This is a genomic window from Aeromonas sp. FDAARGOS 1417 (assembly GCF_019046985.1).
GTDB lineage: Bacteria > Pseudomonadota > Gammaproteobacteria > Enterobacterales > Aeromonadaceae > Aeromonas > Aeromonas veronii.
In genome coordinates, this window is record NZ_CP077221.1 from 3,918,421 (window position 1) to 3,969,522 (window position 51,102).

At 59.2% G+C, this 51,102-nt stretch carries 72 protein-coding genes and 6 tRNA genes (2 of these 78 cut by a window edge); 22 read left to right on the forward strand and 56 right to left on the reverse strand.

The window, feature by feature from the left end; translation table 11 throughout:
* The 18 genes from I6L47_RS18150 to I6L47_RS18230 form a co-directional block, all read right to left on the reverse strand.
* On the reverse strand, positions 1 to 844 hold the 5' portion of the coding sequence (locus I6L47_RS18150) for a phage tail protein (protein WP_216948029.1). 164 nt of this gene lie to the left of the window's left edge; only the first 844 of its 1,008 coding nucleotides appear in the window; it begins with the start codon at positions 842 to 844; its stop codon lies beyond the left edge, outside the window.
* On the reverse strand, positions 841 to 1,479 hold the full coding sequence (locus I6L47_RS18155) for a phage tail protein I (RefSeq protein ID WP_216948030.1): 639 nt from the start codon (positions 1,477 to 1,479) through the stop codon (positions 841 to 843). The genes I6L47_RS18150 and I6L47_RS18155 overlap by 4 nt, the downstream gene beginning before the upstream one ends.
* Positions 1,476 to 2,375, reverse strand: a complete 900-nt coding sequence (locus I6L47_RS18160) for a baseplate J/gp47 family protein (RefSeq protein ID WP_216948031.1) — start codon at positions 2,373 to 2,375, stop codon at positions 1,476 to 1,478. The genes I6L47_RS18155 and I6L47_RS18160 overlap by 4 nt, the downstream gene beginning before the upstream one ends.
* Entirely contained in the window at positions 2,372 to 2,731 is a 360-nt protein-coding gene (locus tag I6L47_RS18165) for a GPW/gp25 family protein (RefSeq protein ID WP_159142666.1), read from the reverse strand. The genes I6L47_RS18160 and I6L47_RS18165 overlap by 4 nt, the downstream gene beginning before the upstream one ends.
* On the reverse strand, positions 2,728 to 3,273 hold the full coding sequence (locus tag I6L47_RS18170; RefSeq protein ID WP_216948032.1) for a phage baseplate assembly protein V: 546 nt from the start codon (positions 3,271 to 3,273) through the stop codon (positions 2,728 to 2,730). The genes I6L47_RS18165 and I6L47_RS18170 overlap by 4 nt, the downstream gene beginning before the upstream one ends.
* A gap of 80 nt (positions 3,274 to 3,353) precedes the next feature.
* The gene (locus I6L47_RS18175; RefSeq protein WP_216948033.1) at positions 3,354 to 3,998 is read right to left on the reverse strand and encodes a phage virion morphogenesis protein; all 645 of its coding nucleotides are present in this window, start codon (positions 3,996 to 3,998) and stop codon (positions 3,354 to 3,356) included.
* 48 nt (positions 3,999 to 4,046) lie between these two features.
* Positions 4,047 to 4,526: a phage tail protein gene (locus I6L47_RS18180; protein ID WP_199427931.1), complete on the reverse strand. Its 480-nt coding sequence runs from the start codon at positions 4,524 to 4,526 to the stop codon at positions 4,047 to 4,049.
* Positions 4,501 to 4,755 (reverse strand): Rz1-like lysis system protein LysC, encoded by a 255-nt coding sequence (lysC, locus tag I6L47_RS18185; RefSeq protein WP_254204872.1) that lies wholly within the window; start codon positions 4,753 to 4,755, stop codon positions 4,501 to 4,503. The genes I6L47_RS18180 and lysC overlap by 26 nt, the downstream gene beginning before the upstream one ends.
* Positions 4,640 to 5,113: an Rz-like lysis system protein LysB gene (lysB, locus tag I6L47_RS22550; RefSeq protein WP_254204769.1), complete on the reverse strand. Its 474-nt coding sequence runs from the start codon at positions 5,111 to 5,113 to the stop codon at positions 4,640 to 4,642. The genes lysC and lysB overlap by 116 nt, the downstream gene beginning before the upstream one ends.
* Complete coding sequence (locus I6L47_RS18190) at positions 5,103 to 5,924, reverse strand: N-acetylmuramidase family protein (RefSeq protein ID WP_216948035.1); 822 nt, start codon at positions 5,922 to 5,924, stop codon at positions 5,103 to 5,105. Before I6L47_RS18190 ends, lysB begins: the two co-directional genes overlap by 11 nt.
* Positions 5,921 to 6,229, reverse strand: coding sequence for a phage holin family protein (locus I6L47_RS18195; protein WP_216948036.1), 309 nt, complete (start codon positions 6,227 to 6,229; stop codon positions 5,921 to 5,923). Before I6L47_RS18195 ends, I6L47_RS18190 begins: the two co-directional genes overlap by 4 nt.
* Position 6,230: 1 nt before the next feature.
* The gene (locus I6L47_RS18200; protein ID WP_073536721.1) at positions 6,231 to 6,593 is read right to left on the reverse strand and encodes a putative holin; all 363 of its coding nucleotides are present in this window, start codon (positions 6,591 to 6,593) and stop codon (positions 6,231 to 6,233) included.
* Positions 6,594 to 6,614: 21 nt separating this feature from the next.
* Positions 6,615 to 6,845, reverse strand: a complete 231-nt coding sequence (locus I6L47_RS18205) for a TraR/DksA C4-type zinc finger protein (RefSeq protein ID WP_216949385.1) — start codon at positions 6,843 to 6,845, stop codon at positions 6,615 to 6,617.
* A 2-nt stretch (positions 6,846 to 6,847) separates the two neighbouring features.
* Positions 6,848 to 7,051, reverse strand: a complete 204-nt coding sequence (locus I6L47_RS18210; protein WP_159144500.1) for a tail protein X — start codon at positions 7,049 to 7,051, stop codon at positions 6,848 to 6,850.
* The gene (locus I6L47_RS18215; protein ID WP_216948037.1) at positions 7,051 to 7,521 is read right to left on the reverse strand and encodes a head completion/stabilization protein; all 471 of its coding nucleotides are present in this window, start codon (positions 7,519 to 7,521) and stop codon (positions 7,051 to 7,053) included. The genes I6L47_RS18210 and I6L47_RS18215 overlap by 1 nt, the downstream gene beginning before the upstream one ends.
* A gap of 99 nt (positions 7,522 to 7,620) precedes the next feature.
* On the reverse strand, positions 7,621 to 8,367 hold the full coding sequence (gene gpM / locus I6L47_RS18220; RefSeq protein ID WP_216948038.1) for a phage terminase small subunit: 747 nt from the start codon (positions 8,365 to 8,367) through the stop codon (positions 7,621 to 7,623).
* 10 nt (positions 8,368 to 8,377) lie between these two features.
* Positions 8,378 to 9,403, reverse strand: coding sequence for a phage major capsid protein, P2 family (locus I6L47_RS18225; RefSeq protein ID WP_216948039.1), 1,026 nt, complete (start codon positions 9,401 to 9,403; stop codon positions 8,378 to 8,380).
* Between the two features lie 12 nt (positions 9,404 to 9,415).
* Complete coding sequence (locus I6L47_RS18230) at positions 9,416 to 10,258, reverse strand: GPO family capsid scaffolding protein (protein ID WP_216948040.1); 843 nt, start codon at positions 10,256 to 10,258, stop codon at positions 9,416 to 9,418.
* A 147-nt stretch (positions 10,259 to 10,405) separates the two neighbouring features.
* Between I6L47_RS18230 and I6L47_RS18235 the strand changes: the two genes are divergently transcribed.
* Both I6L47_RS18235 and I6L47_RS18240 read left to right on the forward strand, forming a co-directional pair.
* The gene (locus tag I6L47_RS18235) at positions 10,406 to 12,175 is read left to right on the forward strand and encodes a terminase ATPase subunit family protein (protein ID WP_216948041.1); all 1,770 of its coding nucleotides are present in this window, start codon (positions 10,406 to 10,408) and stop codon (positions 12,173 to 12,175) included.
* Entirely contained in the window at positions 12,172 to 13,236 is a 1,065-nt protein-coding gene (locus I6L47_RS18240) for a phage portal protein (protein WP_216948042.1), read from the forward strand. Before I6L47_RS18235 ends, I6L47_RS18240 begins: the two co-directional genes overlap by 4 nt.
* Before the next feature lie 409 nt (positions 13,237 to 13,645).
* Here the strand turns inward: I6L47_RS18240 and I6L47_RS18245 are convergent, their stop codons facing one another.
* Positions 13,646 to 13,831, reverse strand: a complete 186-nt coding sequence (locus I6L47_RS18245) for a hypothetical protein (RefSeq protein WP_216948043.1) — start codon at positions 13,829 to 13,831, stop codon at positions 13,646 to 13,648.
* Between the two features lie 208 nt (positions 13,832 to 14,039).
* Here I6L47_RS18245 and I6L47_RS18250 point away from each other — a divergent pair, with 208 nt between their 5' ends.
* Positions 14,040 to 14,405, forward strand: a complete 366-nt coding sequence (locus I6L47_RS18250; protein WP_216948044.1) for a helix-turn-helix transcriptional regulator — start codon at positions 14,040 to 14,042, stop codon at positions 14,403 to 14,405.
* A 518-nt stretch (positions 14,406 to 14,923) separates the two neighbouring features.
* On the opposite strand, the gene I6L47_RS18255 is transcribed toward I6L47_RS18250, so the two are convergent.
* From I6L47_RS18255 to I6L47_RS18350, 20 genes are all read right to left on the reverse strand, one after another.
* Positions 14,924 to 15,112 carry a DUF3283 family protein gene (locus I6L47_RS18255; protein ID WP_139746591.1) on the reverse strand — a complete coding sequence of 63 codons (189 nt, stop codon included), beginning with the start codon at positions 15,110 to 15,112 and terminating at the stop codon, positions 14,924 to 14,926.
* An 87-nt stretch (positions 15,113 to 15,199) separates the two neighbouring features.
* A complete protein-coding gene (locus tag I6L47_RS18260; protein WP_216948045.1) occupies positions 15,200 to 15,541 on the reverse strand; it encodes a hypothetical protein in 342 nt (113 codons plus the stop codon).
* Positions 15,541 to 15,729, reverse strand: coding sequence for a hypothetical protein (locus tag I6L47_RS18265; RefSeq protein ID WP_167565993.1), 189 nt, complete (start codon positions 15,727 to 15,729; stop codon positions 15,541 to 15,543). Before I6L47_RS18265 ends, I6L47_RS18260 begins: the two co-directional genes overlap by 1 nt.
* On the reverse strand, positions 15,726 to 16,058 hold the full coding sequence (locus tag I6L47_RS18270) for a DUF3850 domain-containing protein (RefSeq protein WP_216948046.1): 333 nt from the start codon (positions 16,056 to 16,058) through the stop codon (positions 15,726 to 15,728). The genes I6L47_RS18265 and I6L47_RS18270 overlap by 4 nt, the downstream gene beginning before the upstream one ends.
* On the reverse strand, positions 16,043 to 16,384 hold the full coding sequence (locus I6L47_RS18275; RefSeq protein WP_216948047.1) for a hypothetical protein: 342 nt from the start codon (positions 16,382 to 16,384) through the stop codon (positions 16,043 to 16,045). Before I6L47_RS18275 ends, I6L47_RS18270 begins: the two co-directional genes overlap by 16 nt.
* Positions 16,381 to 16,719, reverse strand: coding sequence for a DUF4406 domain-containing protein (locus I6L47_RS18280; RefSeq protein WP_216948048.1), 339 nt, complete (start codon positions 16,717 to 16,719; stop codon positions 16,381 to 16,383). The genes I6L47_RS18275 and I6L47_RS18280 overlap by 4 nt, the downstream gene beginning before the upstream one ends.
* 10 nt (positions 16,720 to 16,729) lie before the next feature.
* The gene (locus I6L47_RS18285) at positions 16,730 to 19,123 is read right to left on the reverse strand and encodes a replication endonuclease (protein ID WP_254204772.1); all 2,394 of its coding nucleotides are present in this window, start codon (positions 19,121 to 19,123) and stop codon (positions 16,730 to 16,732) included.
* Positions 19,114 to 19,599 carry a hypothetical protein gene (locus I6L47_RS18290; protein ID WP_240037427.1) on the reverse strand — a complete coding sequence of 162 codons (486 nt, stop codon included), beginning with the start codon at positions 19,597 to 19,599 and terminating at the stop codon, positions 19,114 to 19,116. The genes I6L47_RS18285 and I6L47_RS18290 overlap by 10 nt, the downstream gene beginning before the upstream one ends.
* 89 nt (positions 19,600 to 19,688) lie before the next feature.
* A complete protein-coding gene (locus tag I6L47_RS18295; RefSeq protein ID WP_167573865.1) occupies positions 19,689 to 19,910 on the reverse strand; it encodes a hypothetical protein in 222 nt (73 codons plus the stop codon).
* Positions 19,907 to 20,251, reverse strand: a complete 345-nt coding sequence (locus I6L47_RS18300) for a hypothetical protein (protein ID WP_216948049.1) — start codon at positions 20,249 to 20,251, stop codon at positions 19,907 to 19,909. The genes I6L47_RS18295 and I6L47_RS18300 overlap by 4 nt, the downstream gene beginning before the upstream one ends.
* Positions 20,248 to 20,784, reverse strand: coding sequence for a DNA methyltransferase (locus tag I6L47_RS18305; RefSeq protein ID WP_216948050.1), 537 nt, complete (start codon positions 20,782 to 20,784; stop codon positions 20,248 to 20,250). Before I6L47_RS18305 ends, I6L47_RS18300 begins: the two co-directional genes overlap by 4 nt.
* Positions 20,781 to 20,957: a hypothetical protein gene (locus tag I6L47_RS18310; RefSeq protein ID WP_167573867.1), complete on the reverse strand. Its 177-nt coding sequence runs from the start codon at positions 20,955 to 20,957 to the stop codon at positions 20,781 to 20,783. Before I6L47_RS18310 ends, I6L47_RS18305 begins: the two co-directional genes overlap by 4 nt.
* The gene (locus I6L47_RS18315; protein ID WP_216948051.1) at positions 20,954 to 21,478 is read right to left on the reverse strand and encodes a hypothetical protein; all 525 of its coding nucleotides are present in this window, start codon (positions 21,476 to 21,478) and stop codon (positions 20,954 to 20,956) included. Before I6L47_RS18315 ends, I6L47_RS18310 begins: the two co-directional genes overlap by 4 nt.
* 141 nt (positions 21,479 to 21,619) lie before the next feature.
* On the reverse strand, positions 21,620 to 21,781 hold the full coding sequence (locus tag I6L47_RS18320) for a DUF3927 family protein (RefSeq protein WP_139731330.1): 162 nt from the start codon (positions 21,779 to 21,781) through the stop codon (positions 21,620 to 21,622).
* Positions 21,774 to 22,208: a tellurite resistance TerB family protein gene (locus I6L47_RS18325; RefSeq protein WP_164536556.1), complete on the reverse strand. Its 435-nt coding sequence runs from the start codon at positions 22,206 to 22,208 to the stop codon at positions 21,774 to 21,776. The genes I6L47_RS18320 and I6L47_RS18325 overlap by 8 nt, the downstream gene beginning before the upstream one ends.
* A 36-nt stretch (positions 22,209 to 22,244) precedes the next feature.
* Positions 22,245 to 22,691 (reverse strand): hypothetical protein, encoded by a 447-nt coding sequence (locus tag I6L47_RS18330; protein ID WP_216948052.1) that lies wholly within the window; start codon positions 22,689 to 22,691, stop codon positions 22,245 to 22,247.
* A gap of 15 nt (positions 22,692 to 22,706) precedes the next feature.
* The gene (locus I6L47_RS18335; RefSeq protein ID WP_216948053.1) at positions 22,707 to 22,934 is read right to left on the reverse strand and encodes a hypothetical protein; all 228 of its coding nucleotides are present in this window, start codon (positions 22,932 to 22,934) and stop codon (positions 22,707 to 22,709) included.
* Entirely contained in the window at positions 22,931 to 23,155 is a 225-nt protein-coding gene (locus I6L47_RS18340) for an ogr/Delta-like zinc finger family protein (RefSeq protein WP_164536559.1), read from the reverse strand. The genes I6L47_RS18335 and I6L47_RS18340 overlap by 4 nt, the downstream gene beginning before the upstream one ends.
* Before the next feature lie 9 nt (positions 23,156 to 23,164).
* Positions 23,165 to 23,683, reverse strand: coding sequence for a phage regulatory CII family protein (locus tag I6L47_RS18345; RefSeq protein WP_164536560.1), 519 nt, complete (start codon positions 23,681 to 23,683; stop codon positions 23,165 to 23,167).
* Between the two features lie 33 nt (positions 23,684 to 23,716).
* Positions 23,717 to 24,133, reverse strand: coding sequence for a hypothetical protein (locus I6L47_RS18350; protein WP_216948054.1), 417 nt, complete (start codon positions 24,131 to 24,133; stop codon positions 23,717 to 23,719).
* Positions 24,134 to 24,286: 153 nt separating this feature from the next.
* On the opposite strand from I6L47_RS18350, the gene I6L47_RS22555 reads away from it, so the two are divergent.
* From I6L47_RS22555 to I6L47_RS18395, 9 genes are all read left to right on the forward strand, one after another.
* Complete coding sequence (locus I6L47_RS22555) at positions 24,287 to 25,048, forward strand: S24 family peptidase (RefSeq protein WP_254204773.1); 762 nt, start codon at positions 24,287 to 24,289, stop codon at positions 25,046 to 25,048.
* Between the two features lie 15 nt (positions 25,049 to 25,063).
* A complete protein-coding gene (locus tag I6L47_RS18360; RefSeq protein WP_167565843.1) occupies positions 25,064 to 25,525 on the forward strand; it encodes a hypothetical protein in 462 nt (153 codons plus the stop codon).
* A gap of 24 nt (positions 25,526 to 25,549) precedes the next feature.
* Entirely contained in the window at positions 25,550 to 26,116 is a 567-nt protein-coding gene (locus I6L47_RS18365; RefSeq protein WP_216948055.1) for a PH domain-containing protein, read from the forward strand.
* Positions 26,117 to 26,143: 27 nt separating this feature from the next.
* On the forward strand, positions 26,144 to 27,190 hold the full coding sequence (locus I6L47_RS18370) for a tyrosine-type recombinase/integrase (RefSeq protein WP_216948056.1): 1,047 nt from the start codon (positions 26,144 to 26,146) through the stop codon (positions 27,188 to 27,190).
* A gap of 109 nt (positions 27,191 to 27,299) precedes the next feature.
* On the forward strand, positions 27,300 to 27,767 hold the full coding sequence (gene gpt / locus I6L47_RS18375; protein ID WP_005339007.1) for a xanthine phosphoribosyltransferase: 468 nt from the start codon (positions 27,300 to 27,302) through the stop codon (positions 27,765 to 27,767).
* 172 nt (positions 27,768 to 27,939) lie between these two features.
* Entirely contained in the window at positions 27,940 to 29,208 is a 1,269-nt protein-coding gene (gene frsA / locus I6L47_RS18380) for an esterase FrsA (protein WP_005349360.1), read from the forward strand.
* 62 nt (positions 29,209 to 29,270) lie between these two features.
* Positions 29,271 to 29,663 carry a sigma factor-binding protein Crl gene (crl, locus tag I6L47_RS18385; protein ID WP_216948057.1) on the forward strand — a complete coding sequence of 131 codons (393 nt, stop codon included), beginning with the start codon at positions 29,271 to 29,273 and terminating at the stop codon, positions 29,661 to 29,663.
* Between the two features lie 178 nt (positions 29,664 to 29,841).
* Entirely contained in the window at positions 29,842 to 30,945 is a 1,104-nt protein-coding gene (proB, locus tag I6L47_RS18390; RefSeq protein ID WP_033114873.1) for a glutamate 5-kinase, read from the forward strand.
* Positions 30,946 to 30,979: 34 nt separating this feature from the next.
* Positions 30,980 to 32,233, forward strand: a complete 1,254-nt coding sequence (locus I6L47_RS18395; protein ID WP_216948058.1) for a glutamate-5-semialdehyde dehydrogenase — start codon at positions 30,980 to 30,982, stop codon at positions 32,231 to 32,233.
* An 85-nt stretch (positions 32,234 to 32,318) separates the two neighbouring features.
* Here the strand turns inward: I6L47_RS18395 and I6L47_RS18400 are convergent, their stop codons facing one another.
* Genes I6L47_RS18400 through rsgA form a run of 5 tightly spaced genes read right to left on the reverse strand, consistent with a single transcriptional unit; the run spans position 32,319 to position 35,153 of the window.
* Entirely contained in the window at positions 32,319 to 32,708 is a 390-nt protein-coding gene (locus I6L47_RS18400; protein WP_216948059.1) for a hypothetical protein, read from the reverse strand.
* A gap of 2 nt (positions 32,709 to 32,710) precedes the next feature.
* A complete protein-coding gene (locus I6L47_RS18405) occupies positions 32,711 to 32,962 on the reverse strand; it encodes a DUF2960 domain-containing protein (RefSeq protein ID WP_005338984.1) in 252 nt (83 codons plus the stop codon).
* On the reverse strand, positions 32,952 to 33,221 hold the full coding sequence (locus I6L47_RS18410; protein WP_005349372.1) for a VF530 family DNA-binding protein: 270 nt from the start codon (positions 33,219 to 33,221) through the stop codon (positions 32,952 to 32,954). Before I6L47_RS18410 ends, I6L47_RS18405 begins: the two co-directional genes overlap by 11 nt.
* Complete coding sequence (gene asd / locus I6L47_RS18415) at positions 33,218 to 34,090, reverse strand: archaetidylserine decarboxylase (protein ID WP_216948060.1); 873 nt, start codon at positions 34,088 to 34,090, stop codon at positions 33,218 to 33,220. The genes I6L47_RS18410 and asd overlap by 4 nt, the downstream gene beginning before the upstream one ends.
* A 28-nt stretch (positions 34,091 to 34,118) precedes the next feature.
* Positions 34,119 to 35,153 carry a small ribosomal subunit biogenesis GTPase RsgA gene (rsgA, locus tag I6L47_RS18420; RefSeq protein ID WP_041202348.1) on the reverse strand — a complete coding sequence of 345 codons (1,035 nt, stop codon included), beginning with the start codon at positions 35,151 to 35,153 and terminating at the stop codon, positions 34,119 to 34,121.
* Positions 35,154 to 35,244: 91 nt separating this feature from the next.
* Here rsgA and orn point away from each other — a divergent pair, with 91 nt between their 5' ends.
* The 7 genes from orn (at position 35,245) to I6L47_RS18455 (ending at position 36,567) form a co-directional block, all read left to right on the forward strand.
* Positions 35,245 to 35,790: an oligoribonuclease gene (orn, locus tag I6L47_RS18425; RefSeq protein ID WP_164537626.1), complete on the forward strand. Its 546-nt coding sequence runs from the start codon at positions 35,245 to 35,247 to the stop codon at positions 35,788 to 35,790.
* A gap of 178 nt (positions 35,791 to 35,968) precedes the next feature.
* Positions 35,969 to 36,044: transfer RNA gene (locus I6L47_RS18430), tRNA-Gly, on the forward strand.
* 37 nt (positions 36,045 to 36,081) lie between these two features.
* Positions 36,082 to 36,157, forward strand: a tRNA-Gly gene (locus I6L47_RS18435).
* A 33-nt stretch (positions 36,158 to 36,190) separates the two neighbouring features.
* Positions 36,191 to 36,266, forward strand: a tRNA-Gly gene (locus I6L47_RS18440).
* 25 nt (positions 36,267 to 36,291) lie between these two features.
* Positions 36,292 to 36,367, forward strand: a tRNA-Gly gene (locus I6L47_RS18445).
* Positions 36,368 to 36,391: 24 nt separating this feature from the next.
* A tRNA-Gly gene (locus I6L47_RS18450) sits at positions 36,392 to 36,467 on the forward strand.
* A 24-nt stretch (positions 36,468 to 36,491) separates the two neighbouring features.
* Positions 36,492 to 36,567, forward strand: a tRNA-Gly gene (locus I6L47_RS18455).
* 239 nt (positions 36,568 to 36,806) lie between these two features.
* On the opposite strand, the gene I6L47_RS18460 is transcribed toward I6L47_RS18455, so the two are convergent.
* The 3 genes from I6L47_RS18460 to I6L47_RS18470 form a co-directional block, all read right to left on the reverse strand.
* Entirely contained in the window at positions 36,807 to 37,016 is a 210-nt protein-coding gene (locus tag I6L47_RS18460; RefSeq protein WP_005338972.1) for a cold-shock protein, read from the reverse strand.
* 274 nt (positions 37,017 to 37,290) lie between these two features.
* Positions 37,291 to 37,959 (reverse strand): LysM-like peptidoglycan-binding domain-containing protein, encoded by a 669-nt coding sequence (locus tag I6L47_RS18465; RefSeq protein WP_047436096.1) that lies wholly within the window; start codon positions 37,957 to 37,959, stop codon positions 37,291 to 37,293.
* 99 nt (positions 37,960 to 38,058) lie between these two features.
* Complete coding sequence (locus I6L47_RS18470) at positions 38,059 to 40,161, reverse strand: methyl-accepting chemotaxis protein (protein ID WP_216948061.1); 2,103 nt, start codon at positions 40,159 to 40,161, stop codon at positions 38,059 to 38,061.
* A 274-nt stretch (positions 40,162 to 40,435) separates the two neighbouring features.
* Between I6L47_RS18470 and gltX the strand changes: the two genes are divergently transcribed.
* Positions 40,436 to 41,851 carry a glutamate--tRNA ligase gene (gene gltX / locus I6L47_RS18475; RefSeq protein WP_216948062.1) on the forward strand — a complete coding sequence of 472 codons (1,416 nt, stop codon included), beginning with the start codon at positions 40,436 to 40,438 and terminating at the stop codon, positions 41,849 to 41,851.
* A gap of 317 nt (positions 41,852 to 42,168) precedes the next feature.
* Here the strand turns inward: gltX and I6L47_RS18480 are convergent, their stop codons facing one another.
* The 3 genes from I6L47_RS18480 to ettA form a co-directional block, all read right to left on the reverse strand.
* A complete protein-coding gene (locus I6L47_RS18480) occupies positions 42,169 to 43,512 on the reverse strand; it encodes an NCS2 family permease (protein WP_005343409.1) in 1,344 nt (447 codons plus the stop codon).
* 264 nt (positions 43,513 to 43,776) lie between these two features.
* A complete protein-coding gene (locus I6L47_RS18485; RefSeq protein ID WP_005343410.1) occupies positions 43,777 to 44,106 on the reverse strand; it encodes a hypothetical protein in 330 nt (109 codons plus the stop codon).
* A 93-nt stretch (positions 44,107 to 44,199) separates the two neighbouring features.
* Positions 44,200 to 45,867, reverse strand: coding sequence for an energy-dependent translational throttle protein EttA (ettA, locus tag I6L47_RS18490; protein ID WP_005338959.1), 1,668 nt, complete (start codon positions 45,865 to 45,867; stop codon positions 44,200 to 44,202).
* A 242-nt stretch (positions 45,868 to 46,109) separates the two neighbouring features.
* Between ettA and I6L47_RS18495 the strand changes: the two genes are divergently transcribed.
* Both I6L47_RS18495 and I6L47_RS18500 read left to right on the forward strand, forming a co-directional pair.
* Positions 46,110 to 46,685 carry a Crp/Fnr family transcriptional regulator gene (locus I6L47_RS18495; protein ID WP_216948063.1) on the forward strand — a complete coding sequence of 192 codons (576 nt, stop codon included), beginning with the start codon at positions 46,110 to 46,112 and terminating at the stop codon, positions 46,683 to 46,685.
* 57 nt (positions 46,686 to 46,742) lie between these two features.
* Complete coding sequence (locus tag I6L47_RS18500) at positions 46,743 to 47,252, forward strand: YgjV family protein (protein WP_216948064.1); 510 nt, start codon at positions 46,743 to 46,745, stop codon at positions 47,250 to 47,252.
* A 90-nt stretch (positions 47,253 to 47,342) separates the two neighbouring features.
* On the opposite strand, the gene mtnN is transcribed toward I6L47_RS18500, so the two are convergent.
* The 6 genes from mtnN to I6L47_RS18530 all read right to left on the reverse strand — a co-directional run.
* A complete protein-coding gene (gene mtnN / locus I6L47_RS18505) occupies positions 47,343 to 48,179 on the reverse strand; it encodes a 5'-methylthioadenosine/S-adenosylhomocysteine nucleosidase (RefSeq protein WP_216948065.1) in 837 nt (278 codons plus the stop codon).
* Between the two features lie 108 nt (positions 48,180 to 48,287).
* Positions 48,288 to 49,145 (reverse strand): lytic transglycosylase domain-containing protein, encoded by an 858-nt coding sequence (locus I6L47_RS18510; protein ID WP_216948066.1) that lies wholly within the window; start codon positions 49,143 to 49,145, stop codon positions 48,288 to 48,290.
* A 144-nt stretch (positions 49,146 to 49,289) separates the two neighbouring features.
* The gene (locus tag I6L47_RS18515) at positions 49,290 to 49,478 is read right to left on the reverse strand and encodes a hypothetical protein (RefSeq protein WP_216948067.1); all 189 of its coding nucleotides are present in this window, start codon (positions 49,476 to 49,478) and stop codon (positions 49,290 to 49,292) included.
* A 201-nt stretch (positions 49,479 to 49,679) separates the two neighbouring features.
* Complete coding sequence (locus tag I6L47_RS18520) at positions 49,680 to 49,868, reverse strand: hypothetical protein (protein ID WP_040068682.1); 189 nt, start codon at positions 49,866 to 49,868, stop codon at positions 49,680 to 49,682.
* A gap of 204 nt (positions 49,869 to 50,072) precedes the next feature.
* Positions 50,073 to 50,666: a DUF2076 domain-containing protein gene (locus I6L47_RS18525; RefSeq protein WP_216948068.1), complete on the reverse strand. Its 594-nt coding sequence runs from the start codon at positions 50,664 to 50,666 to the stop codon at positions 50,073 to 50,075.
* 110 nt (positions 50,667 to 50,776) lie between these two features.
* Positions 50,777 to 51,102 carry the 3' portion of an NAD-dependent epimerase gene (locus I6L47_RS18530; protein WP_216948069.1) on the reverse strand. It continues 688 nt past the right edge of the window, so 326 of the gene's 1,014 nt are visible here — the last part of the coding sequence; its start codon lies off the right edge, out of view; it ends in the stop codon at positions 50,777 to 50,779.

Genomic DNA, 51,102 nt, shown 5'->3' on the forward strand with positions numbered 1-51,102 from the left:
ATAACGATACCGGAGTTGAAGAAAAAACCACTGGCATAGAGATCGATGAAATAAACTTAATATATGAACCGTTATCGCTCATGGATGAGTACGATGTATCAGTGTACGTTCGCCAGCAGATCATGGTCCCATCGGCAAATTTGATGTACTCACCGTTGGCATTACTGCCCCGCTCAATGATCGCCCCGGTCGGGATGCCGGCAACTTGTGACACCGCCCCCAGAATATTTTTACGCTTGTAGTGCTGATTCAGCTTTTTCGGCGTGACCGCTACGTCATCCGCAGCAGCGTCATCCACTTCTGCCTGAGTGGCGAAGCGGGAGAAGCCTTTGGCGAGTTCGCTGGCATCTGGGTGATCGCGGCTTAGCTTGTGGGCTGCCATCACATCATCAACATATTTGCGGGTTGCCAGCACCACGGCGGGATCAATCTTGAGTTCGACCGAGTTGGTATCGCTGACGATCAGCACCATACGGATGATTTGGGTGCGGCCAGCACCGCTGGCAAGCAGTGGTTTGTAGGTGTCAGGCACATTGGCGATGGCGATCAGGGTGTTGCTGTCATCGTACAGGCCGACGCAGCGTATCCACCATCCGCCGACGTCTTCCGGGATGATCTGCTCTGCAACCAGTTGGGATGCGGCGAGCGGGTCTGGGAACAGGGTGTTGATGGCGGCGCGGCGTTTTTCGCCCGGGATGGCTGCCATTGCCGGATCGGGTGTTACTGGTTGGCCGTTGCCATCGCCCACCGCCATCTGGGTGAGCTTGAGCGGAACCCCCAGCGCGATGGCGTTGGAGAGTTTGGCCGCTCCGGCATTGGTCAGGATGGCTCCAAAGTTGCTCATGCTGTCCTCGTGTTGTTGGTAAGTGGGTTGATGGTGATGGTGTCGATGGTGTGGGTGATGCCGCCGTGCCAGCTATGACCAGAGACCACGATGGGCCCTGGCTGGTATGGGTAAACGGTCAGTTCCTCCCCCAGATAGCAGGCGGCGCCCAGATAGGCTTTGCCTCTGGTTTCCAGACTGATGGCGAGGCCCTTAAGGTGGCGGGTCAGCGGTTTGGCGTCGTCAATGAGCCGCTCCAGCTCGGCGAACATCTCGGCGGTGATGCCTGTGTCGAGCACGCCGACATCTAGCTTGAAGGTGCCCGGCTCGGCGTTCGGGGTTTCTTGGTACCAGTGCAGCACCCGGATCAGGTAGCCTAGGGGTTCGACGGCGCGGCGGATGGCGCCGACGGTGCCCTTGTGGCGGTGAACGAACGGGGCGTTGGCAATGACCTTGCGCTTGGTTGCTTCCGGCCAGTTTTCATCCCAGCGATCGACCGACCGCTCTGCGGCCAGACTGGGCAGGCGCCAGACCGGGCAGGTGTGCGGGTTCCAGAGGGTGCGCAGCACATCGACAGGCAGATCGCAGGCTTTGGCGTTGACGGTGGCCAGCTTGCGCTCGCTCGGCGTGGCAGAGGGTGGCAGCAGGTCGGTCATGGTGCGACCTCGACGGTGTAGCCGGTGCAGTAAGCTGCCTGGGTGTCGGTCGGGATGATGTCGGCCCAGCCGACCAGCTCAACCCAGACGACGCCCGGCACATGCAGCACGGCATCAATGCCCGAGCGCGCGATGCGCACGCCGATCCGTTTGCGCGGGTTGACCCATGCGGCCAAGGCGTCGCGGGCGGCAGTCAGCGCCAGTTCTGCCTCGGCGCCGGTGAGATCCATGTGCAGTTTGGCGGTGATGGTGTAATGCAGGATCCCCGCACTCTGCACGGTGATGCGGTCGGCAACCGGCAGGCGGTCTTCGTCGCTGCATTCGGCGGTGGCTTTGGTGATCAGTTCTTGGCTGGCGGTGCCGTCGCCCTCGCTGCTGATGATGGTGACCACGGCGACGGCCGGACTGGGGCTGATAGCTTTGGCGTCGATGATGCGACCATCTGCCGAGCGGGCCCAAAATTCGTAGGCGCCGCGCGGGCCAGCTGTGCTCATGGCATCCCACGCCATCAGAGAACGTTCGCGCAGGGCTTCGTCACTTTCCATGATGGTGGGGATCGGCGGGGTGGCGGTGTCGTCACCCTGCTGCACGACCAGCCGTTCGACATCCCAGTTTGATACCAGCCCGTCGAGATCGCTGCCCTTTGACCATGCCACCATATTGGCCACGGCGGCACTGTTGATGCGACCGCGCAGGATCAGCTCACGATAGGCGTTCTCTTGCAGGTGCTTGTTCATCGGCTCCGATTCGAGCTCCAGCGTGGCGGCAACGGCGGCTTGCTGCTCTGGCGGGTAGAGGGCGATCAGGGCCGCTTTGCGCTCGGCAAGGATGGCCTCGAAGTCGAGCAGTTCAAGGGCATCCGGGGCAGGTAGTTTTGACAGGTCGATGATGTTCATGAGGTTGCTCCGGTCGGTAGCTGGACGGTGCCGGATTCGAGCAGGCCGTTGTCGGCGCGGCGCCATGTGAGGGTGACGGCGCAGCCGCCGCCCAGTTCAGGCGCGCCGATCTCGACTTTGGTGATGCGGATGCGCGGCTCCCAGAGGGTGAGCGCGTGAACGGTAGCGGCCATCAGGCGCAGGCGGGTTGCGCCGTGCTGGGGCTGGTCGATGAGGCTGAAAACCTCGCTGCCGTAGTCGCGGCGCATGACGCGGGTGCCGATGGGGGTGGTGAGAATATCCCGCACCGATTGCAGGATGTGGGCGGTCTCGCTGATGGCGCGGCCATTGGCTGCATTCATGCCCTGCCAGTTCATACGGGGCCCCCGCTGGTACCGCCGCCCGGCATGGTGTCTTTGTGTTTGTGGGTGGCGACCTCGATGTTGCCCACTTTGGCTGTTTCGCTGACGACGCGCTTGGCCTTGAGCAGTTCTGAGCACTCAACCAGCGGGGTGATCAGCTTGACCGCCACGCTGGCGGTGATGGTGGCGGTTTTGATGCCCTCTGCGGTCAGTTCACCTGTGGTCGGGTTGTATTTGATGACCGCACCATCTGGATATTCGACGCCATCGAGATCGCCGTTGTCATCGTCGGCCAGCGGCTCTGGGTGTTCGTTCCGGTAGATGCCCGCCAAGACAAAGGCATTGCGCAGGTCACCGCCAAGGCTTAACAGGATCACCTGCTCGCCGACGCTGGGGCGCATGCGGCGACGTGTTTTACCTGCGCGCAGCACCAGATAGGGCCGCCAGTTGGTGTGGTTGCCCTTGGTTTTGACGCGGCATTCACCGGATCGCACCTCTGTCACGGTGCCGATGCGGATCAGGTCGTCGATTTTGCTGAGTAGCTCGATGATGTTCATGAGGGGGAGTGTGTAGCGGCGTCGTTTGCGCTGACCAGCGGCGGCGGGTGTGTGGCGGCGCTACACACCCGCCACGGCTATTACTTCAATTGTTCAGTGATTTGTTTCAACATCAGGTCTTCTATCTTGTCGATGTCTTGGTCGGTGATGCCCAGCAATTCCCGCTCAGGGTACTGCACTGGTTTGGCATGAGGGTTCGGCTTGTCCTTTTCTCCGAAGTGGTGAACATAGGCGACCTGATCAGCTACGCCAGCAAAGTAGATACTTGCCTCTTGCTTGGTCATTTTCGCTTTCAGCCATTTAGCCCTGATGAGTTGCTTGAACATCTTCTGATGGCTACGAGGCGCCGTGATTTTCCGCTTGTCCAGGCTGATTGTGCGAATAATTCGCCGCTTGAGAAATGACCGAATTGCGCCACGATAGCGGTCAAACCCCGTATATTTATCCCCTTCATTGCGGTAGTTCTTCAGATTGCGGATGGCGCGGAACCCATCGGCTCGTTCATACAAGAACGAGATGTGGGCATTACCGAGTTGCGGCTCTTTCCGCTCCCTCATTTTTTTGCCGGATGGGGTGACGTTTCTCTGTATCCGGTCTTTGTTCAAATCCCGAAGCAGGTCATTAGCCGCCCTCAAGGTGCGTTGCATCGCACCAAGATTGCCAGCAGCTTCAAATTTGTCTGCCAACTTCCTCAGCTGTTCGATGCCATCGAGCTCTCTACTCATTTTTCATTTGTCCTTCAGCTAACCAGAACCACAACCCCATGTGATTCTTTATTCCTGAGTCGGTAGTGGTGGCCAGTGCTGGTATTCCCCGTTTATGAACAGATCCCAAGTGATTCCGTCATAGGGGTCTTCAGGTGGTTCAGGCACATGTTTCCAGCTGATGCCCTGTTCTGTCTTGGTGACGATGACCCGCTCGGTGAGCTTGATGGTGATCAGCAGGTCGTAGAGGTCATTGGCCAGCACTTCGGCATCGACTTGAATGGCGTCGTTACGTTTTTCCGAGTTGGTGAACAGTTCAGGCTGGTGCTGGCGCAGCCATGCCAGCAGGGGGATCAGCAACATATCGGGATGACCTGCAAAATCGAGCACGCCGATTTCGAGTGTGTACCGCCACTCGAACGAGAGCGAGTGCGCGCCTGTCGCCACTATCTGGCCTTTGCCTATGGTGAGGATAAGCCCCTCAGGGTTCTGGCCCAGTTGCGGTACCGACTGTTGCAGCAACTCACGGATCTGTTTTGGCTTTTCCATCCTCATTCCCTTTTTGTTGCAGTCGGTGCTGACAGCTGATGACGCTGTCGACCTTGGCCGCGCAGGTTGCCCAGGCGGCCTCTGTTTCGGTCAGCAGGTCGAGCAGATCGCCGTTATTGATGGGATCCGCCGGCGGCAGCTGGCAGGGGGCCGGAGCGGGACAGGTGAGCCTGATAATCTGCGGCGCCGGTGATGGCGGGGCGCTGGAGCAGGCCGACAGCAGCAGCAGGCAGAGGGCGATCAGCCCAAGACTTAAGTTCAGCATTTTCACGTTTGAGCCTCGCGATGATTTGTTCACGGGTGGCGGCGGTGGTGGCCAGCTGGTCGAGCTGGCCCTGCAACTGCTGGGCGGCGGTGGCCTGCGCCGTCAGCTCGATGGTGAGGGTGTTGATGGTGCCGTCTTTGGCGCTCTCCCGCAGTGCGGCCTCTTTGGCCTTGTCGTCGGCGGCCTTGAGGTCGCTTTGCAGGGTGGTGACCTGCCCCTCAGCCTTGGCGGCAGAGCGGGCCGACCAGCCCCAGCCGCCCAGGGTGACGACCAAGGCCAGCAGCAGCCAGGTGAGGGGGGATCGCAGGAGGTTAAGCAACATCAGCCACCTCCTGCACCGGATAGACCTTGGCAAAGTGGTCGTATGCCTCGGCCAGCTTGGTGTCGTAGCGATTTTCTTTGTAGGCGGGGCCGTTGTAGCGGCGGGCCACCTCGCTCCACTTGCCCGCCTTGAGCGCCTTGTGCAACTGCGGGTCCAGCTCGATAAAGCCGACCACGGCGCGCAAGTGTTCGCGCTCGCTTTGCTGCATGGCCGTCAGCCAGTCATTTGCCGAGGCATAGCCCAGCGCCTGCCAGTGGTAGCCCATCACTTGGAACATGCCCCAGCTGGCCGACTCGATGGCGGCGGCGCGGTGCAGGGTCATGGCGGTTTGCAGGCGGGCCCATTCAGCCGGGCCGCCCTGATAGCCGCCGCGCTTGGGGTTGCAGAGGGCCGGATAGAGGCCCGCGAGGCGGTTGGCCTCGGCTTCGCCTTGCTGCTTGGCGATCTGCTTGAAGAACACATGACGCTCGAACAGCAGGCGCGGGCGCTGGCAGTCGTCGAACCCTTCGCCAGCGGCCTCGACCTGGGCGAAGGCGGCGAGCTTGGCCAGTTCGACGCAGAGGCGATCGGCGGCTTGCTGCAGATCGGTGATGGTGAGCTGGTTGCCGATGGCGGCCCCGCGCAGGGCCGCCATGGTGCGCGGCCCTGCCTGCCCTATGGCAACGATGAGGTGATCGCGCTGGAAGGCGAGCACGGCTTGCTCGGTGGCGTCACCGAACCAGCCATCGGCGGCCACTTGGTAGCCTGCCCGGGTGAGCAGTTGTTGCAGTTCGGCCACCTGTGCGCCAATGGCGCCTTTTTTGAGGGTCATGGTTGAAACCTCCGGTAGATGTCAGCGGCATGGCTGGGGCGCGGGTGGCGGCGCGGCAGCAGGCGCATGACCGAGCCGCGCGAGCCGAGCAGGGCGGTGAGCACCACGGCGGCCAGCAGCACGGCGGCTGGATCCGGTGTTGGCATGACGCCGAGCAGGGCGCGCAGCGGCACGGAGCCCGCCGCCACTGTGATGACCCATGCCAGCAGGGCAGGGAGGGGGCGATAGTCGCCCCCGTTGCGGTTGAAGGTCACCAGCCGGATGGCGATGGCGGCACAGATCAGGGCGTAGAGGATGGTCAGCATGTCAGCCCCCTTTGCGAAGTTTGAGCAGGTCATCCGGCGCTTTGCGCAAGACCCACTGCAACAGGTGGACGGCCAGCGCCGAGGCAAGCAGGGCGCCGACGGCCTTGGGCACTTCGACGCTTTGCGGCAGGACGCTGGCCAGCATGGCGGCAACCAGCGGGGCCGCCAGCGCACCGGCGACAAAGGCGGCGATAAACAGCCCCGCTTTGCGCAGGTTGCCGAGTTCGGCGGTGGTGGCGATAAAGACCAGCGCCCCGGCGAATGCGCCAAGGAGCACGCCGGGATCTACGCCGGGGAAGAGTGACAGCAGGGCCAGACCCGTGAGGGCGCTGGTTGCTGCACTGGATGAGATGGGTTCGGGCATCGTGCTCTCCTGTTGCTGTTGTTATTGTCTGCCGCCGAATTGGCGGTCGTGTTGAAATTCGTGGATGGTCTGGCAGTCGGTGCAGCGTTCGCAGCCCCGGATCGCCTCTCTGCGCTCCTGCGGGATCGGGTCGTCGCAGTCAATGCAGTAGTGGGGGCCGGTACCGCTGATGCGGGCGGCGTGGATGCGGGCCGCGATCTGCTGCTCGCTGATGTCTGCCAGTCGTTCAAGTTCGTCGTCGAGGCGGCTCATGGTCAGTCCCATAGCTGGATCAGGGGCGCTTCGGCCTGGGTCGGGGTATCCGGCAGGGTGATGAGGGTGCCCATCGGCAGGATGGGCCCCTTGTCTGCCAGCCCCGGATTGAGGGTCAGCACCTGTTCTGTGATGCCCGCGGTGTAGCCGTAGTGCCGGTTGATGATGAGGTCGAGGGTTTCCCCCTGTTGGGCGCGCAGTTGCATCAGATCAGCTCAACCGTGGTGTGGGTTTCGCCAAGGATGTCGCGGATGGCGAAACGGGCGTCGCGGTAGAGGTCGTTTGCGGTCTGGTCGCGGGCGTCGGTGTCTTTGACGGCGTCGGCGGTGGCCGAGCTGTCGAGGTAACGCTCGTAGAGGTTGGCGCGGGCCATGCTGTAGACGGCGCGGCGATACCAGTGAACCAGCACGGATTCGGCGTTGACGGTCTGGGATGGCACGTCGGCCAGTTGCTCGTAGCCTTCGCCCTGGCGGTTGATGGCCCAGCCGCTCAGATCGCTGTTGACGGCGGCGACGGCGTCAATCACGGCATGGCGCAGCCGTTCGGTGGTGATGGTGCCGTCGGTGCGCATGATGTCGCGCAGGTCTTTGAGGTTGATGACCGGCCAGAATGGGGCGCTGGCGATTTCGCCTTCGTCTTTGTTGGCCGGATTGGTGGGGATGAATCCTGATGTCATGGATGCTCCTTCCCCCGTTTGTTGGGCGGTGGTCGGGCCGTCTGGTATGCCGCTGGCATTCGTCAGGCCCGAGCCGCCCAGGGTGCGGGGTACGCTCGGTTAGCTGGTCTCGCCGTCGGCGTGGCCTTGCTGTTCGGTGGTGCTGTTTTCGGCTGCCTTCTGCTCGGCGTCTTTGGCGGCTTGTTCGGCTTCTTTTTCTTTCTTGATTTCGCGCTCCAGCACTTCCAGCTCTTTCTTGATGCCCACTTTGTCGTGCAGTTCGAGGGCGCGGCGGTAGTGCTCGGCTGCCGGCTCTTTGAACCCTTCGGCCAGTGCGGCACGGCCCACGGCCTTGTGCAGCTTGGCGTGGACTTGGTCGAACATGTCCGAGCCTTTCAGCAGCTCGATGTAGGCAGAGAGCAGGCCATAGCTCGGGCCGGTGCCCGCCTCTTGCAGCTTGATGGAGGTGTCGGCCACTTCTTCGGCAATGAGGGTTGGGGCGGTGCGGTCGTATTGATCCGGGGTATTGAGGCCATGGCGGATCACGTAGTCGGCCATGTTGAAGGCGCCTTCCAGATCGCCGGTGTCGAGGTGCCAGAGCATGACGGTAACAAGCACGTCATCCTGACCGCCGCGATCGGCAGCCAGCAGGCCGTCAATCCACGGTTTGTAGGTGGCCAGCATGGTGCGCTTGGCGTCGATCTTGCGCTCGATGCTCTGGATGCCCTTGAGGGTGCGGCGGTGTTCTGCCAGCTGCATCAGTTGGAGTTCGTAGGCGTTGGCGGTGACCTGATCGAACTGAGGATTGGCTGCCCCTTGCAGGGCGGCCAGCATACGTTCGCGGTGAGCGCGGGCGGGTGATGTCATGTCGTTCCCCTTACGCGGCCGGTTTCGGTGCGATGACGATGTTTTCAACCAGCGCCGCGCAGTCGTAATCCTCAACCACGTAGGCATCGTTGGAGCTTTCGTAGTTGACGATGCGGTTGCGCTTCGGCTCTTCTTCGATGTGGCGGCGGCGGGCGCCTTCCTGCCAGTAGATGGAGAGGTTTTCCAGCTTGGTGACCAGCAGGGCATCTTCCGGGAAGAAGGGGACGCGCACGGCCTTGAGACCGCCGATCTGCTTCTGGCTGACCAGCACTTGGGCGGCCAGTTTGTTCTGGTTGTCGCCCGCGTCGTTGATGATGGGGAAATACTTGTCAGACAGCAGTTTGCGACCACAGATGACCACCAGATCGGTGTCGTCCTGATACCACGGCTTGATCATTTCGCTGACGACGTCGAACACCACGGCATCGATGTTCTTGTAGTCGCCATTGGTCGGGTCGATGTAGATCTTGCCGCTGCCCTGCTTGACCTCTTTCATGACCTGGGCCGGTGCATCCTTGCGGATATGCTCCAGCCAGCCGATGTTGACATCTTGCAGCAGCGGGTTGGCGTTGCGGTCGGTGTCTTTGGCTGCACTGGTGCCGTGCCAGCCGATCATGATGCGGTCAAGACCCTGACGGGTGATGATGGCGTCGCGGATGCGGGTCTGGAAGTCGGGGAACTTGGCCCATGCATCCAGTTTGGCATAGCCGATCATGGTGTCGTAGTTGGTCTGGGCGCACTCATAACTGTGGTCATAGATGGCGCTCGGATCGTTGGGCTGGCGGTCTTTGGTGGTGGTGTCGGTGCGACCGGCGATGGTGCTGCTGATACCCACGCCCACCTTTTCACCTTTCATGTCGTTTACCGGGATGACGTTAATCATCTGCAGGAATTCGACCGACTCCTGCATTTTGGTTTCCAGCGTCTGCTGGACGCTCGGCTGCACGTTGAATTGCACCATGGCGCTGGTGATGGCGTTGAGCTTGGCCAGCTGACCTGTGTATTCGTTGAACTTCACGCGGGTTTCGTTACGCATTGATGATGCTCCTTAGCAATCGGTGGATACGGTGGTGGTGCCATCGCCACCGGTGGCGGGATCGCGCCTGTGGCTGAAATCTTCCTGGCGTTCCAGCGAGGTTTTCAGCTCGTTAAAGGCTTTTTCCAGCTCGCTGTTTTTGGCGGCGGCGCTTTTCAGCTCGTTGACGGTGTTGGCCAGCTCGTTGAACTTCCCTTTGGTCTTTTCTTCGAGGTTGGTCACTTCGGTGGCTACGGCTTCCACGGCTTGATGCACGTCAGCGAATTGCTCGCCGCTGGCCTGATCGCGGCGGGTGAACATGCCTTTGACCTTTTCGAGCAGGGACGGGCCTTTGTCGCCCTCTTCGGTGAACTCGATTTCGGCTTCGATGGCGCTGGAAAAGAGGTTTGCTTGTTTCTGCTTGCGGGCAGCGAGCGGGCTGTTGGCGCCAGCGCCTGCGCAGAATTGCAGGTATTCGGTGCCAAGGCTGGCCGGACTGTCGGTGACGGCGAGGCCGACCAGATAGGCTTCGCCAGTTCCGGCAAAGTCGAGGTCCAGCTCGATAGAGGTGTAGACCTTCTGGCGGGCCTTGGTCAGCTTGATCAGGTCGTCGGTCGGGTCGATTTCGGCAAACAGGGCCATTTTCTTTTCGCCGTCGATTTCGACCTCTTCGGCATAGACGGATCGCACGTCGCCATAGGCGCGGAATGCGCTATCGGGGTAGATGCTGCGGAAGTGTTCGAGGTTGACGCGGGCGCCGTACTTCTCGTGGTTGTAGTTTTTGGCTGCCTGGGTGAGCCATTCCGGCGCGATGGTGCGGCCGTCGGTGGTCTGGCCCGCCACCGCCACCCGCTTGAATTTCGCTTTCTTTGCCATGAGCTGGGATCCCTTTGTGAATTGGGTTTCTGGTCGGGCTCATGGTCTGTCTGGTGCGCTAGATCCTTCAATCGGTTGCGGGTGTGTGGCGCGCCTACACACCCGCGCGACCATCCTTTCGGCATTGACGGGCGGTAGGCTGTCGCCATGACTACAGCACCCTTACTTTTCCCCCATATCGAACCCAGACGGCAGGCTATGCACCTGTTCTTTCAGGGCTACCCGCTCCGCGCCATTGCTGAATTGCTGCAGACGCCGGAGGGGACAGTTTCGACCTGGAAGAAGCGCGACGGCTGGGATGACATCAAACCGATTGACCGGGTCGATTTCGCGCTTGAGGCGCGGTTGTGCCAGCTGATCGCCAAGGAGATGAAGACCGGCGGCGATTTCAAGGAGATTGACTTGCTGGGCCGCCAGTTGGAGCGGGTCGCCCGGGTCAACAGGTATAGCAACGGCGGCAATGAGGCCGATCTCAACCCGAAGGTGGCTAACCGCAACAAGGGGCCGAAGAAGGCGCCGGTTCGTAACAATTTTGATGAGGCCCAATTAGAGAAGCTGGGCGAGTTGTTCCACAGCAATATGTTTGGCTATCAGAAGGTGTGGTATCAGGCAGGCTTGCAGCACACCGAGCGCAACCTGCTCAAGAGTCGCCAGATCGGGGCCACGTTCTACTTTGCGCGGGAGGCACTGATTGATGCGCTGACCACTGGCCGCAATCAGATTTTCTTGTCAGCCAGTAAGGCGCAGGCCCATCAGTTCAAGCAGTACATTTTGGCTTTCGCGCAGGAGGTCGGGGTTGAGCTCAAGGGCGACCCCATCACCCTGGGCAATGGTGCCATTCTCTACTTCCTCGGTACCAACTCCCGCACCGCCCAGAGTTATCACGGCAACCTCTATATCGATGAGTATTTTTGGATCCCCAAGTTTCAGGAGCTCTACAAGGTCTCCAGCGGCATGGCGATGCAAAAGTTTTGGCGGCTGACCTACTTCTCTACGCCTTCAAGCCTGTCGCATGACGCTTACCCGTTCTGGTCTGGCTCGATGTTCAACAAAGGGCGACCGAAGAACGAGCACATTAAGTTCGACGTTGACCATGCGGCTTTACATGGTGGGCGGCTGTGCGGTGATGGCCAGTGGCGGCAGATCGTCACGGTTGAGGACGCGGTACGCGGCGGCTGTGACCTGTTCGACCTTGACCGGCTGCGGCGCCGTTATTCCCCTGATGACTATAACCAGCTGTTGATGTGTCAGTTTGCTGATGACACGGACAGCGTGTTCCCGCTCGCCACGCTGCAACGGTGCATGGTTGACAGCTGGGAGGTGTGGGAGGACTACAAGCCCCACGCGATGCGGCCAATGGGTAACCGGCCGGTGTGGATCGGATATGACCCGGCTAAGGGGGTTGGCGGTGATAGTGCCGGTTGCGCTGTGCTGGCGCCGCCTGCTGTGCCCGGTGGCAAGTTCAGGGTGCTGGAGCGTCACCGCTGGCAGGGGATGGACTTCGACGCCCAGGCAAAATCCATTCGCGCTATCTGCTCCCGCTACAACGTGGCCTATATCGGTATCGACACGACGGGGATCGGGGAGGGGGTTTATCAGCTGGTTAAGCAGTTTTATCCGGCTGTGACTGCCATTCAGTACAACCCGAGCGTGAAGATGCGGATGGTGATGAAGGCGCAGGATGTGATGAACAAAGCGCGGCTGGAGTTTGACAGCGGGATGACTGACCTGGCGCAGGCGTTTATGAGCATTCGCCGCGGGGTGACCGCCGGCGGCAAGATGCCGACGTTTGAGGCGAGCCGTTCCGAGGAGACCAGCCACGCCGATATTGCATGGGCGACCATGCATGCCCTGTTACATGAGCCGCTGGCAGGCGCCAACGGTACCAATACCAGCATGATGGAGATTTTTTCATGACAAAGCGCCGCAATCCGCGCAAGACCCCGCCGGTGACGGCGACCCAAGCGCCCGCCGCTGATGCGATCGAGGCGTTTTCCTTTGGCGAGCCGGTGCCGGTGCTGAGTCAGCGGGAGGTGTTCGATTACCTGGAGGCGATGCACAACGGCCGCTGGTATGAGCCGCCGCTGAGTTTGCAGGGGCTGGCGCGGGTCTATCGTGCCGGGGTGCATCATGCCTCGGCCATTCAGGTGAAGCGCAACATTCTGCGCTCTTGCTTTGTGCCCCATCCCAAACTAAGCCTGACGGCGTTCACCGGGCTGGTGAATGACTATCTGATCTTCGGCAATTGCTACCCCCACGCGGTGCAGAACCGGCTGGGCGGGGTGTTGCGCTATGACCATCTGCGGGCCAAGTACGTGAGGCGCGGGCTGGATCTCGATGCCTATTGGTGGATTGCGCAGCCTGGGAAGGAGCAGCAGATGCCGATCGGGTCGGTGGGCCATGTGATGGAGAGCGATATCAATCAGGAGATTTATGGCATCCCCGATTATGTGGGCGGCCTGAATTCGACGCTGCTGAACGAGTCGGCCACGCTTTTCCGCCGCAAGTATTACGAGAACGGCAGCCATGCCGGCTTCATCATGCACATCACCGACGCGGTCCAGAACGAGGACGACATCAAGAAGTTGAAAGAGGCGCTGCGCCAGAGCAAGGGCCCCGGCAACTTTCGTAACCTGCTGCTCTACACGCCGGGCGGTAGCAAGGATGGAGTGAAGCTGATCCCGGTGGCCGAGGTGGCGGCCAAGGATGATTTTCTTTCCATCAAGAATGTGAGCCGCGACGACCAGCTGGCGACCCATCGGGTACCGCCCCAGCTAATGGGGGTGATGCCGAACAACACCGGCGGTTTCGGCGATGTGACCAAGGCCGCCCAGGTGTTCGATGTGAACGAGGTGGACAGCCTCAAGGCCAGCCTGCTGCAGATCAACGACTGGGCAGGGGAGGAGGTGATCCGGTTCAACCCGTACAAGCTGGCGGTCGGTACCGATACGGCAGACCATAGCGACCGACTGATCTGACCCCCGCCCCATAGCAAGCAACCCCGCCAGATGGCGGGGTTTTCTTTTGCCCGGCGACCACGCCACCAGAGCGCCTGTGCGGCCCGCTGTTGAGGCGGCGGCGCTGGACGTCCGCTTACCCTCGCAGATCCTCACGCGCTCACCCTGAGCGGCTGGCGCAGCCTGCCGACCCCCGCCAGCACCGCTGGCGCGCAATCGGAACCCCGCCCCGCCTGCGCGCTTTATGTGCCGATTTCCATGCAGGTGAACGACTGGTGGCGGCTATCGGCACCCCGCGCCAGCACTGGCCGCGCGCAGCTTTTCAGATCCTTTTTGCGATCCTTCAAAATCCGTCAGATCCTTTCACTATCCTGCTCGTATAATTGAACAGGGGGCCGAGGCCCCCTTGTTGGTTGAGTTATGCACAGAATCAGTTAGCAACTATGTGCGCAAGCTGTCGAGTTGGCGGGTTCGATACTGACAGGCGGCCCACAATGACAAGAGAGCGGATGATGCTTTCGACGCGCCCATGGTCTTCCGGCTGGCTTTTTTCTGTGATGAGGCTGGCAACGTAGTCGATATCGTCAAAGACTGTTTCTACATCTGGAAAAGGCATTCGATTCTTGCTCCCGTAGTTGTTCGTGTGGCTTATCTGTCCACTGGTTTGGCCAGTAAATTTTACTGATGGTTGGATTGCATATCTCAGCGTTATCCAGCCACATTTTGCAAAAATGTGCGTTTTTACCTGTCAGATCATGCAATTGACAGTGCAGCTAACAATAACAATTTGAGCACGGGCGACCCGACGTTACAGGAGCCGCCCCATGAAACGGAATAGAACTTTGCCTGTGGCCGCTCGGCAGTACCTGCTCGACGCCAAGGCGCAACTTCGCTCTGTGCTGAAAGGTGCAGGCTTGTCATACAAGGATGCTGCCCGGCTGATTAGTGTTAACCCCAGCACCATCAGCCGCTGGCTTGATGACGACACGCCCGGGTTCATCGACCTGGAAGATGCCGTTCTGCTCTGCATGCACATTGGCATCAGTGTGCAACAGATGATCCCTGCTGCTGGATGGGCGGTTGCCAGCCAAGCCGCTCACGATCAGCGCGCTGTGTTCCTGACGATGAGCGATGCCGAGATAGAATGGCTGCTCGCGGTCTGGTCTGGCGCGCTCAAGGTTTATCGCTGAGTTATATTTATTTTCAGGCAAAATAATCCCCTCCAGCATGGCTGGATTTTGTTTTTTAATGTTGTTGCGGCGCATAGTAAATTGCATGCAAAGAAGTTTGCAACATCATTTTATAATTATTTTCTCAGTGCCTGACTTTCGTTTGCCTATAGCTTCAAATCCTTGGCAATCAAAAGTTGTGGTACGACATCATCATCGTTCCATCGACTCGGATCACCTCTGAATCCCGCGCGGATACTGGTGTTAGGATGTTCAGTATATCTTTTTTCATAAAGTTGTTAGGATGTTTGCAATGATTTCAACTCGTTTGAAAATTAACAGCTTAACGCCACCTACAAAAGAGCGTATCAATATCAAGTTAATGCCCCTTTAATATTAAAAAGCCTACTTTCATTTGCCTATATATGCTTTATATATAAAAGGTATATACATTATATATTCGTTGCTTTTCTCTTAATGTCTTACCAATACAATAAAAAAGCCCCTCGACAGGGGCTTCTTGTTTGGTTCTGTTGCGACTATCTGGCGCGGTACTTGGCCAGCGCCTTGGTGAAGGCTTCCAGCTCATGGCCCTTGAATGCACTGCTGTCCAGTTCGGCGGTTGCCAGATGGCCGTTGCGTTCCTTCCACACCGCATAGGCTGCGGCCTTGTCTACCTCTATCAGCGCCTTCTCTGCCGGTGGCAGGTTGCACAGGTTAAAACTCATCGTCTCCCCCTTGGTTGTGCTGACATGGTAATTAATGAAATGTGTCCGGTCACGTTTTCGTGACCGGACACATTGCATGTTTCCTCCTTACAGCGCCAGCGTCTTGTCGCCCATGGTGTGCCAGCATTCGCCCTGGCCCTTGAAGGCGCCGCCGCATCCCTTTGGCAGCGCACAGTCGCAGTGTTGGCAGGTCTGCTTTTGCAGCTCGGCCTCCTGTGCTTGCCACTTCTCCCAGTCGCGGCGAATCAGCGTACTGATGTACTCGTCGGCAGAGTAGGGGTCACCAGCTCCAGCACGTACAGCGCACAGGGTCTTCAACTGCTCGCGCTCACGGATGGAGAGCCGGCACTCTACCCGCTCGATGCCGAGCACCTTGTCGCGCTTGCGCTGGGCCTCTTTGCGGGCCTTGGCATCCTTTGGCGCTTTCATCAGCTGCGCTCCTCATACTTGTTCCGCATCCGCTTGGCGATCATTTCCAGATCTTCGGCCATGTACCACATTGCGTTATTGTCTTTGCGCGATACCACCTTACAGCGCTGGAGGTTGCGTCCGATCAGGATTTTTGCGGCCAGCAGTACCAGCCATGCCTCGAAATGACGGCTAACCCAGTCTTTCATGACTCACCTCCGCAACGTCTGCACACAGTATTCGTTAGGTCAAAAACCCCAGTCCCTTGGCAAACAGAGCATTTCTCTGGTGCATGTATGACCAGTGCCACCTCCTTCATCCCGAACACCACATAGCCCGGTTGCTGGGCGTAGTCTGTGACGAAGGTGATCTGGCGCTTGGCACTGCGGCCGGTGTAGCGTTCGCCGTCCCACTCGTTGAGGGTGACAGTGTCACCCTCTTTAAAGTTGCGGTCTGAGTTGTCGCGGATCTCGAACGGCTTGGTGCCGTCCAGTACCGGCTGGAAGTAGCGCGGCAGGATTTTCAATTCGTGGTGCATGCGGCCTCCTCGCCATCCTTGCCGGCTATCTCAAACTCCCAAAAATTCTCGCTGCCGGTCTCGTTGTGCGCCAAGTTGCCGACGCGGTTGGTGTGAAACATCCCCATCGGCAGGAACGTTCTTGGGAAATGGCCATGCCACTTTCCGTATTCAGTTGGCTTGCCACATGCGAAGCTGGTCGGGCCGCAGGCGCTACAGAGCCTCAATCCTTTTCGTTCTGGTGCATACGACCAGTCATAAAAACGCTCCATTCCATTGACGAATCCCTGGCTGGATAGTGCGGTGTTCTCGCAGCAACCACAGTGCTCACATTGAAACAGGCTCATGCTGCCTCCCCTTCCTCTTTGCCAGCCTTCACACGGTCCAGAAAAAACGACAGCTCCGGCATCATCAGGATGCGCTTGCCCAGCTTCTTGGCCAGGGTGTACTCGGCGAATGCGCCTTCACTACCGTCCCACCCCGGCAACATCACCAGAGCATCGGCTATCTTCACCATCTCGATGCAGATCGCCATATACTCGTGCTGCTCCAGCCCATCCGGCAGAATGGCCGGATTGAGCGGCACCACCTTGGCGTGGCTAATCTCTCTCATCACCCCATAGAAGGCTGGGCGATTAAAGTCCGGAAAACCTGTCATTGGCCCAGCGATATAGATTTTCATACCCTTCTCCTTACTCAACGCCCAGGCGCACCCGCGCCTTGGCAATCTCTGCGCCGTGGCGCTGGTTGTCGGCTTGCAAGCTCGCGACGCGGGCCTGCTCCTGTTCGGTGGGCTGATAGCGCCCGCGATCCTCTTCGTCATCCACCAAGCGGGTGAGGGTGGCGATCGCCTCATCGGCTTGCTGCAGCGGCAGGCTGGCCAGCCAGTCGGTCACGCTGCCGCCGCTGTGCATCAGCTCGCGGGCCTGCTGTTTCAGATCACTGCTGCTGGCGGCGCGGTTGCGGGCCAGTTCGGCCTCGACCTCTGCGGTCAGCTGGTCGGCCACCGCATCGCCTGCCCCTGGCCAGTTGCGGGTCACAATCAGCCGATCGCCGACCAGTCGCACATATTGGCCGTCGGCGTTGATGATGCAGCCCCGCAACAGCAGGTCTTCGTTACTCACATCAAGACCCATGCGAATCAGCTCCTTAGCCAGAGCGGATCCTTTAACCCCTGATTTGGATCCTTCCGTACAGTTATTGACAGAACTCCGAGGGGCGCGGCTGCCGCCGCTTGAGTGCAACTCGCTGCGCTCGCCAACTGCAGGCTCGCGTTGCTCGCCCAAACCCGACACAGCGGCACCCTTGCGCACTATCTGCCAGCCTTCGGTTCTGGTGACGGCGGTGGTCTGACCCACGTCGGAGATCACCCCCATCAGGCGCAGCACATCCTCGCCGTATTTGTTGGCGCCCTCGTCCAGACGCTTGGAGAGCTTGATCAGGTGGTCTTTGCGCGGGGTCTCGATGCCGCCCATCGCCTCGATAAAGCGGGCCCAGCGTTTGTTATCTGCGGCATAGCGGGCCGCCTCCAGCACGCAATCCCATTCGATCACCTCGTCGCCCAGGCGGCGCAGCTCGCGCCAGACAGACACAGACGGCCCGCCGATCTGCTGAAACTGGCGAATGCGCCAACAGCTTGCCCATGCGGCGACCGCGATGGTGGTGTGGTCAACCGGCGCCTCGGCTTCGTAGTCCATCCCGACCTTATGGCCGTCGATGTTCTTGGCGATATATTTGGCGATATAACCGGTGGCGCTGCCCTTGGTTGGGTCGATCTCCTTCCAGTTCACGCGCGGGTTGATGGCCTTAACCACCGCTGGGTCGTTCACATCCAGCAACCACTTGATGCGCGGCAGCTTGTTGCGGATTTTCATCTTGGCCAGCTGGTCGAGCAGATCGCCGTTCGGCATCTTGAGTTCTGCCCGGGCGGAATCGGTGAAGTGGTAGGCCAGCAGGGTCAGGAAGTCATTCTGATGAACCGGATCGATAAACAGCAGGCAATGCCAGTGCGGGGTTCCGTCGTGGTGCGGCTCCGCCACCCGAAAGCCGAAGGCCATGATCCCCTCGCGGGCCAGTGCGGCACGAAAGCGGGCCCACTGTTTGCACAACAGGCGGTTGGTCTCGGTCGGGGTGCTGCCGTTGAAATCTTCGTTCTGGTATGTCTTGCTCTTGTCTTGCTTGCCCTGGCGCCATGCGTGATAGCCAGACGGCGCGGTCAGGGTCAGGAACAGGCCCAGCTTGCCCTGTTCCTGCGCCAAATCTTCAAAGCCGCGCATCCGCACAAACAGCTCATGGCGGCGGATCTCGGGGTTGGCTACCGACCCCATGATGGCGTCGGCCAGATCAATCTCTTGCCCCAGCTCCTCATTGACGGCGCTCATGCTCGCCATCCACGCCTGTCGTGCTGCCTTGCGCTGGGTGAACTCGCGCACCGCGTGGGCGCTGGCGTAGGGGCTAACCCCCTTGCGCACCTGACCGGTGAAGATAGCGATCAGCTCGCAATAGACTGCCCAGGCGCGGTTAATCTTGCGCAGCCACCACGATTCATCGAGCAGGCGCACCAGCAAGCTGGCGGCGGCACCCTCGAACTTCTCAACAGCTGGCTCCATATCTGCCCGCTCTTCGTCGGTCAGCTGGCGTCTAAGCAGTTTTCTGGCGGCTGTGCGTGGGTCGTTCGGCAGGGTCGGGCAGAAGTGCCATGCCTGCGCCTGCGACCCCAGATCAGCCAGCAGCTCGGCGGCGGTGCGCTCGTTCGCGCCCGTCGTCAGCAACTGCTGGCAGCGGCGGGCCCACTCGGCGGCGACCAGCTCGCGGCGAATGTCGTTGCGCAGGTGATGCACCGGGATCGGGAAGCGGGATTGCGCGGCTGCGCAGGCATCCACCATCCGGCGCAGCCAGACGTTTGCCGTCTTGTGGTTGGCGGGGTAGCGGCGCAGGTAGGTTTTTGCCAGCGGCTTGGCAACGTGCCACTCGACGCGGGCCAGCTGATTGGCGGCCTTGCCCATCTGGATGGCATCAAAGCCGGTGCAGTATTTCGGCGGCAGCTGGATGCCGCACAGGTTGGTGAGGGATTCTTTCACTTGCACACCCCGCACTTGCCGTTTGTGTATTCGTTCGGTTGCAGATAGCGGCCGCACTGGCCGCAGGTGGGAACTTGCTCCAGCGTGGCCAAACGGTCAGACCAGCAGGCGCGCTCGCAAAAAACGAGGCTGGTCAGGCGATCGCCAGACAGGATCACCGGCCGCACATGGCCGAACTCGCCGCAGCAGCTGCAGCGCATCAGCGGGCGGCTTGCTGGTTCAACCTTCACCACGGTTTCGCTGGCGGCGCGGGCCAGCGGCCAGCAGGTTTCGACACAGTAGGGATAAGCGCGGCGACCGTGACGGCCAGCTACAGGTAGGCAAACAGCGGTCTGTTTGCACTTGGTGCAGGGCTCCAGCGTGACCTTGCTTGTACGGTTGATGCGGAATGCAGGGCGCACCTTGACGTCCTGCAGCCGGTTTACCCACTCGTCGGCCATCCATTCCAGTTCCTCAAGGCTCTGCTGGTCCAGATTTGCCAAGTCGTAGGCCTGTTGCGATGAGGCTTGGCTGTGTGCAGGGCGCACGACGCCCAAAGCCGGGGCATGCCCGGCTGTTTTTTGGTGAGTCATTAGATGGCGCCTCCGGTGTGGAGTGAGCGGACTTTACTGGATGCCGCCTTAACCGAACTGCGGGCCAGACGGCACAGGGTTAGGTGGGTTTTTGCCGGAGTGCGCTGGCCGTGGGGGCCATCTTTGCGCAGGTCGAGCAGGTCACGTTGCAGGTCACGCAGCTCGTTACTGGCGTTCAGCATCCGGTTTACCCACACGTCGATCAGCTGTTGATGGCTCATTGGATGGTCTCCTCCGGCATGTCGAACAGGTCGTTCACATTGAATGATTCGCTTGCTCTGACCCGGCGAATTTCCTCAATGAACTTCTCGCCGACTTCGAGTTGCTCGAACGCAAAATTGGCCCCTGCCCGCTCTTCGCGGCAGGCAAACAGCAAAGAGCGGATGGCATAAACATTCGTGATCGGGTTTTGCTCCTTGCGCAGGGCGATCAGCTGGTTCTGAAACTGGCGAAGGGTTTCTCTCTTTACCTGGAAGATGAGTTTCAGGGCGGTGATATCGGCGCCAAATGCCATTTCAGTGGTGCATCCTTCTTGTTCTGGCGTGGTCATTTGATGGCTCATGCTGCATCCTCCGCAATCAAATGGCTCAGGCCGTTCGGCAGGTTCACACGGCCGCCGTTATCCCAGACAAACCAGCTGTATTCGCAGGAGTCAGACCCGCCATTCACAAAGCGCGGGCGCGGTACCAGGATCGGGGTTTTGTTCGGAAAGCCGACCTCTGCCCAGAACGGCACCCGCTTCTTGCTGCCAAGGAAGTTCACCCGCTGCAAATAAATCAGGGTTCCATCAGGCGAGAGCTCAGACAGGCTCTTTCTCAAAAACTCCTCGGTCAGACTGAACGGCGGGTTGGTGATGATGACGTCGAACTTGCGACCAAAATCCCACGCCAAGTAGTCACGGCCATGGCGGATCTCGGCCCACTCTTTCTGTTCGGCAGGGAGCGGCACAGGGTCAAAGATGTTCCCTTCTGCGCGGCACGGTTCCATAAAGTGATCGCCAGCGCGAAAGCTGATGCAGTTCAGCAGAGCAGCAACGGCGCTGGGCGGGGTAGGGTAGAGCTCGCGCTCGATGACATTGCCGGTTGTACTGCTCATGCTGCTACTCCTTCCAGAACCCGGGCGCGACCAGACGGCAGCAGCTCGATGCGGGCGGCGTGACGCTGGCCACGCAGCCAGCTGTTTTTCACGTTGATGTAGCCGTGACGCACCAGATAGGCGACGGCAGCGGCCGGTGATGGGGCGGTGTGTTTGGCGGTGATGGCGATCATTGGGCACCCCCTTGCAGCGCGTGGGCAAAGGGCGGATGGAACAGGCACTCCACGGTGACATCATGGTCAGGCGCGGCCATATCCACGCCGATGACGTGCTGGCCGTCCATAAACGGCAGTTCATAATCATCCAACTGCACGACAACCTCTGGGGGCAGGAATACCAGCCCTCGCTCATCGTCCTGCCATGTAAAGCAGCCTTTGGCATCGGTAAACAGCCACTCGTCAGCGGCGCGCGGGTTGGCGATGGCGAACTCGTTGAACAGCTTGAGGAAAGCGAAATCGCCTGATGGCATGCTGCCAACCAGTACCGGCGGCCGCTGGCCACCCTGCAGGATCTCGAGGCGCTTGGTCAGCTCGGCGTAGATGTCGAGCAGGCTCAACTCGTCGGCCAGTTCTGCCAGCGCCTCAAGGCTCGCCTCGACGGCGGTGCTATGGCAGGCGCCCAGCTGGGGGCGGTGGGTATTAATGAGGCTGTTTGCGACTTTGCGGATCGCCTGTTCTGCTGTACTATTGTTCATGAGTTAACCCTCAGTTTTGTTTGTGAAACCCCGCGGTGTTCCACCACCTTTGCGGGGTTTTTTATTGCCTGCTTTTGGCATCCCTTAACTGCCACGTGTAGCGGCTAAGGGATGGGGCCGATTCCCTTCGGCCCGTTGTCATCAGTCCTTTGCTTTCTTCTGTTTCAGCAGTGGCCATGCGATGGCGATTGCTACCCCTACCAACAGCCCATCCGCCGCCATCGAGAGAATGCGGGAGCTGAAATCGACTCCCACAGACAGCAGCAGGAAGGCGCCTACCAGCAGCCAGCGCGGGTTAGGCATAGTCGGCAATCCGCAGGCCCAGACGGTCGGCGACGGTGGTCAGCTCCTTCTGCTCCGCCTCTTCAATCTCGCCGTCGGCCTCGGCGATGGTCAGCATGGTGACCAGCACGTCTTCCGCTTCCTGGCGGTTGCCCTTCACTTCTTCGATTTCCCGCAGGATCTCGACACGGGCCACGCGGTAACCGGCTTTCAGGCGCTCGGTGAAGCGGTTGACGGTGTCGGTCAGCTCATGGCCGAATCCTTCGAGCGCCTTGTTGGTGCGCAGCAGGGACTCGATGGTCTTGAGCTCGGCGTCTTCACACTCGCCATCCGCGAAGGCAACCAGCAGGCAACCGCCGACGGTGGCTTCCATCAGGTCGCGGTTTTCGAACTTCTTGATCTCGGCCTTTGCGGTAGCTGCTTTCTTGCCAAACAGTTTTTTAAACATGGTGATTCCTCAGTTTTGATTGCCCGAAGGCGTTGGTTATTGGCCGTTTCCGGCCACCTTTCTCAATGCCGCCAAGCGGCTTTCCAATGTGCCGGCCTGAGCGTTCAGCTCTGCCCGGCGCTTATTCTCAAGCTCTGCCTGTTCCAGCTCGCTGCGGGTCGGCCCATCAATGTGGCGGGCGGTGCGGTGCCACTCGCGGCGGTGCAGCACCGAGCCGTCAAACTCCCGCAGGGTGGCGAGCAGGTCGCCCAGTGCGAGCCGGATTGCTTCTTGTTGGTCAAACTCGAACTCTCCCAGCTCCTGCGCTGCTGCCGACGGCGAGATCCCCGCGGCATAACAGATGACGGCGCGGGCCCGAGTCGGCAGGCGTGACCAGCGGCTGGCCGCCCCATTGCGGCCGAAGCGGGCGCGCATTTCTGCCAGTGCTGCCTCTGCGGCGCTTGGCTGTTGAACGAGCGGAATTACCTTTGCTGTTGCGTTCATGGGGTGGCCCTCCGGTTATGCCTGCAGCAGCTGGGTCAGCCAGTGCGGGCGCGGTGTTTTGCCTGAGTGGCGCGGCGCAAAGCGCAGGGTGCCGCGACGGCCTCGATGGTCTTCCAGATAGCTGCCATCAAAGCGGGTGGTGTTGCGCATCACCGGCTCGTCGCAATCGCTCACGACGGTGGCGCGGGTCATCAGCAGGAGCGCGACGGGGATCAGCCCCGGCTGCTCGGCGCGTAGTCTCATTGGGCAGTCTCCTTTGCCTTGCGTTGAAACAGGGGCAGCACCACGGACGGGTTAGGCATGGCGCTGGGTGAAAGGGTCTCGGTGATCTCGAACAACACCTTGAAGGTGTGGCCGCACTCGACATTGCTGCACTGATAGCGGGCCGAGCCGCTCAGTGGCCCCATATCCCGGCTGGTACGGATGTTGGCGCGGGCGTTGCAGTGGGGGCATTTCAGTCTCATGGTGTTCTCCTATGCTCCCAGGCTGGCGCGCGCGATATCGGCGGCACAGGCGAGGGTGGGGACGGAATTGAATTTCTGTTCGATTTCGGTGGCGAGCAGCACCATGTGCTCGATGCCCGCCATTAATCCGGTCATCACGGCATTGCGATGGTGTTTGGTGACGCGGCCTGTGGTGAGCACCTGGGTAGCCTGAGCCGTCACGCCGAGGATGTTGGCGCCAGCGTTGAGCGCCTGCTGGGCGCGGGCCTCTGGCTGGATCACCGCATCGGAAGAAGGCAGGCGAACGGCGGTGAGCTGGCAATCAAACAGCAGGCCATCAAACAGGGTGTCGTCACCGGTGACGCGGTAGATGTCGATAAGGTCTGTCGCGGTCAGCTTGTGCCGCTCTTGCGCCGGATTGAACTTGTTGCGCAGCACATGGCCGCTCATGCCGATCGCGTGTGCAATGGCCTCAAGGTCGTGCGCTGCTTTAAATCGGTCGCAGGCGCTCGCAAATCCGGTGTGTGCGCTAGGCTTATTGGTAGACACTTTAACCCCCTGTGCTCAATCGCTACCGTTAGGTCAAGCAGCTCGCTGCTGCTTTGACTTGGTGGTTGCAGGTTTGGCTATGCGGTGACGGGAGTTTTCATGTGCCATATGCAGATAGTTGGATGGCTCTTTAGCCATCTCACGCCAGCGCACCAGATTGACCCACGGCTTGTCCTTCGTGCTCAACTTGGGCAGTTGGGGGATGCGGCCATCAGCAATCATTGCCTGAGCGGTACGCACCGGCAGGTCAAACTTGAATTCTTCTCGCAACATCGTCAGGAAAGCTTCCAGCGGAATAGCTGGCAGGACGGAGAGCGCCAAGCTCTGTTTGATGGTCTCCAGCTCGCGCAATACAGCAGCAGCCAGCAGGTCGCCGGATTGGTGAGATTCGTCACCTACTGGTGCGTCAGTGCGCCCTATAGGCTGTTTTTTGATGTCTTGTTGCGTCATACTGCGCTCCTATGCGTCCAATTCTTACCTATCAACAGAAAAACACTCTTAATCCCGACGATTGGTGTGTGTTGCTGATTTAAAGTAAGAATATCCAATGACGCAGAGGTGCGCAACTTAAAAGTGTGAACTTGTGATCAGAGGTGTAATTCCATGAAGATTCTTAACGGCACAGCCTTTGACCTGGAAGCGTTCTCCAGCCGAATGAAACAGCTAGTAGGAAGAGAAACCTACAGTTCTTTCGGGCGTAGGGTTGGTGTTAGTGACGCCGTTGTCAGGAAGTATTGCCTCGGTGAGACTATGCCGTCCGTAGCCTTGGTGTCCCAAATTGCTGGCCATGACCCTGCGCTATTCGTCTGGTTATGTATGGGCATCGGTGAGGTACCCGAGCAGCTGGCTACATCCCCCATCAGCAAACTTGCCGCTACTGATGCAGGCGATCAGGGTCACGACAACAGTTCACTGAAAGATTCTCAGGCGTCATACAGCACCAACGCAGAAGAGATCACCCTCGTAGATAGCTACCACGTATTCGCATCAGCTGGGCACGGCGCCGTTATTGCCGATGAGTTGAAGCTCCCTCCCGAGCCGTTCAGAACAGATGAATTGAAAGGGGACGGCCTCAAGCCTGAGCGACTGGCAATCATCCGGGCCAAGGGTGACTCGATGGAGCCGACCATCAGTAACAACGAGAAGATCCTGATCAGCCTTTGTAACGGTGAGTCATTGCGGGATGGCATTTATGTTTTGCGCATCGGTGACAGCCTGCTGGTCAAGCGCCTGCAGTTCGACCCGTTTGGCGGCTTCAAAATTATTTCTGACAACCCTGTTTATGGTGAACAGGTGGTCACAAAAGAACAGCGCCAAGATGTCCATATCGTTGGGCGCGTGGTTCGGGTAGGGAAAAAGTTTTAACCATAAGGAGGTGGAATGAAGAAGACGCTTGCCTTGTTGATGCTGGCTTCTATGCCAGCTTTATCAGCAAATAACATCAGTGAATTCTGTTCTGGTGAGTGGCCTGATGATGATGAAATGTATCAGCACTGCTATCAGGAACAGCGTTCAGCCAAGTCAGACTTCTCTGAGTTAACCGGAGCAATCAAGCAACGATGCGCTGACGAATGGTTGCCTGACTATGTGATGGGACTTCATTGCTACAAAGAACAAACCAAAGCGCAACGAAAAGTCGGCAATGAGCCTGATGACGAAATAACTCGTTACTGCACCAGTGAGTGGCAGGGCGATCATGAGATGCAAGAGCATTGCATTAAAAGCCAACGAGCAGCCAAGCGCAGCATAGAAATTAATTACTCAGGTAGTGCCGTATCTGAATGCAAGAGAGAGTGGGGCATCGACTACGAGATGGTAGAACACTGCCTTAGCGAACAATAACAACATTTACACGGGATGTTTATTATGGGATTCGATTTTAAAAACGCATCTGCAGCTGAACGCAAAGCCGAATGTAAAAGAATCGCTGCCGAGGTTGGCGATGATATGTTTTTCACCAAGAAAGAGCTCAATCATTTACCAGAGATCCTTCTTGATGGTGAACGAGTAATTTCATTTACATCCGGCCTTATGGATGGCAATACGTGGTTGATAACACTGACTGATAAACGAGTCATCTTTTTAGACAAAGGTATTCTATTCGGTCTAAAACAGGCAATTATCGACCTTGATAAAGTAAATGCCGTGTCCGGTGAAACCGGCCTACTTCTTGGAAGCATCAGCATTCAGGATGGCGCTACAACTCGCACGATAAAAAACGTCCAGAAAAAAACGGTCGTCAACTTCACAAATAAAATCCGTGATGCCATAGAGGCAAGAAAAAATCATGGCACCACTCAACCACATACCTCTAAACCATCAGATAACAATGATTTAATTTCTCAGCTTGAACGGCTCGCATCTCTTAAGGATAAAGGGGTGTTAACTCCAGATGAGTTCGAGCAACAAAAAGCCAAATTGCTTAATGCGTAGAGTTGTCGGCATGCACTTGGTGTTTTTATGACAGTCCGCAAACTCGATGACGGCAAGCCGCGCCCCTGGCTTGCCGAAGTCTATCCCCAAGGCCGCGACGGCCCCCGCAAGCGCAAGCGGTTCGCCACCAAGGGCGAGGCGCAGGTGTGGGAGAAGTGGCTACTCGAAGAGAGCAACAGCAACCCCTGGCTGACGGCCAACAAGGTGACCGAAGATAAGCGCCGGTTATCCGACATCATCGAGCAGTGGTACCGCCTGCACGGCCAGACGCTGGTCGCGGGGGATCAGGTCAGGCGCAAGCTCGACCTGATGGCCGGTGCGATGGGTGACCCCTACGCCGTCGATTTCAACAAGAGCCATTTTGCCGCCTACCGCGAGGGGCGGCTCACTGGGGCCATCATCTTTCCCGGGCGATGCAGAGACAGGGCGGCAGGGCCAAAGACGGTCAACGATGAGCAGCGGCTGCTCAATGCGGTGTTCGGCGAGCTGATCCGGTTGGGGGAGTGGGTCAATCCCCACCCGCTGACCGGGCTGCGCAAGGTGAAGACCCAAGAGAATGAAATGTCGTTCCTGACGGCGGCCGAGATCGACCTGCTGCTGGCCAGCTGTGCAAAAAGCCGCGTTCCGGCCCTGACCACTGTGGTCAAGCTCTGTCTGGCCACCGGCGCCCGCTGGTCTGAGGTGCAGGGGTTGACCCGATCCCAGGTGAGCAAATACCGGCTGACCTTCACCCAGACCAAGAGCAAGCGCAATCGCTCGGTCCCTATCTCGCCCGAACTCTATGAACTCATCCCCAAGCGGGGCCTCTATGAGGGCAAGCTGTTCCCCCCATGCTATGACGCATTCGAATACGCCGCCGAAAATTCAGGGGTAAAACTGCCCGAAGGGCAACTTTCTCACGTCCTGCGGCATACGTTTGCGAGCCATTTCATGATGAACGGTGGTAATATCCTTGTCCTACAGCGCATCCTCGGTCACAGCACTATCACGATGACCATGAGATACGCCCACTTTGCCCCCGATCATCTGGATGACGCGGTCAGATTAAACCCTCTGGCCAGCCCTCACTCATAGGCAAAAAATGGCGGCAAAGTGGCGGCAGAATTACGTAAGCATTGCATAACACGGCGCACCGTTGCGCTATAACCCTTTGTTTTAACTATAAGTCGTTGAGTTCATTACTATGCCTAAAAAATTCTATGTGTCGTGGGACAACCTGCAACGTGAAGCTCGCCGTCTGGCCCGTCGTCAGCTGCCTGTCAGCCAGTGGAAAGGTATCATCGCGGTCAGCCGTGGTGGCCTGGTGCCCGCAGCCCTGATGGCCCGTGAACTTGGCATTCGTAATGTGGAAACCCTCTGCATCTCCAGCTATGACCATGACAGCCAGCGCGAGCTGGTGGTCGTGAAGGCTGCCACCACCGCCGGTGACGGCGAAGGCTGGCTGGTGGTGGAAGATCTGGTGGATACCGGCACTACCGCCAAGGCAATCCGCGAGCTCTATCCGAAAGCCAAGTTCATCGCGATCTTTGCTAAGCCGATGGGCGAAGCGCTGCTGGACGATTTCGAAGTGGCGATCCCGCAGGATACCTGGATTGAACAGCCGTGGGATATGGCACTGGAGTTCGCCACACCGATCTGCGACGAAAAGTAACGGGATCGGGATGTGACGCTCGCTGCGTCCATTGGTCGCAACCGGCAATAATGGTTTCACAGGGCTCCAATTTGGAGCCCTGTTTTTTTGTGTATCAATCTGTTGCAGGGTGGCTGATGGGCAGTAAAAGTGGTTAAGATGAGCTATTGCCTGATATGAATGGGACACTATCTTGGACTTGAACGAAGACCTAAACCTGACCGAACAGCTCTTTACCCGCGTCAAGAAGGTATTGGAAACATCCGAGATCTCCAACTCCAGTGCGGCTGATCTGGCGCAAGCCGAGTCAGACGAGATGTTTATCGACGGCTCCATGTCAAAGAGCTGGTATCGCTTGCTGCGCCGCCCCTCCTGGACTTGGCAGGGGGCAGACCCCATCGAAGTGGAGCAGACCCTGGCCCGCATCGCCATGGCGACCGGCGAGCGCACCCACGATTGCTATCTCGATACCATCAAGGGCTATGTGCCCGGCAACTGGATCTACGAGTGGAGCCAGGTGGCTGGCAACTATTTCAAGCAGGGCCGCGAACTGCGCGAGAAGGGTGATCCTTCTGGCGCCTTGAAACAGCTGCTCAAGGCGGTGCGCTACTACTCCATCGCCAGCTATCCCCATCTCAAGGATGACGAGCTGGCGGATCAGGCCCAGCTGCTCGGTAACATGGCCTATCGCGAGGCGGGTCGCCTGTTCAAGGTGCCGCTCAAAGAGATCCAGGTGCCTTTTCGCGGCAAGCATATTCAGGGTTATCTCCACCTGCCGACGACCGAAAAACCGGTGCCGCTGGTGATCATCAGCGGCGGGATCGACTCCCTGCAGCTCGATTTCCTCAACTTCTATCTCAAACGGCTCGAGCCCAACGGTATCGGCATGCTCTCCCTCGATATGCCCGGGGTCGGCTATGCCGAGCATTGGCCGCTGGTGCAGGATACCAGCCGTCTCCATCAGGCGGTGCTCCATTACCTCTCCGAAGTGGCTTGGGTCGATCATCAGCGTATCGCCATGGTGGGGATGCGTCTGGCGGGTAATATCGCAGCCAGACTGGCCTTTATCGAGCCGTTCAAGCTACGCACCGTGGTCTGTGTCGGCGCCGGGGTCAATCAGGTGTTTACCAATCAGGAGCTGTTTGCCAAGTGTCCGCGCATGATGCGGGACAGTCTGGCCAACCGGTTGGGGGCTGATGCGGCGCAGTGGGACGGCATGCGTACCAAGTGCCAGGTATTTTCACTTAAAACACAAGGATTACTGGGGACTCGCACCTCGGTGCCGATATTGAGTATTGGACACAAGCGAGATTTTATTTGTCCCGAGCAGGATGTACGGGCATTGGCGGCGGCCAGTCGTAACGGCAAGGCCATCGTATTCGACAAGCAGCCTTTGCTGGAGGTGTATGACAAGGCGCTGGACGAAATCGTCGAGTGGCTGAAACAGCATTTATGTACCTGACATTGCGCTAAAGAACTGACGCCATCCCGAGGTGGCGCGGCTTGTTTAACAGGGAGGTTAACATGTCTGAAAGAGTGACCTACAAGCGACTGCTGAGGCAGTTTGCTGCCATTGGCCCCTATTTGCGTGAGGATCTCTGCGAAGAGGGGCGTTATCGTTTCGACTGCCTGTCGGTCTGTGTCAGCGCCAAGTCGGCGCCGGACAAGCGGGAGTTCTGGGGCTGGTGGCTGGTGCTGGAGCAGGACGATCACCATTTCCGTTACCACTATCAGCTCGGTTTCTACAATGCTGATGGTGAGTGGCTGGACAAGCCGATCCCCAAGAAGCACCAGGTAGAAGTGGAGCGGACCCTCAACCGTTTCTACAAGCTCATCAGCGACAAACTGACGGCACTGGAGTGCCAGTTAGCGCCAGCGGATCAGGTCACCAATGAGTTGACCGTGACCGCAGCTTGATCCCTGATGCCCGGTGAGCAGCATCCCGCTGTTTGCCGGGCCATCAGTCAGCCATCTCCCCTTCCGACCGCAATCATCCGGGCTTTGCCCCATCTCCTCACCCCGGCGTTAATTGCCTTGCAGGGCACCATGGCCGTGGGTATAAAGATATTCCTTACTTTTTAGCCTTTATGCTCCCATGGAAAACAGAACCATAGTCGTCAAGTTGGGCACCAGCGTGCTCACAGGGGGGTCTTCCCAGCTCAATCGTGCCCATATGGTCGAGCTGGTCAGACAGTGTGCGGCCTTGCACCGTCACGGCCATCGGGTCGTGGTCGTCACATCAGGAGCTATCGCCGCCGGGCGTGAACATCTGGGTCACCCGCCACTGGCGCCAACCCTTCCCAACAAGCAGATGCTGGCGGCGGTTGGTCAGACCCAGCTTATTCGGGTATGGCAGGATCTGTTCAACCTCTACGGTCTGCATATCGGCCAGATGCTGCTGACCCGCGCCGATCTGGAAGATCGGGAGCGCTACCTCAATGCCCGCGACACCATGCGCACCCTGCTCGACCACCGCATTATTCCGGTCATCAACGAAAACGATGCAGTGGCGACCGCCGAGATCAAGGTCGGCGACAACGACAACCTCTCCGCGCGGGCCGCCATTCTGGCGGATGCGGATCTGCTGATCCTGCTAACCGACCAGAAGGGGCTGTTTACCGCCGATCCGCGCACCAATCCGGATGCCCAGCTCATTGAAGAGGTGCAGACCATCGACGATACCCTGCGCTCGCTGGCAGGTGACAGTGTCAGCGGCCTCGGTACTGGCGGCATGGCCACCAAGCTGCAGGCGGCCGATGTGGCGCGTCGGGCCGGCGTCAACGTGGTGATCGCGACCGGCCAGATGCCGGAGGTGATCGGCCGTCTCGCCAAGGGCGAGCGTATCGGTACCCTCTTCCCGGCGCTGGCCTCCCCGCTGGAAGGGCGCAAGAGCTGGATCCTGGCAGGCCCGCCCCCTCACGGAGAAGTCCATGTGGATCAGGGGGCTGTCGCCGCCATGAAGGAGAAAGGCTCCAGCCTGCTGCCCAAGGGGATCGTCGCGGTCAAGGGCGACTTTATTCGGGGCGATGTGGTGCGCATTCTTGATCCCAAGGGCGCCGAGCTGGCCCGCGGCATCTGCCGTTACGACCATCTGGAGCTGGATAAGCTGCGCGGCGTCCACTCGGACCAGATTGAGCAGGTATTGGGCTATGGCTACGGCTCTGTGGCTATCCATCGAGACGACATGGTGCTGCTCTAATCAGGGCGGCACGGCATGAACAAAGGGAAATGAGATGAGTCTGGAGAAAATGGGGCAGGCGGCCCGTGAAGCCGCCTATCAGCTGGCTACCGTCAGCACGGCGCAGAAGAACCGGGCGCTGGCCGCCATCGCCGACGAGCTGGAGGCGCGCAGTGAGCAGATCCTCGTCGCCAACGCGAAAGATATCGCCGCCGGCCGTGAGGCGGGCTTGTCAGAAGCCATGCTGGATCGCCTGCTGCTCAATCCGGCCCGGCTGGCCGGGATTGTGGCGGATGTGCGCAAGGTGATCATGCTGGATGACCCGGTCGGCGCCGAAATGGATAGCCGGGTGCTGGAAAATGGCCTGCGACTCTCTCGTCGTCGGGTGCCCATCGGGGTTATCGGCGTCATCTACGAGGCGCGCCCCAACGTCACCATCGACATCGCCAGCCTCTGCCTCAAGACTGGCAACGCCAGCATATTGCGTGGTGGGCGCGAGACCTTCCACTCCAATCTGGAGCTGGTGCGGGTGATCCAGCATGCCTTGGCGGCCTCCGGTCTGCCCGAGGCGGCGGTGCAGTACATCGACAACCCGGATCGGGCGCTGGTCGGCGAGTTGCTGCGTCTCGACCGCTATGTGGACATGATCATCCCCCGTGGCGGTGCCGGCCTGCACAAGATGTGCAAGGAGAACAGCTCCATCCCGGTCATCATCGGCGGGTTCGGTATCAGCCATATTTTCGTCGACGAGAGTGCCGATCTGGTGCGCTCTCTGGCGGTCATCGACAACGCCAAGGTGCAACGCCCCTCCGCCTGTAATGCCCTCGATACTCTGCTGGTACACGAGAAAGTCGCTTCGGCTTTCCTGCCGCAGCTGGTGACGCTGATGAACGAGCGCAAGGTGACGCTGGTGGCCGCGCCCAACGCCATGACGCAGTTGGCGGGTGCCGACAACCTGTGCGAGGCGGGGCCGGAGGATTTCGATACCGAGTGGCTCGGGCTGACCCTGGGGGTCAAGTTGGTGGCGGATGTGAACGAGGCGCTGGCCCATATGCGCGAGCACAACGCCGGCCACTCCGATGCCATCCTGACCAACGATCTGGCCAACGCCGAGCGTTTCGTCAATGGCGCCGGCTCGGCGGCTGTCTATGTCAACGCCTCGACCCGTTTCACCGATGGCGGCCAGTTTGGTCTGGGCGCTGAAGTGGCGGTCTCGACCCAGATGCTGCATGCCCGTGGCCCCATGGGGCTCACCGAGCTCACCAGCTACAAGTGGGTAGGGCAGGCCGATTACCTCAGCCGCGCCTGATAACCGGTTGTGTCAGATACAAAAATGCCGACTCTTGGGTCGGCATTTTATTTGGTGGATATCGCGAAGATATCAGGCGATCGGGTTATTCCCCGTGATAGAGCGCCTTGTCACCGTGCTTGAGCACATAACCCTTCCAGATAAAGAGGGTGTAGCCGCTGCCCTGCCACGACCAGTTGCCCTCCGCACCTTGACGGGTCAGCAGGTGCTGCTCGCCGCTTGGTAGATGCAGTTCGGCCTGCGTCTGATCGGCGTTGAACAGCACGAAGGCGCTGCTGGTCTGGCTGGTATCGGTTGGATTGAGCCGGATACCCTCTTCAAACAGGCGCACACATTTGCCAGTCAGCGCTGACCACTGATAGCCCGCACTGCCGATACAGCCGTGGCTGTCGCGATCGCCGCCCACCAGATGTTGTTCCGGTGTACTGCATGCCGCCAGCAGCAGAGAGGCAGCCATCAGAGTCAATGTGCGCATGGTTACTCCTGCAGATCCCGTTCGATGACGATGTTGGAGAATCCCAACTCTTTGAAGTAGTTCTCCTGGTAATCCTTCACGCTTTTCTTGTCGCGGCGACAAACCTGAGCCAGCTGGGCCTCCATGGCGTGAAAACTGGTGAGATCCAGCCCTTCGGCAGCGGCGATGGCGTCGTAGATGCTGCGGAACTTGTCGTTCGCGTAGCCGATCTCTTTGGCCTGCTTTTTGTAGGTATACGTAATCTTAAAGGCCATCTTGCCCTTCCTTCTTCGATTTGGCTTGCTTGCGCTGGACGTAGAGGTAGAGGCTTTCGACCTTCTCCCGAGCCCAGGGGGTCTTGCGCAAGAACTTCAGGCTGGACTTGATGCTGGGATTATCGGTGAAGCAGCGGATATTGATCTGCTGCCCCAGCTCTTCCCAGCCGTAGTGTTCGACCAGCGCGGTGACGATGGCTTCCAGCGTCAGCCCGTGCAGCGGGTTGTTCTTCTGCGAGGCGTTCGGTTGCTCGCTCATGCCTGCTCCGCCAGCTTGGCAAAGGGCTGACCCATGCGGGTGGTGACGCCGTTGGCCAGATGGGGTTCGAAACCGGCCAGCATGCCCGGGCCAAACAGGCAGACCACGGTGCTGCCCAGCTTGAACAGGCCCATTTCAGCACCTTTTTGCAGGGTAATGGCCTCGTCGCCGGTGTAGTCCCAGCGCACCACCTTTTTCTCTTTGGTCGGCGCAATGTTGCCAGCCCAGATGGTCTCGATGCTGGCCACGATAGTGGCACCGACCAGCACCAGTGCCATGGGGCCGTGCGGGGTGCGGAAGGTGGCCACCACCCGCTCGTTGCGGGCAAACAGGTTCGGCACGTTCTCGGCGGTAAGCGGGTTGACGGAGAAGAGATCCCCCGGCACGAACACCATGCTCTCCAGCACGCCATCCAGCGGCATGTGGATGCGGTGGTAATCCTTGGGCGCCAGATAGATGGTGGCGAAGTCGCCATCCTTGAACGGCGCAACCAGATCCTCATAGCCGCCCAGCAGCTCGCGGGCGCTGTAGTCGTGGCCCTTGGCCTGAATGATGCGACCCTGCTGGATCGGGCCGAGCTGGCTGACGGTGCCATCGACCGGCAGCGCCAGAGTCATGGCATCCTCTGCCACGGGGCGGATGCCGGGCTTGAGCTCGCGGGTGAAGAACTCGTTGAAGCTCTTGTAGTGGGCCGGGCTCTCGTGCAGCGCCTCGCTCATGTCGACCTGGTACTGCTTGATAAAAGCCTCGATCACTTTAGTGGTGATGTTGCCCGCTTCGGCAGCGGCAAATTTGCCGATCAGACGGGAGAGGGCGTGCTTGGGCAGACAGTATTGACCGGCAATTTTCAGGTTGTCAGTAATGCTCATGTTCATCATCAACGTAGGTTAAACAGGGTCACAGGCGTGCCTGTTGGCGACCGTGACGGGCTTCCTGCATGGTTTCCAGGATGCGGTGATAGTTGTGGAAGCGATCGGCGCTGATGGCGCCCGCGTCGACCGCGGCGCGCAGGGCACAGCCGGGATCGTCCTTGTGGGTACAGTCGCGGAACTTGCAGCCACCAAGATAGTCTCGAAACTCAACGAAGCACCAGGTGATGCGGTCGGCCTCCAGATGCCAGAGGGCGAACTCGCGGATCCCGGGGGAGTCGATGAGATCGCCACCGCTCGGGAAGTGGTAGAGCCGCGCCGTGGTGGTGGTGTGCTGGCCGAGCCCCGAGTTTTCGGAGATCTCGCCGGTCAGTACATCCAGCCCCGGCATCAGGGCGTTGGTGAGCGAGGATTTGCCCACCCCGGACTGGCCAACGAAGATGCTGATCTTGTCGGTCAGGGCTGCCTTGAGTTCATCCAGCCCTTCGCCGCTCTCGCAGCTCACCAGCAGCACCTCGTAATTGAGTTTGCGGTAGGTTTCGAGCTGGCTTTCGATGCGCGCTCTGGCGGCATCATCGAGCATATCGACCTTGTTCAGCACGATGAGGGGGCGGATCTCCACATCCTCGGCGGCCACCAGATAGCGGTCGACGATGTTGGTGGAGAACTCGGGCATCACCGCCGAGACGATGATGATCTGGTCGATGTTGGCTGCGATGGGTTTGACCCCGTCGTAGAAGTCCGGCCGGGTCAGTACCGAGTGGCGCGGATGCACCGCCTCGATGACGCCCGCTGTCGCGGCATTGAGGCCGGGACGCCACACCACCTTGTCGCCGCACACCAGACTGCTGATGCTGCTGCGCCGCAGGTTGCTGCGGTGGATGGTGCCATCGACCGCTTCCACGTCTGCGTGCTGACCAAAACGACTGATCACCACCCCTTCGATGGCGGGGCCAAACAGGGTGTCATCCACCACTGTGGTGTGATCTTTTTGCAGCCGCCGTTCGCGGTTGGCCTGGACGCGCCTTTGTTGACCCAGATTGAGTTTTGCTTTCTTTGCCACTCGATTCGCCAGTTTATGAACAGATCCAAAGCCAGTATGATACATGCAAATTGGCAAAATTCCGCCATTCCTCCCAATAGAGAGAGCAATCATGACAGTCAGCGCGCAGAACCTGGTATGGATCGACATGGAGATGACGGGTCTCGACCCCGAAGAGAACGTGGTACTGGAGATTGCCACCATAGTCACCGACAAGGATCTGAACGTACTGGCCGAAGGACCGGTCATCGCCATTCATCAGAGTGATGAAGAGCTGGCCAAGATGGACGACTGGAATGTCAACACCCATACCAAGAGCGGTCTGGTGGCCCGGGTCAAGGCGAGTCAGCACGACGAGGCGAAAGCCATTGCCGAGACCCTCGAGTTCATTCGCCAGTGGGTGCCGGAGCGCACCAGCCCGCTGTGCGGCAACAGCATCGGTCAGGATCGCCGCTTCATGGTCAAGCACATGAGCGATCTGGAAGCCTTCTTCCACTACCGCAACGTTGACGTCAGTACCATCAAGGAGCTGGTACGCCGCTGGCAGCCGGAACTGCTGGATCAGTTCAAGAAGAGCGGCACCCACCAGGCGCTGGACGATATCCGCGAATCCATCGCCGAGCTGCAGTTCTATCGCAGCCACGTCTTCAAGATCTGATTCCCCGGCAAGGGTTTGTCATACTCTGGCTGCTAAAATCGACAGTTCGGCCAGCTTTTGAGCGAACGCGCGCAACCAGACAAAAAAGCCCTTGCAATTGGAATGACTGCTCTTATAATTCGGCTCCCGTACAGTAGCGCAAGCAACCAAATGCTGTACGGCCTGTTTTAAGGTAGTTGCGGGAATAGCTCAGTTGGTAGAGCACGACCTTGCCAAGGTCGGGGTCGCGAGTTCGAGTCTCGTTTCCCGCTCCAAAAATCTGATGATGACACTGGTGCAAACCAGCCCGATGCGGGAATAGCTCAGTTGGTAGAGCACGACCTTGCCAAGGTCGGGGTCGCGAGTTCGAGTCTCGTTTCCCGCTCCAATCATCAGCCAGCCTCAAGACAACCAAATTGTTGCGGGAATAGCTCAGTTGGTAGAGCACGACCTTGCCAAGGTCGGGGTCGCGAGTTCGAGTCTCGTTTCCCGCTCCAAAAAATTTGTAAGTGATATTCCGATGCGGGAATAGCTCAGTTGGTAGAGCACGACCTTGCCAAGGTCGGGGTCGCGAGTTCGAGTCTCGTTTCCCGCTCCAATCACTTGCAGATGACATTATGTTGCGGGAATAGCTCAGTTGGTAGAGCACGACCTTGCCAAGGTCGGGGTCGCGAGTTCGAGTCTCGTTTCCCGCTCCAATCACTTGTAAATGACATTCTGTTGCGGGAATAGCTCAGTTGGTAGAGCACGACCTTGCCAAGGTCGGGGTCGCGAGTTCGAGTCTCGTTTCCCGCTCCAATCTCTCTTCGAAGTTTTCATAATCCCTTTGAATTGCCCTTCACATCGCACTGCGATGCTTTGTCGTATCTGGCGTTTACTCAGCGCGTCTCTACCACCTCCTGCCAACAGGAAGGGGATGTGGGCTCATGGTGCGGATTGTACGAGGCAAGCGGTTGTGACAGGTGGTGGGGGGCGAGAATTGCGGGCAAAAAAGAGGAGGGGCCTTGGCTCCTCCTGCATGATTCACTGGCGCGGGCTTAGACCAGAGTAACGTTTTCAGCCTGAGGGCCTTTTTTGCCCTGGGTCACAGTGAACTGGACTTTTTGACCTTCAGCCAGGGTTTTGAAACCGGTGCTCTGGATGGAGGAGAAGTGAACGAATACGTCCGGACCCTGGGATTGTTCAATAAAGCCAAAACCTTTGGTTTCGTTGAACCATTTTACCTGGCCGGTGCGAATGTCAGACATGTGCTAAATCCTATCAATAACAAAATGAAACTAAGCCCGTGCTGGGCTGCATTTGCCTTGCAAGCAGGGGTTGGCTCATGACTGACCACGTCTCTTTGTCCCAGTAGCACGTAGAACAATCCCTGTCTAAAGCACAAACGATTGTACGTTAGCGCCGATCCTTGTCAATTTGACCCCTTTCGTTTTTTGAACAAGCTAAAAATATTGTGAAGTCAGTAGCTTATTTGAAGATATTTGACTGAAAAAAACGGGAGGCCAGCGCCTCCCGTTTTTGTTATTCCTTGAGGGCGAACCCTTCGCCCTGCCGGTCGTAGCGGTAAACCGCCTGACCGTAGGAGCGGATCTCCACCCGCTGGATGCGGCGGGTGTCGTCCACCAGGATGAAGATAGAGCGGCCCGATTGCAGGCGGGTCAGGGGACGATCCGGCCCCTCGATGGCGATCAGGCGGCTCAGCTCGGCACCCGGCAACTCGAATTTACGCCAGATGGAGTAGAGGGTCTCACCCGCCTGCACATCGTGTTGCAGCCAGGTGCCGTTGACCTTCTCTTCGACCGGCTTGGCTGCCGCGGGCGCACTGCCTGCAGCGCCACTGCCGACAGTTAGAGCTTGAGCAGGCACGGCCAGCGGCACTTCCAGAGAGCCGGAAGGGGCGGCTTTGGGGGCGGATGGTGCCGGCTCCCAGGCCAGCACCAGCAGCCAGAGCGGGATCAGGATCAGCAGACCTATGGTGTTTTTGCGGGGCAGCGGGCTGGACAGCTTGAATTTGCCTGCTTTGGCATCCTGGCGGCGTTGGCCGAGGTTGCTCATCCCTTGGCCAAAACGTTGGCGCAGGGACAGGGTCGCGGCATTGATGCGATGGAGCAGGGATCCTTGTGATTCGTCTTGGCGACGCTGCTGGGCTCGTCTGTTATGGCCTCGTGGGCGACGGTCCGGGGTGGGCACGGCATTTACCTCTCACTACATTGCCTGCCATCAGGCAAATTCGTCGCCTATGGTAAACGGACTCGCCCCCGAGGGGGAGAGTCCTGAGGCGGAAAATTATCAGCTGAGACGAAATTGACCCAATAATTGCTGCAATTTGTCGGCCGCCTGACGCAATGCCTGACTGGCTTTGGCCGTTTCGGTCGCATCCTGAGCAATGTCGTTGGCCAGTGCGTTGGTTTTTGACAGGTTGCCGGAGACGGTTTCTGAGACCGAGCTCTGCTCTTCGGCGGCGGAGGCGATCTGATAGGTCATGTCGTTGATGGTGGAGATGGCCTGGTAGATGCTGCCGAGCGCCTCTTCCGCCAGATCCGCCTCGCCCACCGCCTGATGGGTCAGCTGCTGGCTCTGGGTGATAGCGTTGACTGCATTGGTGGAGCTGAGGCGGATCTTCTCTATCAACTCCTGGGTGTTCTGCACCGCCTGCTGGGTATTGCCCGCCAGTTTGCGCACCTCGTCGGCCACCACCGCAAAGCCGCGGCCCTGTTCGCCAGCCCGTGCTGCCTCGATGGCAGCGTTGAGAGCCAGCAGGTTGGTCTGATCGGCAATCCCCTGAATGACGGTGAGGATGCTGGTGATCTGGGCGCTGTCGTGAGCCAGCCCTTCCACCACTTCGGCCCCTTTACCGGCTTCTGCCGCGACCTTGTGCATCGACTGGATCACCTGCTGGAAGCGCTCCTTGCCCTGATCGGCTGCGCCTTGCGCCTGTTTGGCCGAGTCGGCGGTGTTGTTGGCGTGGGTGGCGACCTCCTGACTGACGTAGGACATCTCCTGCACCGCAGTCAGCATCTGCTCCATCTCCGCCTGATGGTGCTGCAGGTTGTTGTCGGTCTGGCCGGCGATGCGATCGGTATCACCGGCGTAGCGGTTCACCTCGCTGGCAGTCTTGAGCACATCCCCGAGCAGCCCTTGCAGCTTGTCGATAAAGCGGTTTATCCCCTTGGCGAGATCCCCCAGCTCATCCACCGAGCGGGTCGTGAGGCGTTTGGTGAGATCCCCTTCACCATCGGCGATGTCATCCACCAAGCTGACCATCTGACGGATGGGGCCAGTGATGCTGCGGGCAATCACCAGCATGGTGGCCAGCGCCAGCACCAGTACGATAACGGCGCCCACCAATTGCTGGGTCATGGCTGCCTGGTTCATGTCGCTCAGCTGGCTTTCCAGTTGATCGGCGCCCGCCAGTACCACCTTGTAGGGCAGGGTGACGATGATGGCCCAGTTGCGGCTCATTCCCGACACCATGATGGGGACGGAAATACGGAATGACTCGTCCAGCTCCTGACGCTGAATTTCCGGTTTCAGGTACTGCTGCCACTGGTCGCCCAGCACCTTACTTGCGCTGCTACCGAGCAGGCTGGCATCACCGCTGGTGCCGGTGATGACACCGGCGGCGCTGACGATCAGGGTTTCGCCCTTGCCGTCATAGATATTGCTGTTGAGGCTCTTGGCCTGACGACTGATGGAGTCCACCGCCAGATCGAGCGCGGCGATCCCCCTGAACTGACCATCCACCATGATGGGGGTGGTGATGGTGCTCACCAGCACCTGCTGACCGTTGATATCCACTTTGAAAGGATCGATCAGACAAGAGCGTCCTTCCCGCTTCGGGCAGGCGTAGTAGTCGTTGGCGGGATTGCCGAATTCGTCCGGGTCGGTTTTTTCGATGGAGAGCAGCAGATCGGTGCCGATTTGATCCTTGTCGCGATAGAAGTAGGGGACAAAGCGCCCCTTGCTGTCGCTACCGAGCGCGGTCTGACCGGCAAAGCTGGCATCCTGACCGTCGAAACCGTTGGGTTCGAAGCCGGCGAAGGCGCCATAGAGTTGGGGTTCAAGGGCGAGCTGCGCCTTGAGCAGGTCGGTGGCCTGTTGGCGATCCAGCGGCAGTTTGCCCTGTTGTTGCAGGGCGAGGGCGCAGGCCATCTGCTGGGTGTAAGAGAGCCCTTTTTGCAGCAGCTGGGTGATGGTGGCCGCCTCGGCGCGGGCATTGGCGCTGACCTTCTGCCATGCCTCCTGCTGCAGCGCTTCACGGCTGGAGCTGATGGTGAGTTGTTGGGTTTGTTTGCCGGAGTATTGGTTGAGCAGGATCAGGATGACCAGGGCTGCGGTCATGGCGATCCCGGCCATCACTAGAATGCGATTCTGGATAGAACGGAACTGCATCGTCTCTTCCTTGTGCGTGAGAAGTGTGGTGAGCGTTATTTGGGTATCGACCGGAGGAGGCAGCTCTCCAGCATTGTGCATAGCAAATCGGAAACGGGGCTTCGGTTTTGCGATCCTCTTCAAATATCGGGCTACAGATACAAATGGCGACAGATTTAATCCCCTACTTTAGCCCGCAATGGCGTCATGGTTTTCCCATCCGTGATTGTCGGTGCTAAAATGCGACGGTTTTTTCTAACGAATTGGCCCAAGGCCCTCTACACAAGGCTTAAAGATGAAAGTCAAAACCCGTTTTGCTCCCAGCCCGACCGGCTTTTTGCATGTCGGCGGTGCCCGTACCGCACTCTATTCCTGGTTGTTTGCAAAGAACCAGGGCGGTGAGTTCGTGCTGCGTATTGAGGATACCGACCTGGAACGTTCCACTCAGGAGGCGATCGACGCCATCATTGAGGGCATGGAATGGTTGGAGCTGAACTGGGATGAGGGCCCCTACTACCAGACCAAGCGCTTCGATCGCTACAACGCGCTGATCGACGAGATGCTGGCTGATGGCCGCGCCTACAAGTGCTTCTGCTCCAAAGAGCGTCTGGAAGCACTGCGCGAAGGCCAGATGGCCAACGGCGAGAAGCCCCGTTATGACGGCAAGTGCCGCGACCACGCCCACGATCACCCGGCCGATGCGCCGCACGTTATCCGCTTCCGCAACCCGACTGAAGGTTCTGTGGTGTTCGATGACCATGTCCGTGGCCGCATCGAGTTCGCCAACACCGAGCTCGACGATCTGATCATCCGCCGTACCGACGGTGCCCCGACCTACAACTTCTGTGTTGTAGTCGATGACTGGGACATGGAGATCACCCACGTGGTGCGTGGCGAAGACCACATCAACAACACCCCGCGCCAGATCAACATCTACAAGGCGCTGAACGCGCCGGTGCCGGAGTTTGCCCACGTCTCCATGATCCTGGGTGACGACGGTGCCAAGCTCTCCAAGCGCCACGGTGCTGTCTCCGTGATGCAGTACCGCGATGACGGCTACCTGCCGGAAGCGCTGCTGAACTATCTGGTACGTCTGGGCTGGTCCCACGGCGATCAGGAGATCTTCAGCCTGGAAGAGATGATCAAGCTGTTCAGTCTGGATGCCATCTCCAAGTCCGCCTCAGCCTTCAACACCGACAAGCTGCTGTGGCTGAACAACCACTACATGCGCAGCCTGGATCCGGCTTATGTTGCCAAGCATCTGGCATGGCACATGGAAAACCAGAAGATCGACACCAGCAATGGCCCGGCTCTGGCCGACGTGGTGACCCTGCTGGCCGAGCGCTGCAACACCCTGGTTGAGATGGCCGCCCAGAGCCGCTATCTGTTCGAAGATTTTGAGGCGATCGACGAAGCGGCTGCCAAGAAGCATCTGCGTGGCGTCGCTGCCGAGCCGCTGGCTCTGGCCAAGACCAAGCTGGCTGCACTGGATAGCTGGACCACCGAAGCGCTGCACGAGCTGATTGAAGCGACCGCCGCCGAGCTGGGTCAGGGCATGGGCAAGGTTGGTATGCCGCTGCGTGTGGCCGTCACCGGTCTGGGCCAATCCCCCGCCATCGATGCCGTGATGGCGCTGGTCGGCAAAGAGCGCGTACTTGCTCGTATCGACCGTGCGCTTGCTTACATCGAAGCCCGTATGGCTGCTGAGTAAGCCTGACGTTGCCGGTCGTCATCACCGTTCTGGGTAAATCCCCCCCGCCATCGATGCCGTGATGGCGCTGGTCGGCAAAGAGCGTGTACTGGCGCGTATTGACCGCGCACTGGCTTACATCGAAGCCCGTATGGCTGCCGAGTAAGTGCTGCCGATGTGGCAGACGAGGGGATTACCCCGCTCTGCCACATACTGAATAGCAAAAATCCGAAACCACTGGTTTCGGATTTTTTTATGGCCAGCGCACAGGCCGAAAATACTTTGGATAAAAAAATGCCAGTCAGCTGACTGGCATTTTTATTGGGACAGAGTGCCGCTTAGTGGCTGTCGACCCAGACGAACTTGAGCACGAACAGCAGGGCCACCACCAGCACGCAGGGGTTGATTTCGCGCCAGCGACCGGTGCCCGCCTTCATCACGCAGTAGGAGATGAAGCCCACGGCGATCCCCTCGGTGATGGAGAAGCTGAACGGCATCATCACTGCGGTCATAAAGGCCGGTACCGCTTCGGTCAGATCTTCCCACTTCACCCGGGTCAGCTCGGAGCACATCAGCACGCCCACATAGATAAGGGCGCCAGCGGCGGCATAGGCCGGCACCATGGCGGCGACCGGAGAGAAGAAGATCGCCAGCAGGAACAGCAGGCCGACCACGATGGCGGTCAGACCGGTACGGCCGCCGACGGCGACGCCGGAGCTGCTCTCGATAAAGGCGGTAACCGAGGAGGTGCCCATGAAAGCTCCGCCGACGGAGCTCACGCTATCCACCATCAGCGCCTGTTTCATGCGCGGGAAGTGGCCCTTGTCATCGGCCAGCTTGGCGCGGTTGGTGACGCCGATCAGGGTGCCGGAGGAGTCGAACAGGTTGACCAGCATAAAGGAGAAGATGATCCCGGCGAGGCTGATATCGAGCGATCCCATCAGATCCAGCTGGCCGAACACCGGCTCGATGCTGGGGGGCATGGAGACAAAGCCCTTGAAGGTGACATCGCCAAACAGCCAGCCCAGACCCGTGGTGACCACGATGGCGATCAGCACGGCGGAGTGGACGCCGCGAGCGGAGAAGATGCAGATCAGGAAGAAACCGAGCAGACCCAGCAGGCAGGGCAGGGAGGTGAGATTGCCTACGGTCACCATAGTCGCGGGGCTGGCCACGACGATCCCGGCGTTGTGCAGGCCGAGCAGGGCGATCAGCAGACCGATACCGGCGGTGATGCCGACCCGCAGGGTGAGCGGAATGTTGCCGATCAGCCAATAACGCACCCGCAGCAGGGTGAGGATCAACAGACCCATGGCGCCCCAGAAGATGGTGCCCATGCCCACTTGCCAGGAGTAACCCATGCCGGCGACGACCACGAAGGCGAAGAAGGCGTTAAGTCCCATGGCGGGGGCCAGGGCGATCGGCAGGTTGGCCAACAGGCCCATCAGGATGCTGCCGATACCGGCGATGAGGCAGGTGGTGACGAACACGGCCTGGGTGTCCATGCCCGCCGCAGAGAGGATCTGCGGGTTGACGAACACGATGTAGACCATGGTCAGGAAGGTGGTGATACCGGCAATCACTTCGGTGCGGGCGGTAGTGCCATGGCCTTGCAGGGCAAACAGGCGCTCAAGCAATCCTTGCCCGGCGGCCTGATTGGCAGCTTGGTGTTGTTGATTCATGTTGGATTCCAATAGGTGACGTGAAATAAGCAGCAGGGGAACGGGCTATCCCATCCATGCGGGGTAAATTGCCCTGTTTCTGGCGGTTAAGTAACCAGACTCGTCCTGATACCGTGACAGCGCGCACATTTTTACACAGGCGGCGCCGTTTACAAACCCCGGATCTGCGAAGCAGATCAATGAATAGAGTAAAAATTCAAACGTTTGCTTTTTGAGCATGAAAAAAGGTTCTCAGCAGAGAACCTTTTATCGAAAATTGGGGGCTTAGAGGGTTTTGAAGTAGCGCTCGACCAGCTGGGCCAGTACCGAGTCGAGCCGGTCTTGCACTTCACCCAGTTCACGGCCGAAGCGGCGCAGAAAGAGGCTGGCCTGCTCTTCGGTCAGCTTGCGCCCCTCGATAAAGAACTCCTGCTCCGGTAGTTGCTTGTCGTAGCGGGGGATCAGCACCCAGCTCACCAGCTCGGGCTCCACGGCGGCAAAAATCTTGGCGGCAGCAGCACAGAAGGTCTCTATGTGCTCCTTGCCATCCGGCCCGAGGCAACCCGGTTCAACCCGGATCTGGATGGTGAGTTTTTTCTCTATGGGGGTCGTCATCGTGCTACATCCATGCAAAGGCATCCGTCTAGGATTGTAAGTCAAAAGGCAAGAGAAAGGGGAGCCGAAGCTCCCCTCAACACGCAGTCAGCCCTATTTGGCGATGCGCTTATATTTAGCGCGGTGCGGCTGGATCGCCTCGGCGCCGTAGGTCTTCTTCTTCCACTCTTCGTATTCGGTAAAGTTACCTTCGAAGAACTCGATCTTGCCCTCATCCTGATAGTCGAGGATGTGAGTGGCGATACGGTCGAGGAACCAGCGGTCGTGTGAGATGACCATGGCACAACCCGGGAACTCCAGCAGGGCGTTCTCGAGGGCGCGCAGGGTTTCGATATCCAGATCGTTGGTCGGTTCATCCAGCAGCAGCACGTTGCCGCCGGTCTGCAGCAGCTTGGCCAGATGCAGACGACCGCGCTCACCACCCGAGAGTTCGCCAACCCGCTTCTGCTGATCGGAACCCTTGAAGTTGAAGCGACCGATATAGGCGCGGCTCGGGAACTCGTAGTTGCCGATGCGCAGGATATCCTGACCGTCAGCGACCTCTTCGAATACCGTCTTCTTGTCATCCATGCTGTCGCGGAACTGATCGACAGAGGCCAGCACCACGGTTTCACCTAGCGTGATGGCACCGGAATCCGGCTGCTCCTGACCCGACATCATGCGGAACAGGGTCGACTTACCGGCACCGTTCGGGCCGATGATGCCGACGATGGCACCCTTCGGAATGGCAAACGACAGATCGTCGATCAGTACACGATCACCGTAGGATTTGCGCAGGTTGGCCACTTCAACCACCTTGTCGCCGAGGCGCGGTCCGGGTGGAATGAACAGCTCGTTGGTCTCGTTGCGCTTCTGGTAGTCGTTGGTGTTGAGCTCTTCGAATCGAGCCATACGGGCCTTGGACTTGGCCTGACGGCCTTTCGGGTTTTGACGAACCCACTCCAGCTCTTTCTCGATGGACTTGCGACGGGCCGCTTCGGAACTTGCTTCCTGTGCCAGACGGGCGTCCTTCTGCTCCAGCCAGGAGGAGTAGTTGCCTTCCCACGGGATACCTTCGCCACGGTCCAGCTCCAGGATCCAGCCCGCCACGTTGTCGAGGAAGTAACGGTCGTGGGTGATGGCCACAACAGTGCCTTCGTAGTCGTGCAGGAAGCGCTCGAGCCAGGCCACGGATTCCGCATCCAGGTGGTTGGTCGGTTCGTCCAGCAGCAGCATGTCCGGCTTTTCCAGCAGCAGACGGCACAGTGCCACACGGCGGCGCTCACCACCGGAGAGGTGCTTGATCTTGGCATCCCAGGCCGGCAGGCGCAGGGCATCGGCCGCACGCTCCAGCTGGTTTTCCATGTTGTGGCCACCCTGGGCCTGGATGATGGCTTCCAGCTCGCCCTGTTCGCGGGCCAGCTTGTCAAAGTCGGCATCCGGGTCGGCGTAGGCCGCATAGACCTCGTCCAGGCGAGCCATGGCGCGTTTCACCTCGCCAACGGCCTCTTCGACCGCTTCGCGTACGGTCTGCTCCGGCTCCAGCTTCGGCTCCTGTGGCAGGTAGCCGATCTTGATGCCGGGCTGCGGACGGGCTTCCCCTTCGATCTCAGTATCGATGCCCGCCATGATGCGCAGCAGGGTCGATTTACCGGCGCCGTTCAGACCCAGCACGCCGATCTTGGCGCCCGGGAAGAAGCTCAAGGAGATGTTCTTGAGAATATGACGCTTGGGCGGCACTACCTTGCCGACCCGGTTCATGGTGTAAATAAATTGAGCCATTGGCTAATTCTCTTCCTTTTCAGCAGGTTAATGTCTTGGCATTAACAGACTGATGTCGTGGTGGGGCCAGGTCGACACAGGTCAACCGGGTTCCAAAAAACCCGTCGATTGTAAACCAACGGACGAGGGGGGGCAAAGGTGGCACCCGGCTATGTCCCCCCTTTGCCGCAGCGGTCACGCCTTGCTGCATCAGCCGTGCAATTTGGGCATGATGTGGGCTGTCGTTTTGTCCCGGAGCCCTCATGAACCCATCTCCTCAAGCCCCCTCACTGGCCGCCTTTCTCTGCACAATGGGATTGGACGCCGCGCTGAGCGAAGCCATCAGCCTGCGCTTGCCACGGCAGACGCTGCGCGCCGGTCAGGCACTGTTGGCGCAAGGGGCGGAGCAGGAAGCTGCCTTCTATATCGAAGCGGGCATCGCTCGCGCCTGCCACTACACCCGGGACGGACAGGAGCGCTGCAAGGAGTTCTACTTCGAAGGGGAGCTCTGCCTGCTCTATGACAGCTGGCTCACTGGGTCGCCCGCCCGCTACCAGCTGGAGGCGCTGACGGAGTTGCAGGTAGTTCGGGTGCCGCTCGCCCTGCTGGAAGAGCCCGTCTGGCAGCCGGTCTGCATGGCCCTGCTACGCCAGCAGCTCGGTTACAAGGAGCGCAAGGAGGCATTTTTGCTGCTCCACTCTCCCGAGGAGCGTTATCGGGAGCTCTGCCACACCTTCCCTCACTGGCCTGCGCGGCTCACTCAGGTGCAGCTCGCCAACTACATCGGCATCAGCCCGGTCACCCTGTCACGGATCCGCAGGCGCATTAACACGGGTTAATGCCGCTCTCCGACCATCCCCTCATGCTGCGCCATCCAAATGACGGATGAGGGGTGGATGATGTCGCTGTTTCTGTGGTCGCAGCTGGTGGTGAGCCTGGCCTTGTTGCTCGATCTGTTGTCGTTTCAGTTGCGGGATCGCCGCAGGATCCTGGCCTGTCTGGCCCTCTCCTGCGCCCTCAATGCCGGTCACTTTGCCCTGCTCGGGCAGTGGTCGGCCGCCAGCCTGTTGCTGCTGGCCAGCATGCGCTTTCTGGTCAGCATCTGGCTGGTTCGCCGCATCTTGATGTGGTTTTTCATGGGGTTGGCCTGTGCGGCGGCGCTGGCGACCTATCAGGGCCTGCTCTCATGGATCGGGCTGCTGGCGAGCTTGCTGCAAACCCGGGCTGCGTTTTGCCCGGATGATCGCCTGTTGCGGCGCTGGATGCTGCTCGGCACCCTCTGCTGGCTTGGCAATAACCTGCTGGTGGGCTCTCCGGTCGCCGCGCTGATGGAGGGGCTGTTTCTGGTCAGCAATCTGGTGGGTTACTACCGCCACTATGGGCGCAGGGCATATCCGGGGAGTTGATATCGACTGCGGAAGAGAGCGTGGGGCAAGTCCCGTCTGATAGGGATTACAGAGCAGAGAGGCCGCCATAGTGGCGGTCTCTCTGGTTCATCAGGCTTTGTTGAAGCTGTTGATGAGCGCTTTTGCGTAATCAATGACGAACTGCTGGCAGTGGATGGCGGTCTGCGGGTCGAACTCCTCGCCATGCAGATCGGTATTGGAGAGCACCCGGATGCCGACAAATGGCACCTTGTAGGCCTCGGCTACCAGCGCTGCGGAGGAGGTCTCCATCTCTTCTGCTGCCGTGTTGTAGGTCTGATGCAGCCAGTTGATGCGGGCCACCTGTCGGTTCCACTCATCGGCAGTGCCTATGATGCCGGCAACTACGCGGCCGTGGCGATAACGGTCGGCCATGCCAAGGGCGCGGCCCACCAGCTCGGGATCGCCGGCAAAGGAGGAGTGCTCTACCAGCTTGCCGTTGTCACGCAGGCGCATGGTGACATCGAAGTTGTGCCATTTGCTTGGGTCGACACCCTGCTCGGCCGACGTCAGATCACTACGATAGGCTCCCATGTTGAAGCTTTTGGTACCGATAACGATATCGCCCCGGTGCAGCGCCGTATCATGGCCGCCTGCCGTGCCCTGATTGATGATGAGGCGCGGATGAAAGCGCTCCATGGCGAGAGTGGTGGCAGCAGCGGCATTGGCCAGCCCCACTTCGGTGCGAGAGACAACTACCGGATAACCCGAGAGGGTACCCTGCCAGTAGGTCCAGGCGCCTACGGTCAGCTCCTGCTTGTCCTTGAGGGCGGCCACCAGCGTCTCGACTTCGACGTCCATTGCCCCCTGGATCAGGATGGGGGCTGGCGCCGGAGTGGCCGCCATGATGGAGGAGGAAAAGAGTGCAAACAGCGTGAGCAGGCGTGAGCAACGTTTGATGAAATTCATGGGATACCTGTTGGTCTGGCAAGAAAGCGCCGGATCCTACCGAAAGGAAAACGATTGCGCAAATAGTGGTACGTTTTTTGTCAATAGCGTGCAGCTAGTCGAATAGGTTCAGGGCTGTTTGTGGCCAGCGAAGTAGAGCACCCGTTTCACATACTCCTGCGTCTCGTCATAGGGTGGGATCCCGCCATAGCGTTCCACCGCTTTTTCCCCGGCATTGTAGGCTGCCGAGATCAGTACCCAGTCGCCATCGAAGCGGCGATCCAGCCATTTGAGATAACTGACGCCACCCTTGATGTTCTGGGCCGGATCGAATGGTCGGGTTACCCCGAACCGTTGCTGGGTTTCGGGGATCAGCTGCATCAGCCCCTGCGCATTCTTGGGTGAAACGGCGCGGCTGTTGAGATTGGATTCGGCGATGGCAATCGCCAGCACCAGCCGGGCATCCACCTTATGGTGTCTGGCGGCGTGACGCAGCATGGTGACCAGCTTTTGCTTGGCGGGGGGCTGACGGGCAACCCAGGAGTCGACATTGAAGGGGGTGGAAGGGAGCCCGGCCAGATAGCCACCCTGACCGCCATGGATCCCGATGCCACACCGCTCCCCCATAGGGGCATTACCGATGCGGTCGTTGTAGTAACGGGCGGCCTGTTGGTTACCTAGACGCATAGCCATGGCGAGATAACTGTTAGCCAGCTTGGCGCTGCGAACCGAGGCGGGGCCGGTGGCGAGCAGGCGACCGATCCGGAAATATCCTTCCGGGTTGCCGGTACTGGCGGCCACGCAATAGAGGGCGATGGCTTTTTGCAGATGACCGTGTTGCTGGGCAACTTGACCCTGCTTGATCGCCGTCAGCGCCTTGGGGGCCTGTTTGAAATCCCTACCTTGTGCCATCGCCCGCGGCGTACCTGCCAGTAACAACGACAAAAAAAGCAGCAAAAACAGTCCGTTTTCGCTGATGTACCTCATGGGTTATCTCCTGTTTGAGTACAGAAGATATAGAGGAACATGGCTGCTATCGCCACGAACCCAGTGGATCATGTTGTTATAGCGGGGGGATTTCAGAGAGCAAAACGGTATGGAACTTATAGGCTAGCCAATTGTGCCCTCAATCTAAAAATAGATTGCAAGGGACGTATTATTGGTCAGGCTGAGCTCCATCAGCTCCATCAGCTCCATCAGCTCCATCAGCTCCATCAGCTCCATCAGCTCCATCAGCTCCATCAGCTCCATCAGCTCCATCAGCTCCATCACCGCCGTTGCCGCCGTTGCCGCCGTTACCACCGTTACCACCGTTACCACCGTTGCTTCCCAGTACGGAGACTGGTTGGTTGTTACTAAGTGTTGAGCAGTCATCCCCTGTTGGGCATGGGGATTGCGCCCACAGCGAAGCACTTTGCAGGCAAGCAAGTAGTATCAGGCTCGAATAAAGTGGGGAAGTTGAGTTCATGATATCGACCTTGTTAGATGAAGAAGCGTTGGCATTAGGATTTCTTAACAAACTCAGACATCCAAGTGGTAGGTAGATTCGTCTGGTTGGGCGGCTGGTAACTGGCGATATATCAGTCCAATTTCGCTGACAACCCAGAGCGAAAGCAGGGCCAGCAGGCTGAGTAGGGGCAGCAGAGAGTGGCTCTGGGTCAGGGCATAGGCCGCAATGGCGGCACCGGTCAAAAGCAGGGTTCGGATCATGAGGTGGCTCCTTGTCGTCATGGGGGGGTTGCGTGGCCACGGACAGAGCGCCTGGGGTCGGGATTTGTTCCCGGGTGGCACGAAGCGCGCTGAGTATATCGCGTCATGCCGCTGCCGATCCGTGGTGTCATCACACTTTCCATAGTCATGGGTTTCGTATCGAGTTGGGCCCCGCCAGATGCGGGGCCAGTAATGGTTTGACGGTCAGAAGAAACCGCCGTTGTTATCGTCACTGTCGGCCCAGCTGCCACTCTGGCTATCGTCGTCGCCATCATCGGGGGACGAATCCCAGCCGTCCCAGCGCACCGGTTCCGCATCGACCGGATTGGCAATGGCCGCCGGTTCAATGATATCGATGATCTCCTCGGGCCGGTTGTTGTGAAACAGTCCGCCGATCATATCGGCCAGCATCACGCCACCGGCCACACCGGCGGCGGTTTGCAGGGCACCGCCCAAAAAGGAGCTGGCACGGGATGCTGGCTGGGCAGGAGCGGTTGCCGGTGGTGGCGTAAAGCGCGGGGGCGGGCTGCTTTCGCTACCAAACAGGCCGGAGAGAAAACTACCGCCGCTCGAACTGCTTTGGTTTGCCTCCAGCTCCTTGACTCGCTCGTTGAGGCGAGTAAGGGCTGCCTGCTGGATCAGCAGCGCTTGGGTCATGTAGTAGGGGGCATCGGGCTGCTGGGCCAGATGCTGGCGGATCAGCTGATCCGCTTGTGGGTCTCGCTTGCTATCCCTGGCTTGCGCTTGCTTGAGGCGGTCGAACAGTCCATCGATCAGACCCTGTTCCTGTGATTGCATCTCAAATCCTCGCTATGGTGCGCAGACAGTGCGTTCAGCCATCCTAAAACTCGCGGGGCATCAGTGGTATCTGATTAACTCATCAATGACCGAGGGGTTACCCGTGCTCGTCAGCGGGCGGGCCGATAGTAGTCGAGATACCAACGGACAAACTTGGCAACACCCTGCTTGAGGGGCGTAGCGGGGCGCAGGCCGGTGAGGATGTGCAGCGGTTCGCTGTCGGCCCAGGTGGCGTGCATGTCACCCGCTTGCATCGGTAGCATCCGCTTGAGGGCGGGTTTACCGATGGCCTCTTCCAGCGCCTCGATAAAATCGAGCAGCCGTACCGGCTGGCCGTTGCCGATATTGAGGATGCGGTAGGGGGCTGCGCTCTCGGCCGCGTTCTGCTCGCTGGCGTGCCAATCGGAATTGGGGCGGGGCGGCTGGTCGGCCACGG

Bases quoted from the DNA above. Each gene is read 5' to 3' on its own strand.
- I6L47_RS18155 (WP_216948030.1), bottom strand. From the start codon at position 1,479: ATGACCGACCTGCTGCCACCCTCTGCCACGCCGAGCGAGCGCAAGCTG.
- I6L47_RS18160 (WP_216948031.1), bottom strand. From the start codon at position 2,375: ATGAACATCATCGACCTGTCAAAACTACCTGCCCCGGATGCCCTTGAA.
- I6L47_RS18165 (WP_159142666.1), bottom strand. From the start codon at position 2,731: ATGAACTGGCAGGGCATGAATGCAGCCAATGGCCGCGCCATCAGCGAG.
- I6L47_RS18170 (WP_216948032.1), bottom strand. From the start codon at position 3,273: ATGAACATCATCGAGCTACTCAGCAAAATCGACGACCTGATCCGCATC.
- I6L47_RS18175 (WP_216948033.1), bottom strand. From the start codon at position 3,998: ATGAGTAGAGAGCTCGATGGCATCGAACAGCTGAGGAAGTTGGCAGAC.
- I6L47_RS18180 (WP_199427931.1), bottom strand. From the start codon at position 4,526: ATGGAAAAGCCAAAACAGATCCGTGAGTTGCTGCAACAGTCGGTACCG.
- lysB (WP_254204769.1), bottom strand. From the start codon at position 5,113: ATGTTGCTTAACCTCCTGCGATCCCCCCTCACCTGGCTGCTGCTGGCC.
- I6L47_RS18190 (WP_216948035.1), bottom strand. From the start codon at position 5,924: ATGACCCTCAAAAAAGGCGCCATTGGCGCACAGGTGGCCGAACTGCAA.
- I6L47_RS18195 (WP_216948036.1), bottom strand. From the start codon at position 6,229: ATGCTGACCATCCTCTACGCCCTGATCTGTGCCGCCATCGCCATCCGG.
- I6L47_RS18200 (WP_073536721.1), bottom strand. From the start codon at position 6,593: ATGCCCGAACCCATCTCATCCAGTGCAGCAACCAGCGCCCTCACGGGT.
- I6L47_RS18205 (WP_216949385.1), bottom strand. From the start codon at position 6,845: ATGAGCCGCCTCGACGACGAACTTGAACGACTGGCAGACATCAGCGAG.
- I6L47_RS18210 (WP_159144500.1), bottom strand. From the start codon at position 7,051: ATGCAACTGCGCGCCCAACAGGGGGAAACCCTCGACCTCATCATCAAC.
- I6L47_RS18215 (WP_216948037.1), bottom strand. From the start codon at position 7,521: ATGACATCAGGATTCATCCCCACCAATCCGGCCAACAAAGACGAAGGC.
- gpM (WP_216948038.1), bottom strand. From the start codon at position 8,367: ATGACATCACCCGCCCGCGCTCACCGCGAACGTATGCTGGCCGCCCTG.
- I6L47_RS18225 (WP_216948039.1), bottom strand. From the start codon at position 9,403: ATGCGTAACGAAACCCGCGTGAAGTTCAACGAATACACAGGTCAGCTG.
- I6L47_RS18230 (WP_216948040.1), bottom strand. From the start codon at position 10,258: ATGGCAAAGAAAGCGAAATTCAAGCGGGTGGCGGTGGCGGGCCAGACC.
- I6L47_RS18235 (WP_216948041.1), top strand. From the start codon at position 10,406: ATGACTACAGCACCCTTACTTTTCCCCCATATCGAACCCAGACGGCAG.
- I6L47_RS18240 (WP_216948042.1), top strand. From the start codon at position 12,172: ATGACAAAGCGCCGCAATCCGCGCAAGACCCCGCCGGTGACGGCGACC.
- I6L47_RS18245 (WP_216948043.1), bottom strand. From the start codon at position 13,831: ATGCCTTTTCCAGATGTAGAAACAGTCTTTGACGATATCGACTACGTT.
- I6L47_RS18250 (WP_216948044.1), top strand. From the start codon at position 14,040: ATGAAACGGAATAGAACTTTGCCTGTGGCCGCTCGGCAGTACCTGCTC.
- I6L47_RS18255 (WP_139746591.1), bottom strand. From the start codon at position 15,112: ATGAGTTTTAACCTGTGCAACCTGCCACCGGCAGAGAAGGCGCTGATA.
- I6L47_RS18260 (WP_216948045.1), bottom strand. From the start codon at position 15,541: ATGAAAGCGCCAAAGGATGCCAAGGCCCGCAAAGAGGCCCAGCGCAAG.
- I6L47_RS18265 (WP_167565993.1), bottom strand. From the start codon at position 15,729: ATGAAAGACTGGGTTAGCCGTCATTTCGAGGCATGGCTGGTACTGCTG.
- I6L47_RS18270 (WP_216948046.1), bottom strand. From the start codon at position 16,058: ATGCACCACGAATTGAAAATCCTGCCGCGCTACTTCCAGCCGGTACTG.
- I6L47_RS18275 (WP_216948047.1), bottom strand. From the start codon at position 16,384: ATGAGCCTGTTTCAATGTGAGCACTGTGGTTGCTGCGAGAACACCGCA.
- I6L47_RS18280 (WP_216948048.1), bottom strand. From the start codon at position 16,719: ATGAAAATCTATATCGCTGGGCCAATGACAGGTTTTCCGGACTTTAAT.
- I6L47_RS18295 (WP_167573865.1), bottom strand. From the start codon at position 19,910: ATGAGCCATCAACAGCTGATCGACGTGTGGGTAAACCGGATGCTGAAC.
- I6L47_RS18300 (WP_216948049.1), bottom strand. From the start codon at position 20,251: ATGAGCCATCAAATGACCACGCCAGAACAAGAAGGATGCACCACTGAA.
- I6L47_RS18305 (WP_216948050.1), bottom strand. From the start codon at position 20,784: ATGAGCAGTACAACCGGCAATGTCATCGAGCGCGAGCTCTACCCTACC.
- I6L47_RS18310 (WP_167573867.1), bottom strand. From the start codon at position 20,957: ATGATCGCCATCACCGCCAAACACACCGCCCCATCACCGGCCGCTGCC.
- I6L47_RS18315 (WP_216948051.1), bottom strand. From the start codon at position 21,478: ATGAACAATAGTACAGCAGAACAGGCGATCCGCAAAGTCGCAAACAGC.
- I6L47_RS18320 (WP_139731330.1), bottom strand. From the start codon at position 21,781: ATGCCTAACCCGCGCTGGCTGCTGGTAGGCGCCTTCCTGCTGCTGTCT.
- I6L47_RS18325 (WP_164536556.1), bottom strand. From the start codon at position 22,208: ATGTTTAAAAAACTGTTTGGCAAGAAAGCAGCTACCGCAAAGGCCGAG.
- I6L47_RS18330 (WP_216948052.1), bottom strand. From the start codon at position 22,691: ATGAACGCAACAGCAAAGGTAATTCCGCTCGTTCAACAGCCAAGCGCC.
- I6L47_RS18335 (WP_216948053.1), bottom strand. From the start codon at position 22,934: ATGAGACTACGCGCCGAGCAGCCGGGGCTGATCCCCGTCGCGCTCCTG.
- I6L47_RS18340 (WP_164536559.1), bottom strand. From the start codon at position 23,155: ATGAGACTGAAATGCCCCCACTGCAACGCCCGCGCCAACATCCGTACC.
- I6L47_RS18350 (WP_216948054.1), bottom strand. From the start codon at position 24,133: ATGACGCAACAAGACATCAAAAAACAGCCTATAGGGCGCACTGACGCA.
- I6L47_RS22555 (WP_254204773.1), top strand. From the start codon at position 24,287: ATGAAGATTCTTAACGGCACAGCCTTTGACCTGGAAGCGTTCTCCAGC.
- I6L47_RS18360 (WP_167565843.1), top strand. From the start codon at position 25,064: ATGAAGAAGACGCTTGCCTTGTTGATGCTGGCTTCTATGCCAGCTTTA.
- I6L47_RS18365 (WP_216948055.1), top strand. From the start codon at position 25,550: ATGGGATTCGATTTTAAAAACGCATCTGCAGCTGAACGCAAAGCCGAA.
- I6L47_RS18370 (WP_216948056.1), top strand. From the start codon at position 26,144: ATGACAGTCCGCAAACTCGATGACGGCAAGCCGCGCCCCTGGCTTGCC.
- gpt (WP_005339007.1), top strand. From the start codon at position 27,300: ATGCCTAAAAAATTCTATGTGTCGTGGGACAACCTGCAACGTGAAGCT.
- crl (WP_216948057.1), top strand. From the start codon at position 29,271: ATGTCTGAAAGAGTGACCTACAAGCGACTGCTGAGGCAGTTTGCTGCC.
- proB (WP_033114873.1), top strand. From the start codon at position 29,842: ATGGAAAACAGAACCATAGTCGTCAAGTTGGGCACCAGCGTGCTCACA.
- I6L47_RS18395 (WP_216948058.1), top strand. From the start codon at position 30,980: ATGAGTCTGGAGAAAATGGGGCAGGCGGCCCGTGAAGCCGCCTATCAG.
- I6L47_RS18400 (WP_216948059.1), bottom strand. From the start codon at position 32,708: ATGCGCACATTGACTCTGATGGCTGCCTCTCTGCTGCTGGCGGCATGC.
- I6L47_RS18405 (WP_005338984.1), bottom strand. From the start codon at position 32,962: ATGGCCTTTAAGATTACGTATACCTACAAAAAGCAGGCCAAAGAGATC.
- I6L47_RS18410 (WP_005349372.1), bottom strand. From the start codon at position 33,221: ATGAGCGAGCAACCGAACGCCTCGCAGAAGAACAACCCGCTGCACGGG.
- asd (WP_216948060.1), bottom strand. From the start codon at position 34,090: ATGAGCATTACTGACAACCTGAAAATTGCCGGTCAATACTGTCTGCCC.
- orn (WP_164537626.1), top strand. From the start codon at position 35,245: ATGACAGTCAGCGCGCAGAACCTGGTATGGATCGACATGGAGATGACG.
- I6L47_RS18460 (WP_005338972.1), bottom strand. From the start codon at position 37,016: ATGTCTGACATTCGCACCGGCCAGGTAAAATGGTTCAACGAAACCAAA.
- I6L47_RS18470 (WP_216948061.1), bottom strand. From the start codon at position 40,161: ATGCAGTTCCGTTCTATCCAGAATCGCATTCTAGTGATGGCCGGGATC.
- gltX (WP_216948062.1), top strand. From the start codon at position 40,436: ATGAAAGTCAAAACCCGTTTTGCTCCCAGCCCGACCGGCTTTTTGCAT.
- I6L47_RS18480 (WP_005343409.1), bottom strand. From the start codon at position 43,512: ATGAATCAACAACACCAAGCTGCCAATCAGGCCGCCGGGCAAGGATTG.
- I6L47_RS18485 (WP_005343410.1), bottom strand. From the start codon at position 44,106: ATGACGACCCCCATAGAGAAAAAACTCACCATCCAGATCCGGGTTGAA.
- ettA (WP_005338959.1), bottom strand. From the start codon at position 45,867: ATGGCTCAATTTATTTACACCATGAACCGGGTCGGCAAGGTAGTGCCG.
- I6L47_RS18495 (WP_216948063.1), top strand. From the start codon at position 46,110: ATGAACCCATCTCCTCAAGCCCCCTCACTGGCCGCCTTTCTCTGCACA.
- I6L47_RS18500 (WP_216948064.1), top strand. From the start codon at position 46,743: ATGATGTCGCTGTTTCTGTGGTCGCAGCTGGTGGTGAGCCTGGCCTTG.
- mtnN (WP_216948065.1), bottom strand. From the start codon at position 48,179: ATGAATTTCATCAAACGTTGCTCACGCCTGCTCACGCTGTTTGCACTC.
- I6L47_RS18510 (WP_216948066.1), bottom strand. From the start codon at position 49,145: ATGAGGTACATCAGCGAAAACGGACTGTTTTTGCTGCTTTTTTTGTCG.
- I6L47_RS18520 (WP_040068682.1), bottom strand. From the start codon at position 49,868: ATGATCCGAACCCTGCTTTTGACCGGTGCCGCCATTGCGGCCTATGCC.
- I6L47_RS18525 (WP_216948068.1), bottom strand. From the start codon at position 50,666: ATGCAATCACAGGAACAGGGTCTGATCGATGGACTGTTCGACCGCCTC.